General features: G+C 34.9%; 53 protein-coding genes, 4 pseudogenes and 1 other annotated feature (2 of these 58 cut by a window edge). Of the genes and pseudogenes, 11 read left to right on the forward strand and 46 right to left on the reverse strand.

Going from position 1 to position 57671, the window contains the following annotated elements:
* Window positions 1–805: the 3' portion of a sulfide/dihydroorotate dehydrogenase-like FAD/NAD-binding protein gene (locus WMO18_RS01175; RefSeq protein WP_022506285.1), read on the forward strand. Its footprint begins 38 nt before the window's first position; 805 of the gene's 843 nt are visible here — the last part of the coding sequence; its start codon lies off the left edge, out of view; the stop codon is at window positions 803–805.
* 1 nt (window position 806) lies between these two features.
* Window positions 807–2192, forward strand: a complete 1386-nt coding sequence (gene gltA, locus WMO18_RS01180) for an NADPH-dependent glutamate synthase (protein ID WP_022506284.1) — start codon at window positions 807–809, stop codon at window positions 2190–2192.
* A 114-nt stretch (window positions 2193–2306) separates the two neighbouring features.
* On the opposite strand, the gene WMO18_RS01185 is transcribed toward gltA, so the two are convergent.
* The 9 genes from WMO18_RS01185 to WMO18_RS01225 all read right to left on the reverse strand — a co-directional run bounded on the left by WMO18_RS01185 (window position 2307) and on the right by WMO18_RS01225 (window position 12079).
* Complete coding sequence (locus WMO18_RS01185) at window positions 2307–2927, reverse strand: protease inhibitor I42 family protein (protein ID WP_022506283.1); 621 nt, start codon at window positions 2925–2927, stop codon at window positions 2307–2309.
* Between the two features lie 12 nt (window positions 2928–2939).
* On the reverse strand, window positions 2940–3146 hold the full coding sequence (locus tag WMO18_RS01190) for a hypothetical protein (protein WP_022506282.1): 207 nt from the start codon (window positions 3144–3146) through the stop codon (window positions 2940–2942).
* A 10-nt stretch (window positions 3147–3156) separates the two neighbouring features.
* Window positions 3157–4404, reverse strand: a complete 1248-nt coding sequence (locus WMO18_RS01195; protein ID WP_211147193.1) for an LCP family protein — start codon at window positions 4402–4404, stop codon at window positions 3157–3159.
* Window positions 4388–5251, reverse strand: coding sequence for a class B sortase (srtB, locus tag WMO18_RS01200; protein ID WP_022506165.1), 864 nt, complete (start codon window positions 5249–5251; stop codon window positions 4388–4390). The genes WMO18_RS01195 and srtB overlap by 17 nt, the downstream gene beginning before the upstream one ends.
* 92 nt (window positions 5252–5343) lie before the next feature.
* The gene (locus WMO18_RS01205) at window positions 5344–5778 is read right to left on the reverse strand and encodes a hypothetical protein (protein ID WP_211147195.1); all 435 of its coding nucleotides are present in this window, start codon (window positions 5776–5778) and stop codon (window positions 5344–5346) included.
* 136 nt (window positions 5779–5914) lie between these two features.
* Window positions 5915–6502 carry an imidazoleglycerol-phosphate dehydratase HisB gene (hisB, locus tag WMO18_RS01210; protein WP_022506163.1) on the reverse strand — a complete coding sequence of 196 codons (588 nt, stop codon included), beginning with the start codon at window positions 6500–6502 and terminating at the stop codon, window positions 5915–5917.
* A 27-nt stretch (window positions 6503–6529) separates the two neighbouring features.
* On the reverse strand, window positions 6530–7825 hold the full coding sequence (gene hisD, locus WMO18_RS01215) for a histidinol dehydrogenase (protein ID WP_211147196.1): 1296 nt from the start codon (window positions 7823–7825) through the stop codon (window positions 6530–6532).
* Window positions 7826–7829: 4 nt separating this feature from the next.
* Window positions 7830–8894 (reverse strand): histidinol-phosphate transaminase, encoded by a 1065-nt coding sequence (gene hisC, locus WMO18_RS01220; RefSeq protein WP_211147197.1) that lies wholly within the window; start codon window positions 8892–8894, stop codon window positions 7830–7832.
* Between the two features lie 158 nt (window positions 8895–9052).
* A complete protein-coding gene (locus WMO18_RS01225) occupies window positions 9053–12079 on the reverse strand; it encodes a CotH kinase family protein (RefSeq protein WP_211147198.1) in 3027 nt (1008 codons plus the stop codon).
* A 196-nt stretch (window positions 12080–12275) separates the two neighbouring features.
* Here WMO18_RS01225 and WMO18_RS01230 point away from each other — a divergent pair, with 196 nt between their 5' ends.
* A complete protein-coding gene (locus WMO18_RS01230; RefSeq protein ID WP_211147199.1) occupies window positions 12276–12641 on the forward strand; it encodes a hypothetical protein in 366 nt (121 codons plus the stop codon).
* A gap of 105 nt (window positions 12642–12746) precedes the next feature.
* On the opposite strand, the gene atpC is transcribed toward WMO18_RS01230, so the two are convergent.
* The 16 genes and pseudogenes from atpC to WMO18_RS01310 form a co-directional block, all read right to left on the reverse strand.
* A complete protein-coding gene (gene atpC / locus WMO18_RS01235) occupies window positions 12747–13154 on the reverse strand; it encodes an ATP synthase F1 subunit epsilon (protein WP_211147200.1) in 408 nt (135 codons plus the stop codon).
* Window positions 13155–13167: 13 nt separating this feature from the next.
* A complete protein-coding gene (atpD, locus tag WMO18_RS01240) occupies window positions 13168–14559 on the reverse strand; it encodes a F0F1 ATP synthase subunit beta (protein WP_022506158.1) in 1392 nt (463 codons plus the stop codon).
* A gap of 33 nt (window positions 14560–14592) precedes the next feature.
* Entirely contained in the window at window positions 14593–15498 is a 906-nt protein-coding gene (atpG, locus tag WMO18_RS01245) for an ATP synthase F1 subunit gamma (protein WP_211147201.1), read from the reverse strand.
* A 13-nt stretch (window positions 15499–15511) separates the two neighbouring features.
* The gene (gene atpA / locus WMO18_RS01250) at window positions 15512–17017 is read right to left on the reverse strand and encodes a F0F1 ATP synthase subunit alpha (RefSeq protein ID WP_022506156.1); all 1506 of its coding nucleotides are present in this window, start codon (window positions 17015–17017) and stop codon (window positions 15512–15514) included.
* Window positions 17018–17023: 6 nt separating this feature from the next.
* Window positions 17024–17527, reverse strand: a complete 504-nt coding sequence (gene atpH / locus WMO18_RS01255; RefSeq protein WP_211147202.1) for an ATP synthase F1 subunit delta — start codon at window positions 17525–17527, stop codon at window positions 17024–17026.
* The gene (gene atpF, locus WMO18_RS01260) at window positions 17527–18006 is read right to left on the reverse strand and encodes a F0F1 ATP synthase subunit B (protein ID WP_022506154.1); all 480 of its coding nucleotides are present in this window, start codon (window positions 18004–18006) and stop codon (window positions 17527–17529) included. The genes atpH and atpF overlap by 1 nt, the downstream gene beginning before the upstream one ends.
* Window positions 18007–18023: 17 nt before the next feature.
* Window positions 18024–18227 (reverse strand): ATP synthase F0 subunit C, encoded by a 204-nt coding sequence (gene atpE, locus WMO18_RS01265; RefSeq protein ID WP_022506153.1) that lies wholly within the window; start codon window positions 18225–18227, stop codon window positions 18024–18026.
* A 27-nt stretch (window positions 18228–18254) separates the two neighbouring features.
* A pseudogene (atpE, locus tag WMO18_RS01270) lies at window positions 18255–18455 on the reverse strand (ATP synthase F0 subunit C); the annotation flags it as partial.
* Window positions 18456–18500: 45 nt separating this feature from the next.
* Window positions 18501–18749 (reverse strand): annotated as a pseudogene (atpE, locus tag WMO18_RS01275) (ATP synthase F0 subunit C); the annotation flags it as partial.
* Window positions 18738–18944 (reverse strand): annotated as a pseudogene (atpE, locus tag WMO18_RS01280) (ATP synthase F0 subunit C); the annotation flags it as partial. The pseudogenes atpE (WMO18_RS01275) and atpE (WMO18_RS01280), both read right to left, overlap by 12 nt.
* A 24-nt stretch (window positions 18945–18968) precedes the next feature.
* Window positions 18969–19187: pseudogene (gene atpE, locus WMO18_RS01285) on the reverse strand (ATP synthase F0 subunit C); the annotation flags it as partial.
* A gap of 31 nt (window positions 19188–19218) precedes the next feature.
* Entirely contained in the window at window positions 19219–19911 is a 693-nt protein-coding gene (locus WMO18_RS01290; RefSeq protein WP_211147203.1) for a F0F1 ATP synthase subunit A, read from the reverse strand.
* 482 nt (window positions 19912–20393) lie between these two features.
* The gene (locus WMO18_RS01295) at window positions 20394–21524 is read right to left on the reverse strand and encodes an aldo/keto reductase (protein WP_211147204.1); all 1131 of its coding nucleotides are present in this window, start codon (window positions 21522–21524) and stop codon (window positions 20394–20396) included.
* Window positions 21525–21600: 76 nt separating this feature from the next.
* The gene (locus WMO18_RS01300) at window positions 21601–22422 is read right to left on the reverse strand and encodes a mechanosensitive ion channel family protein (protein ID WP_211147205.1); all 822 of its coding nucleotides are present in this window, start codon (window positions 22420–22422) and stop codon (window positions 21601–21603) included.
* 12 nt (window positions 22423–22434) lie between these two features.
* On the reverse strand, window positions 22435–22632 hold the full coding sequence (locus WMO18_RS01305; protein ID WP_022505970.1) for a hypothetical protein: 198 nt from the start codon (window positions 22630–22632) through the stop codon (window positions 22435–22437).
* A 36-nt stretch (window positions 22633–22668) separates the two neighbouring features.
* Complete coding sequence (locus tag WMO18_RS01310) at window positions 22669–23991, reverse strand: alpha-amylase family glycosyl hydrolase (protein ID WP_367286240.1); 1323 nt, start codon at window positions 23989–23991, stop codon at window positions 22669–22671.
* 185 nt (window positions 23992–24176) lie between these two features.
* Between WMO18_RS01310 and WMO18_RS01315 the strand changes: the two genes are divergently transcribed.
* Window positions 24177–24662: a hypothetical protein gene (locus WMO18_RS01315; RefSeq protein ID WP_211147207.1), complete on the forward strand. Its 486-nt coding sequence runs from the start codon at window positions 24177–24179 to the stop codon at window positions 24660–24662.
* Window positions 24663–24721: 59 nt separating this feature from the next.
* Here WMO18_RS01315 and WMO18_RS01320 read toward each other — a convergent pair whose 3' ends face one another.
* From WMO18_RS01320 to WMO18_RS01330, 3 genes are all read right to left on the reverse strand, one after another.
* On the reverse strand, window positions 24722–25441 hold the full coding sequence (locus tag WMO18_RS01320) for a queuosine precursor transporter (RefSeq protein ID WP_211147208.1): 720 nt from the start codon (window positions 25439–25441) through the stop codon (window positions 24722–24724).
* Window positions 25434–26159, reverse strand: coding sequence for a radical SAM protein (locus tag WMO18_RS01325; protein WP_211147209.1), 726 nt, complete (start codon window positions 26157–26159; stop codon window positions 25434–25436). Before WMO18_RS01325 ends, WMO18_RS01320 begins: the two co-directional genes overlap by 8 nt.
* A 240-nt stretch (window positions 26160–26399) precedes the next feature.
* On the reverse strand, window positions 26400–27794 hold the full coding sequence (locus WMO18_RS01330) for an NCS2 family permease (RefSeq protein ID WP_211147210.1): 1395 nt from the start codon (window positions 27792–27794) through the stop codon (window positions 26400–26402).
* A 276-nt stretch (window positions 27795–28070) separates the two neighbouring features.
* On the opposite strand from WMO18_RS01330, the gene WMO18_RS01335 reads away from it, so the two are divergent.
* The 6 genes from WMO18_RS01335 to WMO18_RS01360 all read left to right on the forward strand — a co-directional run bounded on the left by WMO18_RS01335 (window position 28071) and on the right by WMO18_RS01360 (window position 35271).
* Window positions 28071–29171, forward strand: a complete 1101-nt coding sequence (locus WMO18_RS01335; RefSeq protein ID WP_211147211.1) for an alpha/beta hydrolase — start codon at window positions 28071–28073, stop codon at window positions 29169–29171.
* 74 nt (window positions 29172–29245) lie between these two features.
* Window positions 29246–29479: a binding site (T-box leader), on the forward strand.
* Window positions 29480–29523: 44 nt separating this feature from the next.
* A complete protein-coding gene (gene ilvA, locus WMO18_RS01340) occupies window positions 29524–30717 on the forward strand; it encodes a threonine ammonia-lyase (RefSeq protein WP_211147212.1) in 1194 nt (397 codons plus the stop codon).
* 24 nt (window positions 30718–30741) lie between these two features.
* A complete protein-coding gene (locus WMO18_RS01345; RefSeq protein ID WP_211147213.1) occupies window positions 30742–31116 on the forward strand; it encodes a RidA family protein in 375 nt (124 codons plus the stop codon).
* A gap of 276 nt (window positions 31117–31392) precedes the next feature.
* Window positions 31393–32610, forward strand: a complete 1218-nt coding sequence (locus WMO18_RS01350) for an iron-containing alcohol dehydrogenase (RefSeq protein ID WP_211147214.1) — start codon at window positions 31393–31395, stop codon at window positions 32608–32610.
* Between the two features lie 71 nt (window positions 32611–32681).
* Window positions 32682–33305, forward strand: coding sequence for an NUDIX domain-containing protein (locus WMO18_RS01355; protein WP_211147215.1), 624 nt, complete (start codon window positions 32682–32684; stop codon window positions 33303–33305).
* Between the two features lie 82 nt (window positions 33306–33387).
* Entirely contained in the window at window positions 33388–35271 is a 1884-nt protein-coding gene (locus tag WMO18_RS01360) for a glycoside hydrolase family 31 protein (protein WP_211147216.1), read from the forward strand.
* Window positions 35272–35370: 99 nt separating this feature from the next.
* Here the strand turns inward: WMO18_RS01360 and WMO18_RS01365 are convergent, their stop codons facing one another.
* The 6 genes from WMO18_RS01365 to WMO18_RS01390 form a co-directional block, all read right to left on the reverse strand.
* Window positions 35371–36369 (reverse strand): hypothetical protein, encoded by a 999-nt coding sequence (locus WMO18_RS01365; protein WP_211147217.1) that lies wholly within the window; start codon window positions 36367–36369, stop codon window positions 35371–35373.
* Window positions 36370–36410: 41 nt separating this feature from the next.
* Window positions 36411–37616: a hypothetical protein gene (locus WMO18_RS01370; protein WP_211147218.1), complete on the reverse strand. Its 1206-nt coding sequence runs from the start codon at window positions 37614–37616 to the stop codon at window positions 36411–36413.
* A gap of 155 nt (window positions 37617–37771) precedes the next feature.
* Complete coding sequence (gene mfd, locus WMO18_RS01375; protein WP_211147219.1) at window positions 37772–41218, reverse strand: transcription-repair coupling factor; 3447 nt, start codon at window positions 41216–41218, stop codon at window positions 37772–37774.
* A gap of 22 nt (window positions 41219–41240) precedes the next feature.
* Window positions 41241–41837 (reverse strand): aminoacyl-tRNA hydrolase, encoded by a 597-nt coding sequence (gene pth / locus WMO18_RS01380; RefSeq protein WP_138156055.1) that lies wholly within the window; start codon window positions 41835–41837, stop codon window positions 41241–41243.
* Window positions 41838–41901: 64 nt separating this feature from the next.
* On the reverse strand, window positions 41902–42861 hold the full coding sequence (locus tag WMO18_RS01385; RefSeq protein WP_022505985.1) for a ribose-phosphate diphosphokinase: 960 nt from the start codon (window positions 42859–42861) through the stop codon (window positions 41902–41904).
* Window positions 42862–42928: 67 nt separating this feature from the next.
* On the reverse strand, window positions 42929–43675 hold the full coding sequence (locus WMO18_RS01390; RefSeq protein WP_211147220.1) for a sugar phosphate nucleotidyltransferase: 747 nt from the start codon (window positions 43673–43675) through the stop codon (window positions 42929–42931).
* A gap of 293 nt (window positions 43676–43968) precedes the next feature.
* Here WMO18_RS01390 and ppdK point away from each other — a divergent pair, with 293 nt between their 5' ends.
* Entirely contained in the window at window positions 43969–46599 is a 2631-nt protein-coding gene (ppdK, locus tag WMO18_RS01395) for a pyruvate, phosphate dikinase (protein WP_211147221.1), read from the forward strand.
* Between the two features lie 91 nt (window positions 46600–46690).
* On the opposite strand, the gene WMO18_RS01400 is transcribed toward ppdK, so the two are convergent.
* From WMO18_RS01400 to WMO18_RS01455, 12 genes are all read right to left on the reverse strand, one after another.
* Window positions 46691–47545 carry a hypothetical protein gene (locus tag WMO18_RS01400; protein WP_211147222.1) on the reverse strand — a complete coding sequence of 285 codons (855 nt, stop codon included), beginning with the start codon at window positions 47543–47545 and terminating at the stop codon, window positions 46691–46693.
* A 125-nt stretch (window positions 47546–47670) separates the two neighbouring features.
* Window positions 47671–48186 carry a hypothetical protein gene (locus WMO18_RS01405; protein WP_367286241.1) on the reverse strand — a complete coding sequence of 172 codons (516 nt, stop codon included), beginning with the start codon at window positions 48184–48186 and terminating at the stop codon, window positions 47671–47673.
* A gap of 171 nt (window positions 48187–48357) precedes the next feature.
* Window positions 48358–48666 carry a hypothetical protein gene (locus tag WMO18_RS01410; RefSeq protein ID WP_211147224.1) on the reverse strand — a complete coding sequence of 103 codons (309 nt, stop codon included), beginning with the start codon at window positions 48664–48666 and terminating at the stop codon, window positions 48358–48360.
* Window positions 48667–48882: 216 nt separating this feature from the next.
* Window positions 48883–51081, reverse strand: coding sequence for a 1,4-alpha-glucan branching protein GlgB (glgB, locus tag WMO18_RS01415; RefSeq protein ID WP_211147225.1), 2199 nt, complete (start codon window positions 51079–51081; stop codon window positions 48883–48885).
* Window positions 51082–51245: 164 nt separating this feature from the next.
* Window positions 51246–51824, reverse strand: a complete 579-nt coding sequence (locus WMO18_RS01420; RefSeq protein ID WP_022504945.1) for a TetR/AcrR family transcriptional regulator — start codon at window positions 51822–51824, stop codon at window positions 51246–51248.
* Window positions 51825–52027: 203 nt separating this feature from the next.
* Complete coding sequence (locus WMO18_RS01425; protein WP_367286242.1) at window positions 52028–52471, reverse strand: L-2-amino-thiazoline-4-carboxylic acid hydrolase; 444 nt, start codon at window positions 52469–52471, stop codon at window positions 52028–52030.
* A complete protein-coding gene (locus WMO18_RS01430; RefSeq protein WP_367286243.1) occupies window positions 52472–52612 on the reverse strand; it encodes a hypothetical protein in 141 nt (46 codons plus the stop codon).
* Between the two features lie 236 nt (window positions 52613–52848).
* The gene (locus tag WMO18_RS01435) at window positions 52849–53985 is read right to left on the reverse strand and encodes a YcjF family protein (protein WP_211147227.1); all 1137 of its coding nucleotides are present in this window, start codon (window positions 53983–53985) and stop codon (window positions 52849–52851) included.
* A complete protein-coding gene (locus tag WMO18_RS01440; protein ID WP_211147228.1) occupies window positions 53985–54200 on the reverse strand; it encodes a hypothetical protein in 216 nt (71 codons plus the stop codon). The genes WMO18_RS01435 and WMO18_RS01440 overlap by 1 nt, the downstream gene beginning before the upstream one ends.
* Window positions 54201–54242: 42 nt before the next feature.
* Window positions 54243–55919 carry a DUF262 domain-containing protein gene (locus WMO18_RS01445; protein ID WP_211147229.1) on the reverse strand — a complete coding sequence of 559 codons (1677 nt, stop codon included), beginning with the start codon at window positions 55917–55919 and terminating at the stop codon, window positions 54243–54245.
* A gap of 301 nt (window positions 55920–56220) precedes the next feature.
* The gene (rlmD, locus tag WMO18_RS01450) at window positions 56221–57372 is read right to left on the reverse strand and encodes a 23S rRNA (uracil(1939)-C(5))-methyltransferase RlmD (RefSeq protein WP_211147230.1); all 1152 of its coding nucleotides are present in this window, start codon (window positions 57370–57372) and stop codon (window positions 56221–56223) included.
* Between the two features lie 108 nt (window positions 57373–57480).
* Window positions 57481–57671, reverse strand: partial view of a hypothetical protein gene (locus WMO18_RS01455; RefSeq protein ID WP_367286244.1) — the 3' end only. It continues 715 nt past the right edge of the window; 191 of the gene's 906 nt are visible here — the last part of the coding sequence; its start codon lies off the right edge, out of view; the stop codon is at window positions 57481–57483.

Below are 57671 nucleotides of genomic sequence, written 5' to 3' on the forward strand. Positions count from 1 at the left end.
CGTAACTAAGATGGAAATTGAAGCACCACTAATTGCTAAAAAAGCACAACCAGGTCAGTTTATTATTTTAAGAACTGACGAAAACGGTGAGAGAATTCCTCTAACTGTTGCTGATTATGACAGAGAAAAAGGTACTGTAACAATCATTTTCCAGATTGTTGGTGCTACTACTAATCAGCTAAACTCATTTAACGAAGGGGACTATATTCATGACTTTGTTGGTCCTCTAGGCAAACCAACAGAAACAGAAGGCTTAAAGAAAGTTGCTGTTGTTGGTGGTGGCGTAGGATGTGCTATTGCATTCCCTATTGCTAAGAAACTTCATAAAATGGGTGTTGAAGTTCACTCAGTAGTTGGTTTCAGAAACAAAGATCTAGTTATCCTAGAAGATGACTTTAAGAACAATTCTGATGTATTTAAGCTAATGACAGATGACGGTTCTTATGGTGAAAAGGGTCTTGTAACTAACGCTCTTGAAGAACTAATCAAAGAAGGCAACCAGTATGATGAAGTTATCACAATTGGTCCACTTATTATGATGAAATTCGTATGTCAGCTAACTAAAAAGTATGATGTAAAAACCATTGTATCAATGAACCCAATTATGATTGATGGCACAGGTATGTGTGGTGGTTGCAGACTTACAGTTGGCGGTGAAACAAAGTTCGCTTGTGTTGATGGCCCAGACTTTGACGGTCACCTTGTTGATTTTGACGAGGCTATGAAGAGAGGTCAAATGTACAAAGAATTTGAAAGACACGCTTACGAAGAAAGTTGTAACCTTCTAAATAAGGAGGTAAAATAAGATGCCAAATATGAAAATTCCAAGAACAGATATGCCACAGCAAGAACCTGCAGTAAGAGCTAAGAACTTCCTAGAAGTTGCTACAGGCTACACAATGCAGATGGCTCTTGATGAAGCAAGCAGATGCCTACACTGTAAGCACAAGCCTTGCGTAAACGGTTGTCCTGTTAATATTAATATTCCTGATTTCATTAAGATGATTACTGAAGAAAACTTTGAAGGTGCTTATCAGGTAATTTCCGAAAGCTCTTCCCTACCTGCAGTTTGTGGTAGAGTTTGTCCTCAGGAATCTCAATGTGAATCAAAGTGTGTTCGTGGTATCAAGACAGAACCTGTTGCTATCGGCAGACTAGAAAGATTTGTTGCTGACTATCACAATGAACACTCAACAGAAAAAATCCAGAAGCCTGAATCAAACGGTCATAAGGTTGCAGTTATCGGTAGTGGTCCTAGTGGTCTAACTTGTGCCGGTGACCTAGCTAAACTTGGCTATGAAGTTACTATCTTTGAAGCACTACACACAGCAGGTGGTGTTCTACAGTATGGTATCCCTGAATTTAGACTACCAAAGGCTATTGTTAATAAGGAAGTTGACAACCTAAGAGATTTAGGTGTTGATGTTGAAACAAATATGGTTATCGGTAGAGTTCTTTCTATTGATGAACTAATGGAAGATGGTTATGAAGCAGTATTTATCGGTAGTGGTGCAGGTCTTCCAAGATTTATGAACATTCCGGGTGAAAACCTAAAGGGTGTTTACTCAGCTAACGAATTCTTAACAAGAGTTAACCTAATGAAGGCTTATAAAGAAGGTAGCACAACACCAATTATGCACGCTAAGAGAGTTGCAGTTGTTGGTGGTGGTAATGTTGCTATGGATGCTGCCCGTTCAGCACTAAGACTAGGTGCAGAAGAAGTTAACATTATCTATAGAAGATCTGACGCTGAACTTCCTGCCAGAGCAGAAGAAGTACATCACGCTAAAGAAGAAGGTATTATCTTCCGTACACTTACAAACCCTGTTGAAATCCTTGGTGATGATGATGACGCAGTAACAGGCATTAAGTGTGTTGAAATGGAACTTGGCGAACCTGATGCAAGTGGTAGAAGAAGACCTATCGTTAAGGAAGGTTCTGAATTTACTATTCCTATGGATTGTGTAATTATGTCTATCGGTACATCTCCTAACCCACTAATCAAGTCAACTACAGAAGGTCTTGATACTCAGAAGTGGGGTGGCATTATTGCTGATGAAGATGGTCTAACAAGCCGTCCATTCGTATATGCAGGTGGTGACGCAGTAACAGGTGCTGCTACAGTTATCCTAGCTATGGGTGCAGGTAAAAAGGCTGCTGCTGCTATTGACGAAGCTATTAAGAATAAGTAATTTGTTCTACATATAAAAGCTACAAAAGAGCAATCACAATTGTGGTTGCTCTTTCTTGTTTATATAGAAATTGACAAAAGTAAAACCTCATCTTCTTAGATGAGGTTTATTTTTTTATTTTGCAAGTGTTACATTAAGTTTGTTATCCACATTTAGTTTAACTACTTTTGTAGATAATTTTTTGTTGCTACTTTGATACTTAATTGTATAAGTAACTTTGCCTTTCTTAAGTCCTTTAAAAGTAAAGATGTATGTTGCACCTTTATTATTGAACTTTAAATCAGCACTAATATTAGCAACTGACTTATTTGAACTATGATAAGAATAATTGTAATTAGTTGTTGATGTTGTATTTAGCTTTAGAACATAATTCTTTGGTGGAATTGTCTTAGTAACATTTTTGTTTTCATCAACAGTTAGGTTAATAGTTTTCTGACTAATTTTCTTTTTCTTTGTGCCATACTTTAGTATTGCAATAGCACTTCCCTTTTGCTTACCGGTAAAGGTAAATGTATACTTACAAGTTGTCTTTGATACATTCTTTTTCTTGACAGTAAAGTTAACTGCCTTTTTATTGTTTACTGTACAAGTCCAGCTATAGCCCTTTGACTTATTAGCATTTAGGTTTAATGTGTAATTCTTAGGTTTTGCTACTGCACTTACTGAAACAATAAAAGTTGAAAGGCAAAGTGCCAAAACTAAGAATAAGGAAATAATTTTTGAAAACTTTTTCATAATAAATACTCCTTACTTTTTCTTTTTGTTCTTAACTTTTCTATAAACTAATATAGATACTAAAACCACCAACACACCAATTAGAATACCATACTGTAAAGTCATATTGGTTTCCAGTGGGTTTTCTGCATGATTAGTACCTTTTTGTACAATAGGTACGGTTGAAGTAAATTCTTCTACTGCATTCATTGATTCAGAATTAGCAAGTAAATTGTACATAATGCCTCCATTAATCAGCTTGAACATAAAAAGTATCAACAATCATTTTAAAGAACTTCTTGTTATCCACTTTATATTCAACATATTTTTTACCATCTTTATCTTTACCGGGTACTTTCTGAATATCAGCACTTGTGATACCTTTACGGAGTAAATCGGTAGCAAGGTAGCTAACCTTTGCGGCTGACAAATTAGTTGTCATATAAGGTTTTGCTGAATTATAAATAGTAACCGGTGTAGTAATATCACTTTTTGTCATAGAAACTGTTTTGTCTATAAATGCGTTTAAATATGCCTTTTGTCTAGCCATACGGTTGTCATTATAGCTAGCAGTTTCGTGGTTTCTTGAACGAACAAAGCTCTCGGCATCTTTACCGTGAAGTTCATATGTTTGACCTTCATTGTACACAACCTTATTATTATCATCCTTATATGTAACAGGTGAAGTAACAGTAACACCACCGATAGAATCGTTTAATGCTGAGATACCACTAATATCAAGTGCAGTATAAGACTGAGCTACAGGAAGTCCATAAAACAATCTTCTTACTGACCTTACTGTATTCTCAGCTGATGTTTCTTTGCCATCACCATAAGCATAAGAAAGACAAATCTGGTTATTTTCTGTACGGATAAAGTCACCGGCAGTATTGTACAAATCAATATCTACCATTGTATTACGGCTAATTTGGAATGTTGTTGTAACACCATTGTCTGTGTCTATAGCAATTAGGTAAAGTGCATCAGCTTGACCACCTGTACCAACTACATTTTTAACAGTACCAAGTTCATCCTTATCAACACCCATAAACAATATTGAAGTCATACTGTCCTTGTATCTATAATTATGACCGTTATAGAAAATATAGTTACCGTTATCAATAACCTTTGTATCTGATGGTGGATTTAGCGACATACCACTTTTATCGAGAAGTCCATTCTTTCCACTATAATACAAGAAACCGAAAGTACCCACTACAAGTAAGCATAAACCTAAAATACAAGAAAGAATTGTAATAAGAACTTTCTTACTTTTCTTCATTTTGTGCTTATTGTGTTGACTTTTCTTACGATTTTTAGTAGGGCTAATTCTCTTTCTCTTAACAGAAGAAAGTACATAACCTGAAACACCATCAACATCAATTGCAGTATCATTTGCAATATTTTTTATTGGAGCATTCTTGTTAAAATCTTTACTTTCTTCAATTAGAGGGCTATCCTCTATTTTAATTAATTTATCGTTATTCTGTTCTTTCATTTTTTATCAATACACCTTGAACTAAAAATCGGTTTTCAGGACGGTTGTTTGTACAGGTACTAAGTGTAATTAGCTTATCGTTAATTGTTACTTTAGTGCCTTTTCTTACATTACTGACTATTGCGTTAGTAGGATTTAAACTATAGTCAATATATTCTTTAAAGACCTTATCATCTCTAAAATGGTCAAAAGAATTATTTATATGTCTATCATCATATTCATAAGCTGAATACACTTTATATGTCTTGATACTCTTAGGAGTATATACCTTAAAAGTTTTGTGCTTTGAGAAAAAGTCGGAATCTTCAAATTTATGCAAATCAGCAAACATAGTGCCATTTGCCATATTATGACCATAAAGAATAGTATTTCTGTCGGAAAAATCAGGTTGATTATAACTTTCCATATAGATAGAACCGGCATAAAGATAGTTCTTGTAATAATCTCTATGGAGATAAAAGCTTTGGTCACTTTCAGGTGCTCTCAAGATTGGATAATCAATGTTGGTGTCGGAAATTTTTATCCATCCAACAATATCCTTATTAATCTTATTTAACACCTTAAAGTCAATTGGATTTTTCTCTTTAGTTTTCTTAACATTAGGTTTGTTATCGTCTGTTAATGTTGGTGAAACAACTTGGCTGGATAACTTTTTATACTGACTCTCTCCATTAGTACAAGAAGATGTATTCAATACCAAAAATACAACACAACATATGCATAAAACAAGTGAAACTATAAAAACAATTAGCCATACAATCTTTCTTTTAGGCTTTTTTTCCGGTTCATTTTCTTTAATAATATCTTCAATAGATTTATTTTCTACTAGATTTTTATCTTCTTTCATAATAAAACTCCTTTAGAAAAATTATACCATAGTAAGGAATTTGGGTCAAACAAAAATCCCCTACTTAAAAAGTAGGGGTATAATCTTTGTGATTACTTTTTCTTTGAAGTATATTTCTTATATGCAAACAAAGAAGATAGACCTAAACCGGCAGCAATAAGAACTGAATATGCAACATAGTCACCGGTTACAGGAGATGTAGTTGAATCACCTGTACCATTTGTTCCATCTGTGCCGTTGCCACCACCGGGATTACCATTATCTCCACCATTATTAGGGTTAGTAGTTGAAGTTCTGAACCATTCACTACTATCATCCTCTGGGTTTACAGTAGAGGCATTACCATTGCTATGGTCGTCACCACCACCGGGTTTACCGGTAGGGTTTGATGGGTTATTATTAGTATTTCTTGGACGAGTTGTTGTAGCTACAGGACTTTTTCTACTAGCAGCACTAAAGCTAATTGATGATAAACAAACTGTCATTGCTACAACAGTAATTGCTAAAATTGCAAATATTTTTTTCATAATAATTTCCTCCTATATTTAAGGATAACAGTTCATATTATTCACAATTTATTATATCACAATATTAAATAAAAATAAAGTTTTTTTCTAAAAATGTTATACAAAATTATTGAGAAAATTAGTACAATTTATTGCATTAAATAGTACCTTTTGTAGAAAGCACTCCATTAATCCTTTGGTCAACAGTTGTTGCCATATCAAGAGCCTTTGCAAAGGCTTTAAATGTTGCTTCAATAATATGATGGTCGTTAACACCACGCATTTGTACAAAATGAAGATTCATCATTGCACTATATGAAATTGCATAGAAAAATTCATCAACCATACAATTATCCATTTCACCTGTTCTGTCATTTGTGAACTTTAAATCAGATACATAGTAAGGTCTGCCTGATAAATCAACACCACACATTACTAGTGTTTCATCCATTGGCAATAGAAAATTACCATATCTCTTAATGCCTGACTTATCCCCCAATGCTCTTCTGATAACTTCACCCAGAACAATACCGGTATCTTCAATGGTGTGGTGACAATCAACATTAAGGTCACCTTTAACCTTTACTTCAAGGTCAAACAGTCCATGCTTAGCAAATCCTTCTAGCATATGGTCAAAGAAACCTATGCCGGTTTTGATTTTGCTTTTGCCACTACCATCTAGGTTAATTTTAATATAAATGTCAGTTTCCTTAGTAACTCTTGTTACTTCTGCAATTCTATCCACTATAATTCTCCTTCATTCATTAAAGAATTATTCTTCTTCAAATCTAACAAGTGCTGCATTTTCATGAGCAGTTAAACTTTCACAACGAGCAAACTTAGCAACATCTTTATAAACACCCTTAAGGGCATCCTGTGAATAATAGATAATGCTTGATTTCTTTACAAAGTCATCAACTGAAAGTGGTGAGAAGAACTTTGCAGTACCGTTAGTTGGAAGAACATGGTTAGGACCTGCAAAATAGTCACCAAGTGATTCACAACTATAACTACCTAGGAAGATAGCACCGGCATTCTTTATCTTTGTCATTACTAGGAATGGATCGGCAGTCTGAATTTCAAGGTGTTCTGATGCGATTTCATTTGCTGCATCAATAGCTTCATCCATATTCTCTGCAACTAGGATATAACCAAAGTTATCAAGTGACTTTGAGATAATTTCTTTTCTTGAAAGAACTGCAACAAACTTATCAACTTCAGCAGAAACTTTCTTTGCAAATTCCTCACTGGTTGTAATAAGAATTGCTGATGCAAGTTCATCATGTTCAGCCTGACTAAGTAAATCGGCTGCAACAAATCTTGGGTTTGCAGTTTCATCGGCAATAACAAGGATTTCTGAAGGACCTGCAATACTATCAATATTAACAAATCCATAAACTGCTTTCTTAGCTAAAGCAACATAAATATTACCCGGACCTACAATCTTATCTACCTTTTTGATGCTATCTGTACCGTAAGCTAAAGCACCGATTGCCTGTGCTCCACCTACCTTGTAAACTTCATCAACACCGGCTTCATTAGCAGCAACTAAAACTGCAGGGTTAACTTCACCTTCACTGTTACAAGGTGTTGTCATAATAATTTCCTTAACACCGGCAACCTTTGCAGGAACAATGTTCATAAGTACAGATGATGGATAAACTGCCTTACCACCCGGTACATAAACACCGACTCTTTCAAGTGGTGTAACCTTCTGACCTAGGATTGTGCCATCTTCTGTTGAGTTAAACCAACTGTTCTGTCTTTGTTTTTCGTGATAAGACTTAACATTTACAAGTGACTTCTTGATAACTGTTAATAGGTCTTCTGAAACCTTAGAATAAGCATCCTTAATTTCTTCTTCTGTTACGCGGATGTTGTCTTTATTAAGGTCAAACTTATCAAACTTCTTAGTATATTCAAAAAGTGCCTTGTCGCCATTTTCCTTAATATTAGCTAAAATATCAGCTACAACACTTTCATAACTACCGTAGTTATTAGGACTTCTCTTTAGCATACCCTCAAGGATATTGTTCTTTGATTCTTTAGTTAATTTGACAATTCTCATTTTCTTATCCTCTCTTACCACTAATATATGAGTCTAGGAATGAAATTAATTCTTTCATTTCTCTTTCTGTACCGATTGTAATTCTTAGATATTCATTAATTCTTGGTGCATTAAAATGTCTAACAAAGATTTTATTTTCCTTTAATGCATTAAATAATTCTTCACCACTAATTTCATTATGCTTAGCAAAAATAAAGTTAGATGAACTATCTAGGAATGAAAAGCCTAATTTTGTAAGACTTTCTTTAGTCTTTTCTCTTGTATCAATAATCTTAGCTACTATATTCTTAAAGTATGTATCATCATTAATGGAAGCAACACCACACTTAATTGCAACATCGGACATTGTGTATGAATTATAGCTGAATTTCACTGAATTTAGAACAGAAATTAACTGTTCATTACCAATACAATAACCAATACGCATACCGGCCATTGAGCGTGACTTTGAGAATGTTCTTGTAACAATAAGGTTGTCGTACTTATTGATTAGAGAAAGTGCAGTTTCTCCGCCAAAATCAATATAAGCTTCATCAACAATAACAACCTTGTGCTTATTCTCAATAATAATATCTTCAATATCAGATAAAGAAAGTGTTAGTCCAGTTGGAGCATTTGGATTAGGAAAAACAATACCACCATTATCTACCATATAGTCCTTAGGTACAATGTTAAAGTTTTCATCCAAAGGTACTTCCCTATATTTAATTTGGAAAAGGTCTGCCCAAACTTTGTAGAAAGCATAGCTTACATCCGGAAATAAAATTTCCTTACCACTATTGAAGAATGACAAGAAACACATTGCAAGTACATCGTCAGAACCTACACCTACAAAAACATTTTCTTTCTTAAAATGATGATAGTCGGCAATAGCTTGTACCAAATCAGTAACATCCGGATCAGGATACTTTCTAAAGGAATTGTTATCCACTTTAGCAAGTGCATCCAGTACAGATGGTGATGGTGGATATGGATTTTCGTTAGTGTTTAGTTTAATAACATCATTGTCCTTAGGCTGTTCACCGGGAACATAAGGAACAACTTTTCTAAAATTGTCTTCAATCATCATTTTTCCCTCTGTTCTAAAGTCTCTTTCTTATAAATCACATAGGTTTTGTGCAAAACATTACACATCTAAATATATTATACTTCAAAAGTAACACATAGTCAATAAACAAAAGGATAAACCCCACACTATTATAGCATGGGGCTTAAAAGAGAAATATATTATGAATTTCTTACTAGCATTTTTTGAATTGCAGTACAATCCTTGATGTTAATCTTGCCACTATTGTTTACATCTGCAACTGCTTTTTGAGCATCTATTAAAGTTAATCTCTTAACAGTATGTTTCTGTAAAATTGTAGCATCTTGTACAGTAATTTTGCCATCAAGGTTCAAGTCACCAATTAAACCTTGGCGAGTTGACTTTCCTTCAATTACAATATTATTTACTGCAATTTCACCACCTGTTGGTTCGTCTGATGTATTACCACCTGCAATAGTTGTTGTTGATGTTGCAATAATTCTAACTGTAACACTCTTTGCACCGTTACATTCTTCTGGAAGTTTAACCTTGTTAATATAGTTAGTTAAAACCTTTCTGTTGTTAGAAGTAATTGTGAAATTAGAGTTTGAAATATCAGTAAAGTTTGTACCGTCAATGCTATACTGCATTTTCCAATTTGCAGGAGCTTTACTACTACCACCCATACTAATTGAGAATGATAAATCCTTACAATCAGTTCCATCAAAAGTAGTTTGAATATATGGAGTATCTCCCCAAGGGTTTTTCTTACCGGCTGACATTAGTGGTACAATTTCATCACCGTCTTTACCATACTCAGCGTCTGACCATTCAAGTGCTCTGCCGTTTTTACCATTCATAGATAGGAACAAATCAGCTTGACCGAATGTTGCTTTATAACCGGACTTATCACCATATTCTTCCAGCTTATCACCGGAATTCTTGCCTGTACTGTCAAAATAGAATTCTGAAATAGTGTTTGCACCAAGCTGATGTTCCGGTTTTGTTGGCTTTGTAGGTTCAGTTGGTTCAGTTGGTTCAGTTGGTTTTACAGGCTCTACATAATAATCAATAAACATATTTGACATATATGCAGCACGGCTAATTGCCCAATCTACCATATAATCATATACACCCTTAAATGTATTTGTATCATACTTAGTAGCAGTTGTGCTCTTTGTATATGTCTTTGTCTTGTAATCAAAACTTAGTTTATAAAGTGTGCTATGGTCTGCTAACCACTGTGGTTCTGGGTTTAACAATCTACCGGAAGTATAGTTCATTTCTGCTGAATCTTTAACTATATTGTAGTAAGCATCTGATGAATATAATTCTCCGGAAGAAATATTTTGTCCCTTAAATAGATATTCAATAGCAGGTACAAAATCTTTATACCATAGTTCGCCACTTCTCTTATAAATAACAGGGTTTTTGTACATTAGAGTACACATATTTCTATCGCCTTTAGTTGAAATATATGAACCTTCAGGCTTTGTATATGTACCACCATCAGAACCTACTGCATTACCTAGGGAGTTATCGTAATCCCATGTTGGAGCTGCATAGATTTTGTACTTACCATTAGCATCTTTTTTATTTACAAAATAGAATGAACTTATACCGGCATCCCAGTTTTTGCAATATTCATTTAGTAGGTACATTCTGGCAAATGAATCAACATCAATAACATCAGCTAAATCTTTTTGATTGTTCTTAACTGCATTATACATTTTTTCAAATTTTGCCTTAATGTAGTTATAAGCATTGCTATAGCCCTTATCTGATGAAGTAATATCAGGTGAAACTACTTCGATATTTTGATCACAAGTGTTAAAACAGAAACCTTCTGCTGCACCGTCAATCTTAATAACAAATGGGAAATCAGTTGGTGTTGTACCATCTTCGTTAATATATTCTTCACCGGTCATATCAGAAATCAAGTTATTTGAACCAACTTCAATCTTCTGACATAGCTGATATGAACCAAGATATACACCATTAATATAGAAATCAGCATATCTACTGTCTGAGTTATATGGAATACCAACTTGATCACCTAAATCATATAGGAATCTGTTTCTGGACAAAGAGTCATCTTGATAGTTAGCAACAATACTATACTTCTTAGTCTTTTCCATACCTGCAACAGAAAGTGCTGAATCAAAGTTAAGATTAAATGACTTCTTTGACTTTGCCCAAGAAGTGTTACCTCTACCCTTTACTTTCTTAATAGAAGTATCTGTAATTTTACCGTTACTTTCTGTAACTGCTGCAGTAGCCTTAGCATTATTTGACTTATTAGCACTTAGATAAGATAACAAATCTTGGCCGTTGAAACTTGCTGCATTATTTACATAAACTGCACATTCAGCACCACTTCTCATAATATTTAAAGTGTAGCTGGTTGAATTCACAGTAACAGTATATTTACTGTTTGGTGTGTAATTCATAGTAACTGTTGACTTTGATGGAATTTCAACATTACCAATCTTTACTGTTGAAGAGAATGTGTTATAAACATCAATCTTAGATTTATCAGTTGATGAAGGTAGGAAGAAATAGTAGTCACCACTATCTGTTAATTTACCTTTTTCATCATACTTATGTTGCCATATCTGCCAAGCTTCTGTTTCGTTTTCATTAGCAGATACACCGTGAACATAAAGGTTATTAGCCTTTGCATAACTAAACTTATATTCATCGGTTGAAGGTTGTGATGGTTCAGTAGGTTTAGTTTCTATAGGCTTTTCACCATATTTACCAACAGAACCATTGCCCTCTAAGTCTGTTGCAAATACACAGTTGTTGCCTTTTGCAAAATCTTCATATGTAAGAACAGGAGAATTGTTCCATAGTGTATCAGAACTGCCTCTCCAAAATCTTATTGCCTTTGCACCGGCAGTTTCATTAGTAAATGTATAACTAAACTTATAGTTACCTAAGTCATTAGTTACCTTTACCGGATTATATTTTGTTTTGTCAGCATTATTGATGGAAATGTTCTTACCGTCATTATCTGCCTTTGAATATTCTGTAAAGTTAATATACTCTGTAGCATAGGCACTAGTCCAATTATCACCACAGGATGAACAATCAAAATATACTGTATCGCCTAATTTAAAACCATCAGCCGATGTTGTTTTTGCAAATACAGCAGAGGAAGCTGTAAACATTGAAGTTACAATCATCATTACAGAAAGAATGATTGCAATGGGTTTTTTAATCATTTTTATCCCTCCTAATATATTTCATCATTATTATAAACCCATTACCTAAATAAAGCAATGAACTATTTGTAAATAACCACTTGAAATTTGTTGAATTTGCTAATTATTTTGCAATTTTTTAACAAAGTAAACTATTTAATTAACATAAAATAATGACAAATTTAAAATCATATGATATAATAATCATGGTGATTTTATGAAAATTAGTAATATGAAAAACCTAAATACTGCTTTAGATGAAAAGCAGAAGGAAATTGAAATTCACGGTAATATTAGTGACAAGGTTCTCAGAAGTGGACTTATAAGTAACATTGTTTTTGTAGGTGTGGTAACACTTATTGTGGGGATTATCGGCACAATAGTTTTCGGTATTACATACTTAATCTCAGATATTTACTGGACTATGGCAGTTGCTATTATCTCTTTATGTGTTATTCTTTTTGCAATTACAATTCTTCTAACACTTAAATTTATGCAAAAATTAAACATTGGTCTTGCAATAAAATTAAGAAAATATACTGTAAACAAAAAGTCCGGTAAAATTCTTTTAGTAAGAAAATAATTTTTACAATTAGATACGTAATGTATAATCCTATCTTCATTGAAGATGGGATTTTTCTTTTTTATAACATAAAAAAGGTTGCCCATAAAGGACAACCTTTGACTTTTACATATATTTGCTTGTGGCTTTTAGTCGAGCCATAGCTCTTGATAGAGATGCCTTTGAGTGATGATACTCAATCTGACTACGCTTTTGACGCAATGCTTCTTCAGCTCTCTCCTTAGCTTCTCTGGCTCTGTTAGCATCAATTTCGTCCGGTCTTTCACTTGTTTGAACAAGGAAAGTAACATCATTATCGATAACTTCAATAAAGCCTAAACCGGTGAATACTACTCTCTCATCTTCATCAACAGGCTTGAACTTAGTAATACCAATATCAGTAGCCATCAAAATGTTTTCATGATGAGCCAAAATACCCTTTTCACCATCAAAGCAAGGAATAGTCATTTTCTCACATTCACCATCAAAAACAACCTTATCGGCTGCCAAGATTTTTAATTTAAAAGTATTCATTATGAATCACCTTTTATTCTTTCATTGCCTTTGCTTTAGCAATAACATCTTCAAGATTACCAACATTGAAGAAAGCTGCTTCAGGATATTCATCCATTTCACCATCAATAATAGCTTTAAATGAACGGATAGTATCCTTTAGTGGAACATACTTACCAGGAACACCTGTAAATGTTTCAGCAACATGGAATGGCTGAGAAAGGAATCTCTGAATCTTTCTTGCTCTATAAACTGTAACTTTATCTTCGTCAGAAAGTTCTTCCATACCTAGGATACCGATAATATCCTGAAGTTCCTTATATTTCTGTAGAATTTCCTGAACTTTACGAGCAGTTTCATAATGTTCTTCACCAACTACATCAGGTTCAAGAATTCTTGATGTACTTTCCAGTGGGTCGATAGCCGGATAAATACCTTGTTCAACAATCTTTCTTGATAGAACAGTTGTAGCATCAAGGTGAGCGAATGTTGTTGCAGGAGCAGGGTCAGTAAGGTCATCGGCAGGAACATAAACAGCCTGAACTGATGTAACAGAACCATTCTTTGTTGATGCGATTCTTTCCTGTAATTCACCCATTTCAGTAGCTAGTGTTGGCTGATAACCAACGGCTGATGGCATACGACCTAGTAGAGCAGAAACTTCTGAACCGGCCTGTGTGAAACGGAAAATGTTATCAATAAATAGAAGAACATTCTGGTTCATTTCATCTCTAAAGTATTCAGCCATTGTTAGACCTGTTTCAGCAACTCTCATACGAGCTCCAGGTGGTTCGTTCATCTGACCAAAGACTAGTGCAGTCTTTTCAATAACACCGGACTCTGTCATTTCTGTCCAAAGGTCATTACCTTCTCTTGAACGCTCACCAACACCGGTAAAGATTGAGTAGCCACCGTGTTCAGTAGCAATGTTACGGATAAGTTCCTGAATAAGAACTGTCTTACCAACACCGGCACCACCGAACAAACCAATCTTACCACCTTTAGCATAAGGAGCAAGAAGATCAATAGCCTTGATACCTGTTTCTAGAATTTCAACAACAGGACTTTGGTCTTCAAATGAAGGTGGGTCTCTGTGAATTTCCCAATGTTGTTCATTATCTAGGTTTTCGCCACCATCAATAGTTTCACCTAGTGGGTTGAAAAGTCTGCCTAGTGTTTTTTCACCAACCGGAACTTTGATACCTGAACCGGTAGCAGTAACTTCCATATCTCTATATAAACCATCAGAAGAAGCAAGCATAATACATCTTACTTGGTCATTACCAAGGTGTTGTGCTACTTCCATAACAAGAGTTTTGCCATCATTTTCAACAGTAAGGGCATCCTTGATTTCAGGGATTGTGTCTTCAGTAAACTGTACATCAACAACAGGACCCATTACCTGAATGATTTTACCTTTATTCATTATATTCATCCTTTCATAAGTATATTATGAAAATTAACCTTTATTTTTCTGAGCTTTTGCACCGGAAATAACTTCTGTAATTTCTTGTGTAATAGCTGCTTGACGAGCTCTGTTATAAAGGACTGAAAGGTCCTTTAACATTTCCTTCGCACTATCAGTAGCAGACTGCATAGCCATCATTCTGGCATTCTGTTCACTACAGTAAGATTCAACTAAGGCACCGTAAATGTAACCGGCAATAAAGTCAGGTACAACATTATCGAAAACAGCATCAGCAGATGGTAAAAGAGTAATATTCTCAATATGAGTACCCATATCAATATGGTCTGATGTATCTGTAAATGCGTGTTTACGAAGTGGTAATAGACGCTTAACCTTTGGTTCAGTGGCAATAGCTGACTTCATATTTGTATAAACGATATAAACTTCATCAAGTTCTTTAGATTCATATAAATCCATAACAGTTTCTGCAATTTTTCTGGCTCTGTTTAAGCTAGGGTCTTGAGCAGTAAACTGGAAATGTTCGTCAACAAAAATATCTTTCTTCTTGAAATAATGACGACCAACTTGACCGATAACAAAAAGTTTATCGTTACTTGTTTTTTCTGTATCAATAATCTCTTGGGCTAACTTAATAACATTTTGGTTATAAGCACCGGCAAGACCTTTATCGGCAGTAACAACAATAATACCCTTACGCTTATCAGCGTCACCTGCAACATACTTTTGGTCACAGAAAAATCTGTTTTCAACATCAGGAACAAGTTTCAATGTTTTTCTGATTGAATCCTGTAGGCTGATAAAGTATGGATGAGTATTTTCATAATTTCTCTTAGCCTTTTTTAGCTTACTTGAAGAAATCATATACATAGCATTTGTAATCTTAAGGGTATCGTTGATACTTTTAATTCTGCTTTGGATTTCTCTTGTATTTGCCATATCAAGACTTCCTTTAACTTATAGACTTATATTCTTTTGCTACTTCAAGGATTTTATCCTTAAGTTCATCGGAAAGAACTTTCTTTTCTTCGATTTCTTTACCGATTTCAGGATGCTTAGTAGCAAAGTAATCTAGCATATTCATCTGGAATGGCTTAATATCCTTAACATCAACATCAAGCATTAGCTTGTTTTCGGCAACAACAAGTGAAATAACCTGTTGTGCCAGTGAAAGCGGATGACATAAAGGTTGCTTTAGCATTTCCATTAGGCCTTTACCAAACTGAAGTTGTTCCTTAGTTTCAGGGTCTAGGTCTGATGAGAACTGTGTAAATACTTCCATTTCTCTGTACTGAGCAAGGTCAATACGGATAGAACCGGCAGCCTTCTTCATAGCCTTTGTCTGAGCAGCACCACCAACACGGGAAACTGACAAACCAACATTAACAGCAGGACGCATACCTGAGTTAAATAGGTCACTTTCTAGGAAAATCTGACCGTCAGTAATAGAAATAACATTTGTAGGAATATAAGCTGAAACATCACCTGCTTGAGTTTCGATAATTGGTAGAGCAGTAATTGAACCACCACCGAGTTCATCAGAAAGTCTGGCTGATCTTTCAAGCAGTCTTGAATGTAGATAGAAAACATCACCTGGATAAGCTTCACGACCCGGAGATCTTTCCAGTAGAAGTGACATTGCTCTGTAAGCAACAGCATGTTTACTTAAGTCATCATATACAATAAGTACATCCTTACCCTGATACATAAAGTATTCAGCAAGTGAAGTACCTGAATATGGAGCAATATACTGAACAGGAGCAGGGTCTGATGCAGTAGCTGAAAGAACTATTGAATAATCCATTGCTCCATTCTTTTCAAGTGTGTTAACAATTCTTGCAACTGTTGATGCCTTTTGACCGATTGCAACATAAATACAAATTACATCGTTACCTTTTTGGTTTAGGATAGCATCAGTAGCAATAGAAGTTTTACCTGTCTGTCTATCACCGATAATAAGTTCACGCTGACCTCTACCGATTGGGAACATTGAGTCGATTGATAGAATACCTGTTGCCATAGGTGTGTCAACTGATTTTCTCTGTACAATTGAAGGTGCTGCACATTCGATTGGACGGTAATCGGATTCTTTAATTTCACCTTTACCGTCAATAGGAGCACCTAGGGCGTTTACAACTCTGCCAAGGAAGTTATCACCAACAGGGATACCGGCCTTTTTGTGAGTTCTTGAAACCTTAGTACCTTCGTGGATACCACGGTCTTTGTCAAAAAGAATAACACCGATTTCGTTAGCACGAATATCCTGTACCATACCTTTTGCACCATTTTCAAATACAACGATTTCGCCGTACATAGCAGCGTCAATGCCGTATACACGAGCAATACCGTCACCTAGAGAGATAACTGTACCGGTTTCTTTCTCTCCATTATCAAAATCAAAATTTTCAATTTCACTTTTTAGTATTGAAATAATTTCATCTGATCTGATTGCGCTCATTCGAGTTTACCTCCAGACTAATTTACGATTTAATGCGTTAAGTTTATTCTTGAAACTTCTGTCAAATTCATGACCGTTAGCTTCAATTACAAATCCACCAATAAGGTCAGGATTTTCAATAAGTTCAAGTTCAACCTTACTGGCATTTAGCTTTTTCTTAACGAATGCTTTTAACTTTTCTTGCTGTTCCTCAGTTGGTTTCACAACATAATAAAGATGAGCAACAACAATCTTGTTCTCTTTATTGTACCAATTATGATACTCTTTGAAAATATCATTAATAGATGTCATTCTGCCATTTTTTGAAACTACCTTGATAAAATTACAAATATCTTTTGGGAAAATCTTATCAATAATTTCATACTTTTTCGTTGGCATAATTACCGGAGAGCAAAGAACTTTCATAAGTTCCTTGCTTTCGGCAAAAGTATCTTCAGCAATACTAATAGAGTCAGCACTAACATTTAACTGGTACAACACCTTAGCATAGTTACTAACTGTTGTAGTCATTACTTGTCCTCCTCACCTAAAAACTCATCGTAGGAAGAAGTATCTGAATTGCTTGACTGTTCTTTAACAACCTTTGTTGCTGCTACAAGAGCAAGACCTGCAATTTCACTTTCAAGTTTGCTCATTGTCTTGTCATATTCAAGCTGAGCATTCTTTTGTGCTTTATCAACAATTTCTTTTGCCTGATCATTGGCAGAAGCAATAATATTGTTTTTCTGAAGTTCGGCTGTCTTTTTAGCTTCCTTAGTAATTTCAGCTGCTTTATCCTGAGCAGCCTGTACATTACCTTCGTACTCAGCCTTTAGTTTATTAGCAGCTTTCTTTGTGTCGGCTGCATTGTTTAGGTCATCCTGAATCATTTTTTCTCTTTGGTCCATAACCTTTTTGATAGGTTTTAGAAGGAAGAACTTAATAATACAGAAGAACACTAATAGGTTAATAACTGTGAATAAAATATTCCATGGATCTAAATTTAGCATTATTTATCCCACCTACCTTAGAATAGTAGAATAACAAGAAGGCCAACAACAAATCCGTAGATAGCTGTTGCTTCTGCAAGTGCTGAACCAAGAAGTAATAGCTTTGAGATTTTGCCATCTGCTTCAGGTTGACGAGCAACTGACTGAGAAGCCTTTGATGTTGCAACACCGATACCGGCACCGGCACCAAGACCTGTAAGTACGGCAATACCTGCACCCATTGCAATAGTTGGGTCACTGTTACCAGGTAGAAGTAGGATAATTAGTAGACCTACAACGAAACCGTAAATAGCTGTTGCTTCTGCAAGGGCTGAACCAAGAAGTAATAGTTTTGAAATCTTACCGTCAGCTTCAGGCTGATGAGAAACTGCTTCACAAGCCTTTGATGTTGCAATACCGATACCAACACCGGCACCAAGACCACCAAGAACTGCAAGACCGGCACCGATACCTGTATAAGATACAAGACCTTTACCTAGTTCTGCATTATCAGGAAGTAGTAGGATAATTAGTAGACCTACAACGAAACCGTAAATAGCAGTTGCTTCAGCTAGGGCTGAACCTAGAAGTAATAGCTTTGAAATCTTACCGTCAGCTTCAGGCATACGACCAACTGATTCACAAGCCTTTGATGTTGCAATACCGATACCAACACCGGCACCTGCACCTGTTAGAACTGCAAGACCTGCACCAATTGCAAGTTGAGAAACATACTGACTTGAGTTATCAGGTAGAAGTAGGATAATCAGTAGACCTACAACGAAACCATAAATAGCTGTTGCTTCAGCAAGGGCTGAACCTAGAAGCAATAGCTTAGAAATTTTACCGTCTTCTTCAGGTGCTCTGGCAACAGACTCACAAGCCTTTGCAGTAGCAATACCGATACCAACACCGGCACCCACACCTGTTAGAACTGCAACACCTGCACCAACTGCGATACCAGGGGTTGCACTTGAATCTTTTAATAATAGAATAATAAGCAAACCAACAACAAAACCGTAGATAGCTGTTGCTTCTGCAAGAGCTGAACCTAGAAGTAGAAGTTTGCTAACGTTACCGTCTGCCTCAGGCTGACGAGCAACTGCTTCAGTAGCCTTGGATGTAGCATAGCCGATACCAATACCGGCACCAAGACCGGTAAATACTGCTATACCTGCACCAATTGCAAGTAATGTCAACATAGTGAACACTCCTTAATATGTTAATTAATAATTATTCTGTTTCTATACCTTCCTTGATAAACAAAGATGTCAAGAATACAAATACATAGGCTTGAATCAAGCCATCAAAAAAGTCAAAGTATAGACTAAATGCTACCGGCACAACAACTGGAACAACACATTCGATAAGTGTCATAACAACAAAAGCACCCAGAACATTACCAAATAGTCGCATACAAAGTGAAAGTGGTCTTATTCCAATTTCAAGAATGTTAAAGGGCAACATAATCGGCGTTGGCTCAATAAAACTCTTAAGAAACTTTTTCGGACGCTTCTTAATCAAAGCTGCACCTTCAATTAGGATTATACTCATGAGAGCCAAGGCAATGGTAACTGCCAAGTCCTTTGTCGGTGACTTAAAGCCAAAAATACCTATAATGTTACTAAACCCTATATAAATAAGAACAGATATTAAGTAAGGTACATATTTTGAACCTTCCTCTCCAACCATTCCACCAACAAATTTATAGAGCCAGTTTACACAAAACTCTAAGAAAACTTGTTTTCTGCTAGGATTTTTCACCCTCAGATTTCTTACAAGAATAAGACATAATGCAAGGAATACTGCCATTATAATCCAAGTGACAACAACCGACTCGTAAACTTTGATACCACCAAAGATTGGGATTGTAAACACAGGTTCACAGGTCATTTCCTGTTGGATTGATTCTGCAATATTGCCCATAATGTCGCCTCCTCTTCCATATAAAATTGTTTGGTTACGGTTCACTACAAAATATAGTGTGCCAATAATCTTATAACACCCATATTATCCGACTTTTGATTTAAAATGTCAATATTTTAACAGACATTTTGTAAAAAACTACAAAAAATTCAATAAACATTAGTACATTTTGTGTTTTTGCAAGTGATTGTTGTTTGTATTGCAAAATTTATATTAAAATATATTATTATAAACATAATTCATATATATTTTTGCAATATAACAAAGTATCACTTTCATCACTAGAATTTTAACTTGTAAATAATTCCCATCTATTTGTGGGTAATATTCAACAAAGTCAGCTTTTATGAGGATTATTTTACTTTATTTTAGTTTCTGTTTAGTAAATTTTTTCTTAACATATATATTTTATATTTACTTTATAGAATAATAAAGAAAACCAGTGCTAAAAAAGCACCGGTTTAGTTATATTATGTATTCAATTATTTAATTAATTCAGGAAGTTTGCGCATCCAATGGCTGATATTAATATGTTGTGGGCAAATTGACTCACACCATTTGCAATTTGTACAATCAGTTGCACTGCCACCTACCAAGGCAACACTGCCATCATAAAATTCTTTTGCAACCTTTACACTACTGTGAATACCAATCTTGTTAATTGCTTCAAGATTTCTAGGTATCATAACATGTTGAGGACAACGGTTACACTTATAGCAACCGTTACAATGAATCATTCTTGAATTAATATAGGTTTGCTGAGCTTTCTTAATAGCCATAATACGCTTACCACTAAGCATACCGATTGAAGAAACCTTTGCATATTCAAGGTTCTGATTAATATGTTCAAAACTACCCATATCAGAAAGTACACAACTGACACCTTCTTTATCCCAAAGATACTGCATTGCAATTTCTACAGGTTTAGCACAAATTTCATCAAATACAATTTGTGTAGACTTAGGTACATTGGCAAGATAACCACTTCTAAGTGGTTCCATAATATTAACTGCCATTCCCTTTTCCTTGGCATATTCAAGGCCTCTTAGACCTGCTTGATATTCTTCATCAATATAGTTAAGGTGAATTTGGCAAAAATCCCAATGTTCCCAATAGTCACAAATCCACTTAAACATATCAAAGTCATCATTAAATGAAAAACCAATGTAACGAATTCTACCGTCACGCTTTGCTTTATAAAGATGTTCAAGTACATTATACTTTAGGACTTTGTTGTCCCAGAAATTAGCATCAAGAGAATGAAGCATATAAAAATCAATTTGATTTACATTCATTCTTCTCATTTGTTCAGCTAAAATTCTGTCAAAATCATACTCGTTATTGTATTCCCATACAGGTGCTTTTGAAGCTAAATAAACCTTACTTCTGTAACCGTTCTTTAATGCTTTACCGGTAACAATTTCAGCTTGTCCGTCCTGATAGGAATAAGCAGTATCTATATAGTTAACACCATTATCAATGGCATACCTTATTAATTCAATAGACTTTTCTTGGTCGATAGTGTTGGAATTAGGAAACATAGGAAGTCGCATTGTACCAAAACCCAATGCAGAAACCTTTATACCGGTGTTTCCAAAATTTCTATACTGCACCTCAACACCTCCACATTTAAACATACCACAACATGATACCACAATATTTAGTGGAATACAAGGTACATTTTTGACATTATTTAGTTATATGTACATCTAATTGATTGTACGGAATTGCTATATTATTTCGGTCTAATGCCTTTTTCATACTTTCAATCATATCGTGATATACATCCCAATAGTCTTCAGTCTTAACCCAAACTTTTACCACCATATCAAGTGAACTGTCACCTAATGCATTTAGTCTTACAAAAGGCATTTCATCCTCTGTGATAACCTTATCGTTAGATAAAGCAACATCCATTAAGATTTTCTTCACTTCTTCAATATCGGCATTATAATCAACAGGTACATGGAAATCCAGTCTTCTCTTATCTTCTGCTGTAAAGTTTACAACTTCTTTTGACGAGATTACGCTGTTAGGAATCATAATATATCTATGGTCAGCAGTAAGTACCTTTGTGTGCATTAAATCAATTTGAAGTACAGTACATCTTTCACCGTTAATTTCAATTACATCATCGGTTACGAACGGCTTTGTAAAAAGAAGAATAATACCACAAGCAATGTTGGATAAACTATCCTTTAGAGCTAAAGCTATTGCAGCAGCACTGGCTGAGAAAAATGCTACCAAACCCGTTGTTGAGATACCTATATATGATAAAGCACTCATTATAATCACAACATAACAAGCAATTTTTATTGCATTTACAAGGAACTTTGAAAGTGAAAAGTCTATATTGGCCTTATCTAGACCTTTTCTAACTACTTTTGAAAAGGCTTTTGTTGCAAAATAACCACCTACTAAAATGATTATCATTATTAATAATCCTTCCCAATTAAAGTTTTCAAAAAATCTTGAAATCACTTTCCAAGTATGAGTAAAAAACTTTTCCATTGCAAAATCTCCTTACTTTACAAGCCCACTACGAAATTCCATATTGATTTGTGCAATTTCTTTTTCACCGTCAATATATGGCTGGTACATAGTCATTGCATCAAAACCTACAGAACCTTCACAACTGTCTTCATTATAAGCTAAAGAAGTTTTGATAATTTCAATTCTTTCTTCTCTTGTTGTATCAGCAATTTTAATTGACTTATACATTTTAATTCCAGCTTTCTAATATAATATAAAAAAGAATTATACAATTTCAGTATCTCTGCCATTTACATCAATGTCATACTGTCTGCCATTGTAGTTAAATGAGAAATGGTGAGGGTTATCATCAGTATTAACACAAACTACTGTTGTTTCACCATTAAAGTTACGAGCAAATGCCCAGTACAAACATTCATTGCTAATCTGAACATAATCACCGTACTTTAGAGGAACACTATTCTTACGAATTTCTGCTAATTTCTTAATATGGTCAACAAGTTCTTGATTTTCAATAGGAATATTATCCACATCAATAGTAGGTCTTAGTTCAATATCTCCACCATCATTTTTGTGACCTTTTATTCCCCATTCACTACCATAATAAATTGATGGTACACCGGGTAAAGTATAAAGAATTGAATAAACATTAAACAAATCTTTAGGGTCATTGATTAATGATGCAACTCTGTTAACATCATGATTATCAACAAAGTTATAAAGCAACTTGCCTTTGTACAGTCCCCATTCATTGTTAAATTCTCTGTTTACATTGTAACCAATATCACAAAGGTTCTTTGAATTTAAGCTATTGTAAATACCGTTAAATAGTGAATAGTTAGTAACTGAGTCAAGTAAATCAGGTTGCAACCATCTTGTATATTCACCGTTAATGATTTCACCCATTAGCCAGAAATCACTTTTCTTAGCAGTTGTTCTCTGCTTTAATTCACGGAAGAATTGTAAATCAATACAATCTGCTGCATCAAGTCTGATACCATCAATATCCCATTCATCAATCCACATTTCTACTGCGTCAAGTAGGTGGTTTCTTACATCAGGATTCTGCATATTAAGTTTAACAAGCAGTTCATGACCTTCCCAACTGTCATAATGAAAACCGTCATTATAACTATTGTTAAAATCAAATCTTAGACCACTAAACCAAGAGCAATACTGAGAGCCTTCCCTATGCTTTCTTACTTCTTCAAAGGCAAAGAACTTTCTGCCTACATGGTTAAACACACCGTCAAGAACAATCTTAATGTCATTTTTCTTTAGTTCCTGTGCAACCTTTTTAAAATCTTCATTTGTACCAAGTCTGGTGTCAATTCTTCTATAATCAGTTGTATCATAACCGTGAGTTGCACTTTGGAAAATCGGTCCAATATAAAGAGCGTTAATTCCTATATACTTCATATGAGGAATGTAGTCAATTAGCTTTAAGATTTTGTGGGATTCATTATCTCCACCTTTATTTTCCATATCACATCCGAAAAAACCTAAAGGATAAATGTGATAAAACATTGATTCATTAATCCATTTTGTTTCCATAACTGTACCTCTCAGAAACATTCTATTATCCATTTTAACGAATAAACACCTTAATTGCAACAAAAGTTTGTAGAATAGGTATATATTTATTCAACATTAATATAATTTATGTTGATTATTTGTGTAAAACCGAAAATTTTTATTTCATATTGAGTTAACAATACTTATGTGCTACAATTGGAAATGTGGTATTAGCAAATTACAAAGGAGGAATACATTTGAAAAAAATAGTAACAATTTTACTGGCAGGCTTAATGTGTGGTGCAATTCTTGCAGGTTGTGGAAATAGCGAAGCCCCTAAGCAAGTACTTAAAGGATATAGCGACAGTGAAACTTATTCTGATGGTGATGAAAGTTCTACTCAACAGAATTTTAGTAAATACACTTACGACAAAAGTTATGACAGTAAGTTTAGCAAAGATGAAAATTATACAAAGGTTACTTCTAAAAACAAGGAAGATATTACCGGTTATTTTCAGGACTTTGACACTTGGGGTACTACAAGTTCCTTTAGTGACCATTACGACTTTAAAACTGATATGATTACCGAAGGTGACTACTACTGTATTGCAGATGAAAATGTTAATGTAAGCTCAGTTGGTCAAAGAAAAGCAGTTAAGATTTATCACGAATATTCTGTATATTATTATGATACAGAAAGTCATACACTTTACTACATTCACAACAACCTTAACGAAAGTTAATTAAAAAAACAATGCCCTTATAGGAATAAAACCTATAAGGGCTACTTTTTTATCTGAAATTAATGTGCAATAGAAGTTAATTTTCTATCTTTTCTGTCTTTAATTAATCTTGCAAGGTATACAAATGGTGTATCACATAGACTGGTAACAATATAAATAACATAGCTGGAAATCATAATGCTAAATAATGTGCCGATTTCATATGTACCCCAGAAAGCAAAGATTGTGAATAATGCAGTATTTAGAATTTGAGAAATTAGAGTTGAACCGTTGTTACGAACCCATAAAAATCTTCTCTTATCACCAAAATGCTTTTCGGTAAATCTCCACCACAAATGATAAAGCTGAACATCGATCAGCTGAGAAATTGCGTATACAACCAATGAAGAAATCATCATTCTTGGTGTATTTGAGAATACTGCTGTAATTGATGGCATTACCCAGTCAGACTCTGATGGAGTATACAGCATCCAGCTTTGTGTCATACAAATAAAGAATACTGATGTAAACACACCAATCCATACTGCCTTGTTGGCTTCTTTCTTGCCTTCGGTTTCACTGAGAATATCAGTTACAAGGAATGTTACTGCAAAGAAAACATTACCTAAGGTTTGTTCCATACCAAAGGCTCTAATCATAATAAGTGCCTCAATATTAGCAGTAATTGTTGCAATAACAGTAACTGCATAAAGACCGGCTTTTCCAAAGAAATTATATGCAAATAATGCACCACCAAAAATAAACAGTAGTGAACCTATAAGTAATAAATTATTAATCATTTGTTTGTTCCTCACTTTCTCCACCAACACCAAAGTCAGTATTTTTCATTAAAATATCTACCCTATCGTTATCAATATAATTTGGTGCAATTTTTTCTGCAAAAACTTTGATAACGGAATTGTCAGGTTTCACGTTAGTTGTGTTATCATTCATAATGTTTACACAAACTCTGTCAAAGTACTTTAAACCTGTTTCAATATCATTTTTCATAGAGCTTTCTGTTTGTCCGGTTAATCCAAAGAGTAAACAAACTTCATCTGCATATGTTCTTATTTTTTCAGGAGTTGACTTACCAAAACCTTTTTTCATTACATTTTCTCTATAGTCAACATCAAAGGTTTCAACACCTGTCTTTATTCTTACATTAATGTTGTGTTCCTTGAACTTTTCCTTTAATGCAGGAACTTCTTTGTGATGAATATAGTGACATTCAAAATGTACTGTAGAAATATTCTTTTCTTCACAAGTTTTGATAATCAAATCCATAGTCTTGTTATCTAAGTCACAAAAACTACCGGAATTAATAACTTCCAGCTTATTATAAATACCTGTAACCTTAGATAGCACCTGTGCATTTAGATTATAGTTATCCTCCTCATCAAGACAATAGTCAAGATGATAGTCGCAAAATGTACATCGTTTCCACTTGCAACCACTACCTCGTAATAAAACAATTTCACGAGGATTTTTGTCCTTTAAGACACTGTACCTTTCCATATTTCCTCCTTAAAATAACGGAACAGCAAAAATAAAAAATGGGCATAGTTATACTACGCCCAAAGTCAATAAAATTATTATTGCTAAAGTCCGTAGTTTTGTTTATCGTCAGGATGGTCACGAACTGACGGGCAAAAAGCCAAAAAGTATTATACAACAAGATACAAGGTTTTTCAAGTATTTTACAAAAGAAAAATGAGTTGAAGCATTAACTTCAACCCATAGAATAATTATAATTTATCAGGAAGAAATTCCCAAGATAATTGTAACTATACGAAGTACAAATAGACCAAATGCAACCCACATAACAGGGTGAATGTCTTTAATCTTACCTGTAACAACCTTTAGGATAACCCATGATAGGATACCGAACATAATACCTGTTGCAATTGAATATGCAAATGGCATCATAATGATAGCTAAGAAACCACCAACTGTATCAGCAATATCTGTGTTGAAATCCATCTTTGTAATGTTCTTTAGCATTAATAGACCAACAAATACAAGAGCAGGAGCAGTTGCAAATGATGGAATAGCTAGGAAGATTGGATATAGTGGAAGTGCAAGTAAAAATAGGATTGCAGAAGTAAAAGCAGTAAGACCTGTTCTACCACCTTCAGCAACACCTGTTGTAGATTCTACATAAGATGTAACTGTTGATGTACCAAGACAAGCACCTGCACAAGTACCAATAGCATCAGCCATTAAGGCTCTACCAACTCTAGGTAGTTCACCTTTTTCGTTAAGTAGCTTACCTTCCTGAGCAACACCGATTAGAGTACCAACTGTATCAAATAGGTCAACAAATAGGAATGCAAATACGATAACTGCAAAGTTAACAACATTTGATGCTACATAACCAAAGTCAAAGTGGAATGCAAGTTTTGAACCCATATCTGCTACAGGACCAAATACATGGTAGTTAGAGAAATCAGGAATTAGTGAAGTACCATCGTACCAACCTGTTAACTGAGCAATAATACCAAGTACCCAAGTAGCTAGAATACCGATAAGGATTGAACCCTTAACTTTGAAATGCCATAAAGCAGCAACAATTAATAGACCAACTAAAGCAAGCACTACAGGAGCTGAACCTAGGTCACCTAGCTTTACAAGTGTTGATGACTGAACTGCCTTACCATCATAGTAAGCATCAGTTGTAACAACGCCTGCACCCTTTAGACCAACAATAGTAACGAAAAGACCGATACCTGCTGAGATACCATTCTTTAGGTTTGCAGGAACTTTGTTTACCAAAGTTTCTCTAAACTTAAAGATTGAAAGGATAATAAAGATAATACCTTCTACTAGGATTGCAGTTAGTGCAACCTGCCAAGGGTTTGTGATACCCTGTTCTGCTAACTGAGGAACTACTGTGTATGCAAAATAAGCATTAAGTCCCATACCGGAAGCAAGAGCTACAGGATAATTAGCGAAGAATGCCATAATTAATGTAGCGAAAGCAGCAGAAACAGCTGTAGCTGCAAAAACAGCACTCTGGTCCATTCCTGCTGCTGACAAAATACTTGGGTTAACTGCCAAGATATAAGCCATAGCAAGGAAAGTTGTGACACCGGCAATAATTTCAGTTCTTACTGTAGTGCCATTTTCTTTGAGTTTGAATAATTTTTCCATGTTCTACTCGTATGAATTAAATCATACTACCCCTTTCATAAAAATATTGTTTATAGAAAACACAATATATATTTTAATACATTAAAGAAGTAAAAAGCAAGTAGAAAAATATACAAAATAAATAGTTATTGACGAAGTTTATTGCTTTTTGTTACAATAGAACAAAGGGACTTGATAAAAATGAAGGAAATATTAGCAATACTACTTATTTTACCAATTATTATGGGGTTATTTGGTTGTACGAAACAAAATAATTTCGTCAGTAAGGAGAAAAAAATGACTATCAAAAATCCACATATCATTTATATTAGAGAGTCATATTCTGACAAAATCAAAGCAATCTTTTCCGGCTCAACAAGTAAAGAAACTGAAGAAGTAAATCTAAAGAGAATAAAGTCAAGTGATGACTACAATACATATAGTTGTACAGGTGACTACAAAAAATATGACAGAGTTATGTTTATCGGTGATGATACCGATAAATCAATGGTTCTTGTATTTAATAAGTACATTAGTGGTTATCACCTAGAGGCCGGTAGCTCAGAAGGTAATATCGGTATTCCATTTGTATATGACGAAAAAGAAGAAGATGCAAAATATGAAACAGTATCCTTAAAATACAATAAGGATAAAGAGAAAAATATTTTCATTTACACACCTAAAGAATATGACAAAAATGATAAGAATAAAAAGTATTCTGTCATTTATATGTGTGACGGTCAAAATCTTTTTGACAAATTGTCAACTGACAAAGGTTGTTGGAATGTTGCTGAAAGTGTAAATTCTATGATGAAGAACAGTGACAACAACTGTATTGTAGTTGGTATAGATAATGGTGACGGAAACAGAGATAATGAACTTACCCCTAACATTGGTGAAATCAGAGAAGACCAAAAGTCTTTAGGTGATTTTGAAAATGGTACAGGCAAGGAATTCTCAGATTTTGTTGTAAATACTGTTATGAAGTACATCAACAAAAACTACAACATTTATACCGACAAAGAACATACTGCTATATGTGGTAGTTCTTCCGGTGGACTTGAAGCTTTTTATATTGGTATGGAACACGGTGATAAGTTCCGTTCTATCGGTGCATTGTCCCCGGCATTTCTATTATTTAATGAAAACACATGGAACAAATACTTAAAAAATCTTGATTTTAAAGGTAACTATCCCCTATTTTATATGTACAACGGTGATGGTGATGAACTTGAATCAATGCTACTAACCGATACTAAAAAAATGATTAAGTATCTTGAAAACATAAATTATCCTAAAGATAAAATCATATTTAAGGAATACAAAAAGGCTTGTCACAATGAGCATTTTTGGAGAAGTATCTTCCCTGAATTTTTATATTACACATTTAATAAGTAATAAAGTGGAAAACAAAAATCCTAAAAATTACAAAAAACTATTGACAAAAGTTTTTGATAAGAATAAAATATGATTGAAAAGCAAGGATAGGGACAGTACATGAAGTACTTTTCTTCAGAGAGTTATCGGTTGGTGAAAGGTAACGAAAAGTTTCATAGTAAATCACCCTTGAGCTGACATCTGAAATTTAGTAAGAGCGTTCGTGTGTTCTGCGTTAAAGAATAGTACATATTGGTGTATGAATTAAGTGATTGCTTTTTTGCAATAAAAAGAGTGGTACCACGGAGATTATGGTCTTCGTCTCTTTATGGGACGAAGGCTTTTTTATTTTTATTGAATAGAGGTTATTAAAATGTTGACATTAGACAAAATCTATCACGCTTCTCATGTATTGAAGAATGTTGTTAGAGAAACAAAGCTTGTTGAAGCTCCAAAAATCAACCCTGAATGTGAAGTTTATCTAAAGCCTGAATGTTTACAGCTTACAGGTTCATTTAAGCTAAGAGGTTCAGGTTATATGATTTCTCAGCTAAGTGATGAAGAAAAGGCACATGGTGTTATTGCTTGTTCTGCCGGTAACCATGCACAGGGTGTTGCACTTGCAGCTACTAAGTATGGCATTAAGTCTTTAATCTGCTTACCTGATGGTGCTCCTATTTCTAAGGTAGAGGCTACTAAGAACTACGGTGCAGAAGTTTGTATGGTTAAAGGTGTATATGATGACGCTTATGCAAAGGCTATTGAACTAAGAGATAAATGTGGTTATACATTTGTGCATCCATTTGACGATATTAATGTTATTGCCGGTCAAGGTACTATTGGTCTTGAAATTATGGAAGAAATGTCCGATGTTGACGCTATTGTTGTACCAATCGGTGGTGGTGGACTAATTAGTGGTGTTGCATTTGCTGCTAAGAAGTTAAATCCAAAGATTAAGGTTTATGGTGTTCAGGCTGCCGGTGCACCATCAATGTACAACTCAATTAAAGAAGGTAAAATCATTAAGCTTGATTCTGTTAATACAATTGCTGACGGTATCAAGGTTATGGAACCGGGTGAAAATACATTTAAGTTAGTTTCAGAATATGTTGATGAAATTGTTACAGTAACTGAGGATGAAATTTCTTCTGCTATTCTTGCACTTATCGAACAACAAAAAATGATTGCTGAAGGTGCAGGTGCAGTTTCTGTTGCTGCTGTAATGTTCAACAAGCTACCTGTTAAGGGTAAGAAAGTTGTTTGTGTTGTTTCAGGTGGTAATATTGATGTTACTATCCTATCAAGAGTTATCAAGAGAGGTCTTATGAACACAGGCAGAAGTGCTTCCCTATGTATTGAACTTATGGATAAACCGGGTCAGCTGGAAATGGTTAGTAAGATTATTGCTGATTGTGGTGGTAATGTTATTTCTGTTCATCACGAAAGAGCAAGCGAAATTGCCGACATTAACGGTTGTTACCTAAGACTTGTTCTTGAAACAAAGAACTTTGACCATATTGCTATGATTGAAAAAGCATTAAAAGATAATGGCTTTAAGCTAGTATAATTTACATATAAAGGAGTAATCAAAATGAGTGAAAAAGTTTACACAAAAAATGCACCTGATGCTATTGGCCCATATTCACAAGCAGTTAAGACAGGCAACCTAGTATTTACTTCCGGTCAGATTGCTATTAACCCAGCCAGTGGTAATGTAGAAGCTACTACTATTGAAGAACAAACTCATCAGGTTTGTAAGAACCTAAAGGCTGTTCTTGAAGAAGCAGGTACTTCCATAGACAAAGTTGTTAAGACTGTATGTTTCCTAAAGAATATGGAAGACTTCGGTGCTTTCAACGGTATTTACGGTGAATACTTTACTGAAAAACCGGCTCGTTCTTGTGTCGCTGCAAAACAGTTACCTAAGGATGTTTTGGTTGAAGTTGAAGTTATTGCTGAACTATAATAATTAATCTCTATTCACATAGCTGTCTACCGTAACGGTAGGCAGTTTTTCTTTTGTTAAATATAGATTATACCTTATCAAATTAAAGATATATCCTTATCATATAATTGATATTTATTACATAGAATTGTAAAGTGTAAGAAAAAAATTTATAAAATTTGTATATAGGTCTTGATATTTTAAACAAAAGGTTCTATAATGTTAATAAATAATTGTTAAGAATATCAATTATGACAAAGTAAGAAATTATATTTAATATAAATGGAGGTAATTAAAATGGCAAGATTTACTCTTCCAAGAGATCTTTATCACGGCAAAGGAGCTCTTGAAGCACTAAAAGATTTTAAAGGTAAGAAAGCTATCGTATGCGTAGGTGGCGGTAGTATGAAACGCTTTGGTTTCCTAGACAAGGCAGTTTCTTACCTAGAAGAAGCAGGTATGGAAGTTAAGCTATTTGAAGGTATCGAACCTGACCCATCAGTTGAAACTGTTATGAAGGGTGCTCAGGCTATGCTTGACTTTGAACCTGACTGGATTGTTGCAATGGGTGGTGGCTCACCAATTGATGCTGCAAAAGCAATGTGGATTAAGTATGAATATCCTGACATTAGTTTTGAAGATATGTGCAAGGTATTCGGTATTCCTAGTCTAAGAAAGAAAGCACATTTCTGTGCTATTTCTTCAACATCAGGTACTGCTACAGAAGTTACAGCATTCTCAATTATTACAGACTACTCAAAGGGTATTAAGTATCCTATTGCTGACTTTGAAATTACACCTGATGTAGCTATTGTTGACCCTGACCTAGCAGAAACAATGCCTAAGAAGCTGGTTGCTCATACAGGTATGGACGCTATGACACATGCTATTGAAGCATATGTTTCTACTGCTAACTGTGACTACACAGACCCTCTTGCTCTACACGCAATTAAGATGATTCAGAGCGACCTAATCGGTTCTTACAATGGTGATATGGAAAAGAGAGACAATATGCACAATGCTCAGTGTCTTGCAGGTATGGCATTCTCAAATGCTCTACTAGGTATTGTTCACTCAATGGCACATAAGACAGGTGCTGCTTTTGCTGACTATGGTGCACATATTATCCATGGTGCTGCTAATGCTATGTATCTACCAAAGGTTATTGCATTTAATGCAAAGAATGAAACAGCTGCTGAAAGATACGGTCAGATTGCTGACTTTATGCACCTTGGTGGTGACTCACTTGATGAAAAGATTTCTCTACTTATTGACCATCTAAGAGGTATGAATGATGAACTAAATATTCCTCATTGCATCAAGAACTATGGTCCTGACTCATATCCAACAGAACAGGGCTTTGTACCTGAAGATGTATTCCTAGAAAGACTACCTGAAATTGCAAAGAATGCTATTGCTGATGCTTGTACAGGTTCTAATCCTCGTATTCCTACACAGGAAGAAATGGAAAAACTTCTCAAGTGCTGTTATTATGATACAGAAGTAGATTTCTAATTTTATAACACATACTATAAAAGGCTATTACTATTGTAATAGCCTTTTTTCTTGAAAGGATGGTAATTGTTATGAAAAGAACTGTTGATGATAAGGGATTTACACTAGAGGAATTTTTACAAAATTACAAAGCTAAGGACTACCCTAAACCATCTGTAACTGCTGATATTGTTTTATTTTCTATAAAAGAAAATAAAGTTCAAGTATTACTGATAAAAAGAGGTGGTCATCCATTTCTTGACCATTGGGCATTACCCGGTGGATTTGCTGAAAGTGATGAAACAATCTTTGATACTGCAAAACGGGAACTTTATGAAGAAACTTCTATTAAAGATATACCTATCGAAGAAATCGGTGTGTTCTCTTCCCCAAACCGTGACCCAAGAAGTTGGACAATGACAGATTCATTCCTTGCTATTGTTGATAAAAACAAGATTAAGCCTATAGCCGGTGACGATGCAAAAGATGCAAAGTGGTTTGATATTAAGATTAATGACAGTGATGATAAGGTTAAATTAGTTTTAAGCAACAAGGATGAAAATGAAATTATTAATATAAAACTTGAAAAAAATATAACTAAAGGTGTTACAAAAAATAGTGCTGACTTTAAAATTATTAGCAATGATGGATTGGCATTTGACCATGGTGAAATAATTTGTAAAGGACTTACAAAAATAGGGTTCATAATTTGTTAATATTTTTTGTTTAAATACCTTGAAAAATGAAATCTTTATGTTATAATCTTTATGATAATAAGAAAGGATTAGGAGATTTTATATGAATATTAAAAAATACAGATTTGGCGAACCATTCTGTACAGACTCTACTGTAATTGATTTGCCAATTGAGAAGGAAAGCCCTGACTATATTTCTTTAAAAGAAGATAACCTATTTATCTCTATGTCACTAAATGATAGTGATGCCATTTATGGTCTTGGTGAACAAATGGGTGGTATTAACAAAAGAGGCAGAAAGTATCGTTCATTCTGTTCAGATGACCCTTGCCACACAGAAGAAAAGGAAGCACTATACGGTGCACACAACTTCTTCATTATTAGTGGTGAAACAACAGTTGGTTACTTTATTGATTTTCCGGGTACTGTTCACTACGATATGGGCTTTACTGTTGAAGATGAAATTACAATTTCACTGGAAGGTAAAGACGCTGACTTCTATGTAATTAACGGTGAAAATGAACTTGAAGTTGTTAAGAACTTTAGAGAACTAATCGGTCAAAGTTATATGCCTCCAATGTGGGCATTTGGTTATCAGCAAAGCAGATGGAGCTATGCTAACAAAGAACAGGTAGATGCAGTTGTAGATGGTTATGAAAAGGCAGATATTCCACTTGATTCTGTTATCCTTGACATTGACTATATGGACCACTACAAGGACTTTACAATTGATGACAAGGCATTCCCTAACTTCGAAAGTTATGTAGCAGAATTAAAGGAAAAGGGCATTAGACTAATTCCTATTATTGATGCAGGTGTTAGATGTGAAGATGGCTTTGATGTTTATGAAGAAGGTGTAAAGAACAACTACTTCTGCAAGGATAGAAACGGTGATGACTTTAAGGCAGCAGTATGGCCCGGTATTTGTTGTTTCCCAGATTATCTAAAGGCTGACACAAGAAAGTGGTTTGGTGACAAGTTCCATACACTAACTAACAAGGGTATTGAGGGTTTCTGGATTGATATGAATGAACCTGCTCTATTCTTCTCAATGGAAGGCTTTAAGAAAGCAGTTGACTTTGTTAAGCAGTATAACGGTGAAGACCTAGGTTGTTGGGACTTCTTTGAATACAGAGATCAGTTCTCTAAGCTATCTAACAGTATTGATGACTACAAGAATATGCACCACCTAGATGGCAAATACAGCCACTATGATGTTCATAACCTATATGGTTATATGATGACAAGAGGTGTTGGTGAATGTTTGCCAAAGGATACTCTCCTATTCTCCAGAGCATCATGCATTGGCTCACATAGATACGGTGGTATTTGGACAGGTGACAACACATCTTGGTGGAGTCACATCCTACTTAACCTAAGAATGTTACCATCACTAAATATGTGTGGTTACATTTATACAGGTGCTGACTGTGGTGGTTTTAATGGTAATGCAAGTAGAGAACTTGTAATCAGATGGATGCAATTATCTGTATTTACTCCACTATTTAGAAACCACTCTGCTATTGGTACAAGAAATCAGGAAGCATATGCATTTAGCAATAACAAGGAATTTAAGGATGTTATTGAAGTTAGATACAGACTTATTCCTTACCTATATGACCTAGCTAAGAAATGTGCTGAAAACAATGAAATGATGTTTAAGCCACTTGCATTTGAATATAAGGATGCACTATCTAAGGAAACTGATGACCAGGTTCTTCTTGGTGATGAAGCTATGATTGCACCTGTTTACGAACAGAACAAATCAGGCAGAACAGTATATCTACCTGAAGAAATGACATTCTACAAGCTTTCAGGCAACAAGGTTGTACATAAAGAGAAACTTGAAAAAGGTGTTCACTTTGTAAATGTTGCACTAAATGAAGTACCTCTATTTGTACGAAAAGGCAAGAAAATCCCACTATGCAACACAGGTAAAAATGTTGACAATCTTGACACAACAATTGTAGAATATCTAGAAGGTTAATTACTATTAATAACAAAAGCTGAGTTTGTAAAATCAAACTCAGCTTATTTTTATGCACAGAATTATAACAAAAAAGGCACTGAAAACAGTGCCTTAATTTTATCTTTTATATTTATTTGGAATAATGATTTCTGATGTATCCTGCTTTAGTTTTTTCTTCTTTGGCTTATCAGCAGGTTTTACATAATGAACATCTTTAAAATCTTCTTCATCATAATCATCACCGTAGTCCTCAGCACCACCGTGAGCTGACTTTGCATGAGAAGAAATATTCTGTGTTTCTTCAGGTTCTGCATTTGTATTGGAAGAAATTTCATCAAAGTTATCTTCTTCATCATCTTCAATAATTGCATGAGAACCACTAACATCAGATTTGTTAGATTTAACTTTTACATTAGGTAAACCTTTTCTCTTGTTTCTTATTTTCTTAATTGTAAAGATTACGAAAATTACAATACAGATTAAAGCTAATGCAAATGAAACTAATGCAAGAGTTGATGCCCAATTAAGATTATTAATGAAAGCATCCCAACCAGTAGCCTTTTCACTATTTTTAATATAGTCAAATGGGCTTGAGCTTTTACCTTTTGATTTATTTTTAGATAATTCTTTTGAGATTTTATCCCAGTCGCTATCTTTTAACTCAGTATCATCAATGTCTTTAACATTTTTGTATGTTGGAGTTGTTGTTTCTCCGGCATCAGCATTTTTATCGGTATTAGTGTTAGTATCTGTATCAGTATTAGTATCAGAATTTGTATCACTACTACCGTCTGAAACTTCACCGTTATCGTCATAGAAATTGTAACTACCAGCATTACCATCATAATTAGTGTTAGTATCGTTACTGTAATTATCAACTACCGGTGCTTCAGTATAATCCTGAGCATATGTATATGTATCAACATTATTGGCCGGTTCCTGTGACTGAGTATAAATCGGTTCTGTATTTACTACTGCCGGTGCAGTTGTATAGACTGCTTCTTGATTATTGTCAACATAGTCCTCAGCATTTGCTACTGTTGCAAATGAAAGAGTAGTAATTGACAATACGCAAACTCCACATATACAGATAAATTTCTTTAATCTATTAATCATAAAAAGTAGCTCCGTACTGTTAGAAAATTGTTTAACAAATCTTACTTAGAAGAAGTTGTTGTTGTGCTTGTCTCTTCTGGCTTTTCCCAGAACATATCAGGGTCATACTTATTAACTACAGATTCGTTTACTTCACACTTAAGTGCCTTAGCTTCTTTCTGTAGGAATTTGTTGTAATCATCATTCTTCATTTTTTGAAGAACATTCTTCCTAGTAGAATCATCCTTAGTTAGATATTCCTTTTCGCCATCCTTAGTGTTTTGCTTCTGGATAACATAAATTGTCTTGGAATCATCTTTACCGATTGTAACAGCCTTAGCTTCGTTAACTTTCATATCAACAAGCTTCTTAGCTACATCTTCACCAATTGAAGAAGAACTTAGGTTGTCCTTATCAAGTAGTTCACAACCCTTTTGAACTGTATCACTAGCCTTTGAAGAACTCTTTGTAGCCTTTAGATACTTTGTACACTGATCTTCCATTGTTGAACCGTTGTTAATAGCCTTAGCATAAGATTCTGCATCAGATGTTAACTGCTTCTGCTTCTTAGAATCATAAGCCTTTGATGTCTGCTGACCTGATTTATCAGTTGTTGTTTCTGATAGAGGTACTGTAAAGTATGTGTAGTATGTGTAGTTGTCATCAAAGAACTTCTGTAGGTCTGAGTCAGGAACTTCTTCTGAACCACCCTTACCATACATTAAATCAAATAACTTCTGCTGTTTACCGGACATATTGTACTGTAGTTCCTGATAGCTTTCCTTAGAAATACCATAAGGTTCCAGAATATCCTGTTCCGGTGTTGTTGAGTAACCCATCTGTGAGTAATACTCAGCCATATAACCCAGTGTCCAGTCCTTTTCAGCCTGTTCAGCATAAGATGCTTCATCAACTGTAGCATTTAGACTATCTAGCTTACTGTCAAGATAAAGAGCTTCTCTAAGAGTTAAATCAGCTTTATCCTTAATCCAATCAGAAGCTACTGCTTCCTTACCGTCATCATCCTTAATCTTTAAATCAAGGAAACTTTCGTCTTTCTTGTAACCATCTGCTTTCTCAGCATAAGTCTTAGCCTGGTTATAAGCATTGAAAAGAGCAAAAATATAAACACCAATTGCCTTTTCATTTTTGCCTTCTTTGTAAGACCATTGAGCCTTTGTACTGATTGGAGTACAAGCTGCTGCTGATACCATAATTGCACCTGCAACTGTACCAGCCATTACTTTTTTAATATTCTTAAAATTCATTTGATTATACCTGCCTTTAGGATAAGATAACATAATAATATAACATAAGTTGTATTATACAATAATTCAATCAAAAAGTCCATAAAAAACACTAAAAATTCATAAAATCAACGATTTTTTCTTTATTTTTGTACTTTTATGTAGGAATTTGTCTATTATTTCTCCCAGAATAATTCTGTTAAAGAACTAAGACCGTTTTTGTTCTTGTCAACTTTAAGTGTAATATATGGGTTTTCTGATGGTGTTAATATAGCTTTGCCGTTAGCATTGCCTATTAATTTATAAAGTTCCGGATTTTTCAAATCGTTTACTTTCAATATAATATTGCTTTCACTTTGCTTAATATCATAGATACCACATTCTTTTGCTTTGTTCCTTGTTAATGCAATATCACAAAGACCAATTACAGATTGTGGCATATCACCATATCTGTCACAAAGTTCATCAACTACATCATCATAGTCATCAGGAGTTTTTATATCTGCTATTCGTTTATAAGCATCAAGTCTTAGAGATAGACTTTCAATATAGCTTTCAGGAATATGGGCATCCATCTGAATATCAACAGTACATTCATTTGTATCAGTTGGTTTAATCTCTCCCTTTTCTTCCTTAACTGCTTCATTAAGTAGCTTTAGGTACATATCGTAACCAACATCCTCCATATGACCATGTTGTTGACCACTTAGGATATTACCTGCACCTCTAAGTTCAAGATCACGCATTGCAATCTTGTAACCACTACCAAACTCAGTAAACTCTCTAATTGCATTAAGTCTTCTTTGGCTAATATCAGAAAGCACCTTATGAGGGTTAAATGTAAAGTATGCATAAGCTCTACGGCTACTTCTGCCAACTCTACCTCTTAACTGATGAAGTTGAGAAAGTCCCATATTATCTGCATTTTCAATAATTAAGGTATTTGCATTTGGTAAGTCAATACCTGTTTCAATAATTGTTGTACATACAAGCACATTGATTTCTTGGTTCAACATTCTTGCCCAAATATCAGACAATTCATGTTCAGACATTTTACCATGAGCAACTGCAATTTTAGCTTCCGGTATTGCTTCTGAAATTGCAACTGCCTTTGCGTTGATACTTTCTGTATTGTTATGAAGATAGAAAACCTGTCCCCCACGCCTTAGTTCTCTTCTAATTGCTTCGTGGAGAATTGCAGGTTCATGCTCAAGTACATAGGTTTGTACCGGTTGTCTGTTGGTTGGTGCTTCTTCCAATACAGACATATCACGAATACCACTCATAGCCATATTAAGTGTTCGTGGAATAGGTGTAGCTGACAAAGTTAGTACATCAACATTCTTACAAATTTCTTTAAATCTCTCTTTATGAGCAACACCAAATCTTTGTTCTTCATCAATAATTGCAAGTCCTAAGTCGTGGAAAGTAACATCCTTTTGTACCAGTCTATGAGTACCCACTACAATATCAACTTCACCACGCTTTAGCTTTTCAACAATTTCTTTCTGTTGTTTTGCAGTTCTAAATCTACTTAGCAGTTCAATTCTTACCGGATAACCGTCAAATCTATTGATAATAGTCTGATAATGTTGCCATGCAAGGATTGTTGTTGGACAAAGAATTGCACATTGTTTACTGTCACAAACACACTTAAAGGCTGCTCTCAATGCAACTTCAGTTTTACCAAAACCAACATCACCACAAAGTAGTCTATCCATTGGAGCAAGTCGTTCCATATCACCTTTGATTTCATCAGTACATCGCAATTGGTCAGGTGTTTCATCATACATAAACTTGGCTTCAAAGTCCCTTTGCCACTCACCGTCAGGTGAAAAAGCATAGCCCTTAGCTTTCATTCGCTCTGTATACAGCTTAGAAAGTTCCTTAGCCATATCCTTTACTGCTGAACGAACTCTGGTCTTTGCTTTCTGCCATTCACTGCCACCTAGTTTAGATAACTTTACATGTTCATTATCCCTAGGACCAATGTACTTTGCTACCAAATCAAGCTGAGTTACCGGTACATAAAGTACATCACCTTTTGCATAAGTGATTTTGATATAGTCTTTCTTTACACCTTGTACTTCTAGGTTATGAATACCACTAAAGATACCTATACCATGAGTTGAATGAACTACATAATCACCATTGTTTAATTCTGATAAAGAATAAATTTCTTGACCTTGCTTTTTTCGCTGTACTTTTCTTTTAGGCTTTTGCACTGACTGACCATATGTTATTAAGTGGAAGTCAGTTTGTAATAGTTCAAAACCTGTTGACAAAGCACCTTCCATAACATAAATGTTACCTTGTTCAGCTTTCTTTAAGTCTGTTACAAACTGTGCTTTAAAACCTTTTTCTTTTAATTCTTCTGTAAGATTTCTACCTGACTTTTCTGTACCTGCAAGAATTGCAACAGTAGTTCTTTCCTTAAAGAATTCATTTAAATCTTCACAAAGTACAGTTAATAAACCATTCCATGGTGCAACTTGCTTTACATTAAATGAAACAATATCACTTAAAGGTAAATCAAAATGACCACTGGTAAAGTTATCCATAAAAATTGTATGTCTGGTGTTTACAATTTCCAAAAATTCCTTATAGTCCATTGAGAACTTATCAAGACCTCTGCAAAGAATACCATCTTCAAAGTATTCTTTCATATCCTCTTTATACTGAAATTCCATAGACTTTACTCTATCAGAAATATTAGTGTGTTCACTGATAAAGATAAAATCTTCTTCATCAACATAGTCAAGGACAGTTGCAGGTTTCTTATATACTAAAGAAATGTACTTATCAAGGATAGTTAGGTTTACACCATTGGCAATATTTTCAGCCTCTCTATAGAGAGTTTCCTTTGCTTTTTCAGTTTTTTCACTTCTTAGTAAATTAGCTTTCTTAACTATTTTTTCAGAAAGTTCTGCTTTGTTTTCCACAAGAATTTCATTTGATGGGGAAAGTAAAATACTATCCACCTTGTCAAATCTTCTTTGGGTAAGAATATCAAAATGGTTGATAGAGTCGATTTCATCACCCCAAAATTCTACACGAACAGGGTTTTCGCTATCCGGTACAAATAAATCAAGAATACCACCTCTCAGTGCAAATTGACCTGTACCCTCAACCATATCTGTACGCTCATAACCAAGCAAATTAAGAGCCTCTACACATTGTTCTGTAGAGATTTGCTGACCTTGTTTTAAGTGAAGTGTAGCTTTTTTTAATATTTCCGGTGGAATAGTATATTGAAGTAATGCATCAATTGTACCTACCACAATATCACATTCACCTGTTAAAAGTTTTGTAAGAACCTTTAACCTTTGGTGTTCGTATTCCCTGGAAATACCACTAACTTCTCTAAAATTAAAGTCTCTTTGAGGATATACACAAGCCTTGTAACCCATCATACATAGGTCATTACAAAATACTTGTGCTTCCTTTTCATCACCGGCAACACAAAAAGCTCTGGCATCGTTATAATGACAGAGCGTTCCTATGATATTTGATTTAAAACCTGAATTAAGTGCTGTTACTGCAACTGCACCTTTTAACTTTGCATAAGAATTTAGTTTTTGAAAATTCTTTAACTGTGCAACACAATCAAATAAAAATTCCATTATTCACCTGCATATTATTAGGTTAGGAATTAAACAAATTCATTGCCTTATCAACATTACCGTCAATAATGTACTTAATAGCCTCACAACAATTATCGGCCATTTTATCAATCAGTTTAATTTCGTCACCTGTAAATTTTGAAAGAACCCAAGCAGCCAAATCATAGTCTGGATGAGGTTTCTTTCCTATACCTACCTTTATGCGAGGGAAAGTATCTTTACCACTTAGATAAATAATGTTCTTAACACCATTTTGTCCACCGTGGCTACCTTTTCGGCGTATTCTCATCTTTCCAACATCAAGGGATATATCATCAAATATTAATATCACATTCTCAGGGGGGATTTTGTAGAAATTCATAGCCTCTACAACAGCTTGACCACTATTATTCATATATGTCTGTGGTTTCATTAGTAAAACCTTTTTACCGTCAATAGTACATTCACCTACAAGTGACTTGTACTTAATACGGTTTACATCACAAGAAAACTTTTCTGCGATTTTATCAAGACAGATAAAGCCTGTGTTGTGACGGGTATTCTCGTACTTTTTGTCCGGATTACCAAGACCAACAACCATATATTCAATAGAAGAACTAAATTTCTTTTTACCAAACATTTTATCACCTAAAAAATAAAGGGGCACTAAAGAGCACCCCTTAAAAAGTTAAAATAATTATCAATTATGAGTTGATTGGAGAAACAGGCTTGTCAGAATAAATTCTTTCAATAGCTTCTGCAAATACAGGAGCAACAGGAAGAATAGTGAACTTATCAAGCATCTTGTCTTCTGGGATAGGCACTGTATCAAGAAGAACAACTTCCTTAATAGGACTCTTCTTAATTCTGTCAATAGCAGGACCTGATAGAACTGCGTGAGTTGCACAAGCAGTAACATCAACAGCACCACCCTTTTCGATGATAGCTTCAGCAGCGTTACATAGTGTACCGGCTGTATCAATCATATCATCAACTAGGATAACTCTCTTGCCCTTAGCATCACCAATAATGTTCATAACTTCAGAAACATTAGCTTTCTGGCGTCTCTTATCAATAATAGCAAGACCACAACCGATTTTAGCTGCAAAGTTTCTTGCTCTTGTAACTGAACCAAGGTCTGGGGAAACAACAACATAATCATCTGCGTTTGTACCCATCTTTTCTCTCATATGTGCTGCAAGAATTGGAGCACCGATTAGGTGGTCAACAGGAATGTTGAAGAAGCCCTGAATCTGATTTGCATGAAGATCCATTGTTAGGATTCTGTCAGCACCGGCAGCAGTAATAATATCTGCACAAAGTTTAGCTGAGATTGGATCTCTAGCCTTTGCTTTTCTGTCCTGACGAGCATAACCGAAGTAAGGCATAACTGCAGTAATTCTACCGGCAGAAGCTCTCTTCATAGCATCAATCATAATTAGCATTTCCATAAGATTATCATTTACAGGTGTACATGTTGACTGTACAATAAAGCAATCAGAACCTCTTACAGACTCGTTAAGTGAAACTGCAATTTCACCGTCAGAGAATGTACAGCAATTGCTTTTTCCAAGTGGAAGTCCAAGACAACCTGCGATTCCCTGTGCTACATCCTTATTAGATGAGCCGGAGAAAATCTTAATGTCTTTACCATTGAAATTCATTTTTTAATCCCCTTACCTATGTTTGTTTTTAGTTTATATATAAAATTTAACAAGTAAATTTAATACCTTATTTATAGCCTTTGCTCTTAGCAATTTCGTTAAGTTCCTTTAACTGTTCAGGGTCATTAGCACCTAAAACAGTATCAGGGTTGCTTGAAACAAATGCTGAAACAACTTCATTCTTATCTAATAGAAGTTTTAGTGCATCAGGAAGATAATATTCCTTAGCATTGTTATCACTTTTAATTTCGCCTAAAACAGAAAGTAACTTTTCGCAGTTAAACCAAAAACCACCTGAGTTGATTTCATTAATTTTCTTTTCTTCTTCGTTACAATCTTTCTGCTCAACAATTTTTAGGAAATTGTTGTTTTCATCTCTGACAATTCTACCGTAACCTGTAGGGTCAGAAACTTTAGCTGAAATTACTGTTGCAACACTACCCTTTTCTGTATGAAGAGCAAGTGCATCGGAAATAGTCTTTGCATCCATAAAAGGAGCATCACCGTTTAGAATAACAACATTGCCACTGTGCTTTTCCAAAAAATCCTTAGCCATCATTACTGCATGACCTGTACCAAGACGCTCAGCTTGATAAACAGTTTCTACTTCAAAAGGAAGCGAACTTACAAATTCATCAATACATTCCTTCTTGTAGCCTTTTACTACACATATGTCATCAACACCGGCTGACTTTACTGAGTCGATAACCCATCTTAACATTGGCTTTCCCAAAACTTCTGACATTGGTTTAGGAAGGTTACTTTTCATTCTTTTACCTTCGCCACCTGCCAAAATAATTGCACAGTTACTCATAATATACTCTCTCTTTCTATGCTATACACATAATAAGACACTACTATTATCCCACAATTCCTCAAATTTTCAAGTACAAATCCAAAAAAACTGAAAAAATTCTTAAATTTTTAACATATTACACAATATACATTACAAAAAATCTCCACTTTTTATAAGAAATATTTTTCCAAAAATGTGGCTATTTTTTTATTTTTTTGTTATAATTATTCCTAGACTAAGAAAGTCTGCAATAAAACTGCAGGTGAATTACTTAGTGGTTAATTTTATACTTTTACAGGAGGATTCAAACTATGAGTCACAAGTATGTGTACCTTTTTAAAGAAGGTAACAAGGACATGCGTAATCTTCTAGGCGGTAAGGGTGCTAACCTAGCTGAAATGACAGGTCTAGGCCTACCAGTACCACAGGGCTTCACAATTACAACAGAAGCTTGTACAAAGTACTATGAAGATGGCAGAAAGATTAATGATGAAATCCAGGCTGAAATCATGGAATACATCATCAAGATGGAAGAAATCACAGGTAAGAAGTTTGGTGATAAGGAAAACCCACTACTAGTTTCTGTTCGTTCAGGTGCTAGAGCTTCTATGCCGGGTATGATGGATACAATCCTTAACCTAGGTCTAAACGAAGATGTTGTTGCTGTTATGGCTGAAAAGTCAAACAACCCTCGTTGGGCATGGGACTGCTACAGAAGATTCATTCAGATGTATTCTGACGTAGTTATGGAAGTTGGTAAGAAGTACTTTGAAGTTCTTATTGACGAAATGAAGAACAAGAAGGGTGTTACTCAGGACGTTGAACTAACTGCTGAAGATCTACAGGAACTAGCAGAACAGTTCAAGGCTGAATACAAGAAGCAGATTGGCGTTGACTTCCCTACTGATCCTAAGGAACAGCTAATGGGCGCTATTGAAGCCGTATTCCGTTCATGGGATAACCCAAGAGCTAACGTTTATAGAAGAGATAACGATATCCCTTATTCATGGGGTACTGCAGTTAACGTACAGGCAATGGCATTCGGTAACATGGGTGACGATTGTGGTACAGGTGTTGCATTTACAAGAGACCCATCAACAGGTGCTAAGGGTCTATTCGGTGAATTCCTAACAAACGCACAGGGCGAAGACGTTGTTGCAGGTGTTCGTACACCAATGCACATTTCTGAAATGGAACAGAAGTTCCCAGAAGCTTTCGCACAGTTCAAGACAGTTTGTAAGACTCTAGAAGATCACTACAGAGATATGCAGGATATGGAATTTACTGTTGAACACGGTAAGCTATATATGCTACAGACAAGAAACGGTAAGAGAACAGCTCAGGCTGCTCTAAAGATTGCTTGTGACCTAGTTGACGAAGGCATGAGAACAGAAGAAGAAGCTGTTGCAATGATCGACCCTCGTAACCTAGACACACTACTTCACCCACAGTTTGATGCTACAGCTCTAAAGGCTGCTACACCAATGGGTAAGGGTCTTGGTGCTTCTCCGGGTGCTGCTTGTGGTAAGATCGTATTCACAGCTGATGACGCTACTGCTTGGGCAGAAAAAGGCGAAAAGGTTGTTCTAGTTAGACTAGAAACATCTCCAGAAGACATCACAGGTATGAAGGCTGCTGAAGGTATCCTAACAGTTCGTGGTGGTATGACATCTCACGCTGCTGTTGTTGCTCGTGGCATGGGTACTTGCTGTGTATCCGGTTGCTCAGACATCAATATGGATGAAGACAACAAGGTATTCACACTAGCAGGTAAGGAATTCCACGAAGGCGATCCAATTTCAATTGACGGTTCAACAGGTAACATTTATGACGGTATCATCCCAACAGTTCCTGCTTCAATTGCCGGTGAATTTGGTAGAATTATGACTTGGGCTGACAAGTACAGAACTCTAAAGGTTAGAACAAATGCTGATACACCTGAAGATGCTAAGAGAGCTAAGGAACTAGGTGCTGAAGGTATTGGTCTATGCCGTACAGAGCATATGTTCTTCGAAGAATCAAGAATTGCTGCATTTAGAGAAATGATCTGTGCAGATACAGTTGAAGAAAGAGAAAAGGCTCTAGATAAGATTATGCCATATCAGCAGGGCGACTTTGAAGCTCTATATGAAGCTCTAGAAGGTAACCCAGTTACTATTCGTTTCCTAGATCCTCCTCTACACGAATTCGTACCAACTGAAGAAGCTGACATTGAAGCTCTAGCTAAGGCTCAGGGTAAGACAGTTGATCAGATTAAGGCTATCATCAACGGTCTACACGAATTCAACCCTATGATGGGTCACCGTGGTTGTCGTCTAGCAGTTACATATCCTGAAATTGCTAAGATGCAGACAAAGGCAGTTATCAAAGCTGCTCTAAACGTATCTAAGGCTCATCCTGATTGGAACTTAGTTCCTGAAATTATGATCCCACTAGTTGGTGATGTTAAGGAACTTAAGTTCGTAAAGAAAGTTGTTGTTGAAACAGCTGACGCTGAAATTGCTGCTGCAGGTACAGATCTAAAGTACGAAGTTGGTACAATGATCGAAATCCCAAGAGCTGCTCTAACAGCTGACGAAATCGCTAAGGAAGCTGAATTCTTCTGCTTCGGTACTAACGACCTAACACAGATGACATTTGGTTTCTCAAGAGACGATGCAGGTAAGTTCCTAGATTCTTACTATGACAACAAGATTTATGAAAACGATCCATTTGCAAAGCTAGACCAGACAGGTGTTGGCAAACTAATGGAAATGGCTGTTGAACTAGGTAAGAAAGTTAGACCGGATATGCACTGCGGTATCTGTGGTGAACATGGTGGTGACCCAACATCTGTTGAGTTCTGTCATAAGATTGGTCTAGATTATGTATCTTGCTCACCATTCAGAGTTCCAATCGCAAGACTTGCTGCTGCTCAGGCTGCAATCGCTGAAAAGAACTAATCACTACTTGTAAAAGTATTTTAGGGGGTTGCCCATATGGACAGCCCCCATTTTTATATTTATTTTGAGTATTCATTCGAATACTCTTTTTTTATATTGTGCCGCTTACAGTAATAGTTGAAACTCCAGGTGTTATGCTAACTGCACCTGTCGTGTCATCCCTTGTAGTTGTAGCAGAAGGAACTGTAATTGCCCCAGCTTTTGTTTCAAATTCGCCTGTTGTAGTGTTATATTCATATTCATTACCTTCTGTCCAAGGAGTTCCATTGTATGTAACTTCTATATCAGAAAGTATAGGGTCAAATTTATCTGTCAAAATAACATTATCAGCTGCGACTATTGCTACATTTCCCCTATTCTCAATGGTAAATGTGTAAGTTACTCTACCGTTATTTTCTACAACAATTGGTGTAAGTGCCTTTGTAATTGAAAGCATTGGTTCAGACTCAGGAAAAACTGTTTCATTTGCAGTAATAGGTGTATTAATGCCATCACCAATTACTGAAACAGTATTTTCTATTGAGCTTTCCAGATCAAGTGGTGCAAACTGATTTGTCCTAACTTTATATACAATAATAACAGTACCACCTGCCGGAATAGATATTCCGGTAATAGTTAGTGGTGGACCTACTGTAACTGTTGGTGTATTTTGAAGAACCCCATTTACATAATAAAGAATTGCACCTTGGATATACTCTAGTGGTACTAATGAGAGTTCATTATAATCATACTCACCTAAATTATCCGTTAAGATTAAGTTACTAATTGAAGTTGAACCTGAATTTCTTATTGTCATAACATAGTTTATTTCACTATCTGCATAATATCTATCTAAAACTGCAGTCTTTGTAACAGTTATCTTCTCAACAATTTCACCGATTGTAATATTAGAATTTACTGTTTTTCCATTATAGGCTAATGTAGCCTGATTATAAAAATTTGCCATACATACATTCTCCATTTTTAATTTTCTGGGTAATAACCCTAATATATAATATGGACTTAAATATTAATGTTGACAAAAAAGGACTATTGCATAAACAATAGTCCTTGATTTACTATATCATTTAATCAGTTAAGTGACATATTGAAGATTTTCTTATCTTCCCCACCTGTTGACTTATAAGTAAAAGTAACTGTTAAAAGTCCCATCTTTGAGTTATTAGGGTCTTCCTCAATATGAGCATCTGTACATTTTACTGAATTAACCTGATTGTTAACTGCAGTTGTAATTTCTTTCTTTAGCTTAGCATTTAGCTGGTCAGTGACCTTACCGTTAGCAGTTGACATAATCTTAAGTGCATCACTACCTGTAGTTTTGCCGTCCTTAGTTGTCTTTGGAGAAGCAATAACAAAGTAAACTTTCTGTTCAATAGTTTCATAATTTGTTGGAAACTTATCAGTATCAACCTGTGGCTGAGATACTGTAGCATTCTCAACATCATCAGTATTCTGCTGAACTGTATCGCCATCAGATACATAAGCACCCTGAGCGCTACTTGAGTTATCCTCATCATTACAACCTGCAAACAACATCATTGTTGTAAAGGCAACTAAACAAAGTGATAGTGCTAAAATCTTTTTCATAAATTTCATTTCGTTTTCCTCTCTAAATAAATATTTTTCCCTATTATAATAACACAAAATTGTGAACAATTCTATATTTTTTCTTTATTTTATTTGCACAAATTTCGAATAAAATATTTATATAAAACAACTAAAGAAAAAGGGAATGGTTGCCCATTCCCTAAAAACCATTTATGAACCTGCTGATTTGTAATTACTAATACCTTTGTTCCACACAAAGATTGAAACTAAGAATAAAGCAGTAGAAATTTCGACTACATTTTCATTATTAAAGTCGATTTTCATATCATACTTAGTAGTACTGTCATCTTTTACATTAGTGCCTTTGTAGATACTTTTAATTAGACTTACAAATTCTTTTCGCTTATCGTCTGTTAAAGTAGTGGTTTTGTTGTTGTAGGTAATCAGCACCTTACTACTGTTAACATCAAAAACATTTAATGCATCTTCTCCACCTTTTAAATTATTACAACCTACCATAATTACAACCAATACAAGTGATAAACATAATAATAAAATTTTTTCATAATAATCTATCCGAAATTTTATAAACCCTTTGGTATCATATATTTAATCCACTTTTAATACATCGCATTATTTTGGTACTGTCAATAGTATTTTACAAATGTGTAAAGGGCAGTTTCTAATAAAAGAAACTGCCCTTGGAGGAGATATAAAACAAATAATTTTTTATCTTTATTTGTCAGTTGTTTTTGTTGTTTTCTTTTCAGCTACTTTTTCAGTTTTAGCCTGAGCCTTTGGTTCAGCTTTAGCTTCAGCCTTTGGCTTTTCTTCAACCTTAGATTCTGCTTTTACTGCTTTCTTCTCAACCTTTTCTTCTGTAGCTTTTACAGTTTTCTTTGTTGCCTTTTTAGCAGTAGTTTTCTTTGTAGTTGTTTTTGTAGCTGTCTTAGTTGTTTTCTTTGTTGTAGTCTTCTTAGCAGGTGCTTTCTTAGTTACCTTTTCTTCCTTCTTTTCTTCTTTTTTCTTAGGTTCAGGTAACTTTTCAACACACTTAAAGAACATAGCACTCATTGGTGGGATTGATAAATCAATACTCCAATTAGAATCATGTCTTGGCTTTTCTTCGCACATAATTCTCTTACCATTTGTAATACCGTAACCACCATATTCTTCATCATCAGTATTGAATACTTCTTCATATACACCATAGAATGGTACACCGATTCTGTAATCAACTCTGTGCATTGGCTGGAAGTTAAATACACAAATAATGTTATTGCCGTCTTTATCAATTCTACGGAATGCAATAATTGACTGAGTATAGTCGTTGTGGTGAATCCACTGGAAGCCATCCCAGTTAGTATCAATTTCGTGCATTGGTCTTTCTGTAATATAGAAATGATTTAGCTTAGAAACAAAGTCCTTTAATCTCCAATGCTTTTCATATTCTAGAAGATTCCACTGAATACTTTCTTCTGCGTTCCATTCATCAAACTGTCCAATTTCTGAACCCATAAATGTTAGCATTTTACCCGGATGAGCAGCCATATAAGCTAAGAATAGTCTTACACCGGCAAACTTCTGGTCATAGTCACCCGGCATTTTATTGATTAGAGAACCCTTACCATAAACAACCTCATCATGAGAAATTGGTAAGATAAAGTGTTCGCTAAAGCAATACATAAATGAGAATGTAAGGTTATCATGGTTGAATGGTCTCCATAATGGATCAAGTGACATATAATGAAGCATATCGTTCATCCAACCCATATTCCACTTATAGTCAAATCCTAAACCACCATCATCAACTGGACCTGTAACCTTTGGCCATGATGTGCTTTCTTCGGCAATCATCATTGTATGAGGGTGATACATATGGATAACTGTATTTAGTCTTTGTAAAAATGCAACTGCCTCTAGGTGTTCCCTGCCACCATACTGGTTAGGAACCCACTCACCATCTTGACGATTATAGTCAAGGTATAGCATTGAAGCAACTGCATCAACACGGATACCATCAATGTGGTAAGTATCTACCCAATACATAGCTGATGAAATTAGGAATGAAATTACTTCATATCTTGAGTAATCGAATACATATGTACCCCATTCTTTATGTTCACCTTTACGGCTATCAATATATTCATAACAAGCTGTGCCGTCAAAACGACCTAAGCCATGAGCATCCTTAGGGAAATGAGCAGGAACCCAGTCAAGGATAACACCGATACCGGCCTTGTGACATTCATCAACAAATGCCATAAAGTCATGTGGTGTACCATAACGAGAAGTTGGAGCATAGTAACCTGTTACCTGATAACCCCAGCTACCGTCAAATGGGTATTCTGTAATAGGCATAAGTTCTACATGAGTATAACCCATTTCCTTTACATAAGGAACAAGTTCTTCAGCAAGTTTGCGATAGTTAAATACACTACCGTCCATATACTTTCTCCAAGAACCTGCATGAATTTCGTAAATATTCATTGGCTTTTCTAGGTGGTTTGATGACTCCTTGTCCTTAATCCACTGGTCATCTTCCCATTCAAAGCCACTTAAATCATAGAACATAGATGCATTATCCGGTCTTGTCTGAGAATGGAAAGCATATGGGTCGGACTTTAGTTGTCTTTCGTTCCAAGGTGTTTCAACACAATATTTATAAATATCGTACTGCTGAATACCCTCGATGAAAAGTTCCCAAACACCGGCTTCACTGATTTTGTACATATAGTTAGCATCGTTATTCCAACCGTTGAAGTTACCAACAACAGAAACAGAGAGAGCATTTGGTGCCCATACTCTGAAAACTACACCATCACGATTATCCCAATTAACTCTATGAGCACCCATAAACTCATAGGCTCTAACAGAATCTCCTGCATGGAATAGTTCGAGGGGTGTACGAGAATCATTAAATTTGTAATCCATTTATATTAACACTCCTTCAATGTGTACAACTTACATTCAATAAGTATATTTTATCAATTTTTTTATTATAATTCAATACATTTTGAAAAACTTACATATAAATTTTGCGACATATTTTGTGCAAATTCCACAATTAGCAATGTTTTTCAAAATTAATATTCCATTCAAGAATAAATACCATGAAGAAACTGATGAATAATCATATCAACTGCTGATTTATCCATCTTAGGTTCTTTCTCTGAATGATATTCATACATATGGAAACCAATCATACCAAGGAAAGTTGTTGCAAATTGGTTTTCCCTACCGTTCATATTACCAAGTAAACCTCTGGCATTTATGAAAATCGACTTTACAATGTTATTTATCTCTGTACAATGGCGAATAAAAGCATTGTTAAATTCACTCATTGGTGGGCTATACTGCATTGTCATTAACATTAGGTAAAGGTGTAAATTCTCGCAACCTTCTGATACATAGCAATAAGCAAAATTATGAAGACTGTCTTCAAAGGAACTGCTACTGTTAACTACTTCCCTAAGTTTTACAACTACAGGGTCAATGTACTGTTGCATTATACCCTCAAGAATACCGGACTTGTTCTTAAAATGATAATAAAGTGCCGGTTTGGTTAACTCGCATTTGTCAGCAATTTCCTGAACACCTACTGCGTCATAGCCTTTTTCATAAAATAATTCTATTGATACTTGTAATATTTTCAGCCGTGTTTGTTCATTAGCCATAATACCACAACCTTATAATGTATATTATTATTTTACCGAACGGTAAGTATAAAGTCAATAGTAAATAAACATTTTCTTAAATAATTTATAAATATAATATTCTACAAAAGAAAAATCCTTTCATTGACTAAACAATAAAAGGACTTTTCGATTATTAAATTTAAAATTATACGCAATATTTCTTGTTAAAAATTCAAAGTAAACTACTTTTTATAAAAATGAAAATCACAACAATCTCCACCATAACCTAGAGTTTTTGTTCGTTTAAAACCTATTTTCTTTAGTCCACCGTATGTAATATCATCAACATCACAAAATAAAGGACAAAGTTCTTCACAATCATTTTCCACACAAGCAGTATGCCACAGGCATTTTTTCATTGTAACATCGAAGTAATCTTTTCCGTAATTTTGTTCACTTACCCATAAATCACTTTTACGCACAACCTTAAGAAATACACTGCTGTAAATCTTATAGAAAAAAGGTACAAGCTCCATTTTTGCAGTAGAAGAATGTTTCTTCTCTGCTACTTCATTAATCATATAATTTTGCATATAATTATGTACATCTTCATTGGATAAATCAGCTTTTAACAAAGTCTTATACAAAGCAATACGAGGAAGTATTGTAGTGATAAGGGTATTCATCTAATTTTCTGTTTTATTGTGAGTGTTTTTTATTAGAACATTCAGTATTTTTTCTTCATTACTAAAAAGTTCAGTTCCCTTTTCTTCACCAAATTCTCTAACTAAATATCCTTTAATCTGCTTTTGTTGCTTAATTTTCATTATATACACCTCACAAATTAATTCTATAAAGTAAAATACACTATTTATGATTTTGTTTTATCTTGTTATCAAACATACTGTCTCAATGTGGCTCGATTCTCCAACGAGTAACGCATTTCGTACCCAATGTACAAGAGAATAGTGGAACACCTATTTTCGCCTAAAAATGGGTATGTCGAACCGATTAAAGCCTTGAGTTGCCTTGTTCATCAAACAAGGCAATATCTCAATTGTTCTTACTTTTTCATCTTTAGCTGTTCTTTGAACATTGTTGACATAGCATATTTTCCCTTTTTACTACCAAGATCATCAATGCTCATGTCTCCTTTGAAAACCAATTCCATAATTCCTATGTATGCCTCACCAAGTGCCGCTGTAATAACTCCAGCTGTTCCTGCTGATATTACACCACCAACCACAGTTCCTGCTCCTGGTATGAATTTCAACAAGTTAGTAACTACAGTCTTTCCTAACAAAGTTGCACCACCCGCACCAATTGACGATGACAACAGTGCAGTGATAACGCTCTTATTTACATCAAAACCAAATATTACTGTAATTGAAGCTATCATACCTAATTGAGTAGGTATCAGTAATGCACAGTCAGAAAACGGAATAGGTGCAGCTCCTTCACCTGCCGCTGCAACTGATGCTGTTGCTACTGCTGCCTGTGCACGGCGCTTTTTTTCTTCTAAACATGCAATCTGAACATGTTGAAGTGTGTCCATCAACTCATCTGGAAGAACCTCTCCCATTACCTTGATTAACACATCTAATCCGTATGCTTTAGCAACACCTAAATCTTCAATCTCATAATCTTCTGCAAGCACAGGAATTATCTGGATAATATCCAAGTTTTCATTCAATAACACTTGTCTCATTTCCTGTGCTTTTTTCTTTGAAAATGATTGTGTAAGCACAACGATAATCGGAACTTGTGTGATTTGATTCTCCATTGAGAGTTCTCTTAACCACTCAATTTCTTCTGGCTCAATTCTATTTGAGGCAGTATTGATACAATACCAAATACAGTGAATAGCCTTATTTATATCTTGAGTAGCAAGCCCTTTACTGATTGTATCCATTACCTCTTGCTTTACTTCTGCCTGAACTTCTTTTCCAAGTTCAAACCCTCTCGTATCATAGATTGCAAGTGGTACACCTTTTTTTGTGATTTTTCGCATATGCGATGTTACTGGCTTACCCATTCCAGTGTCAGCAAGTTTCTCCTTGAATACAGAATTGATCAAGGTACTCTTACCGACACCAGTTTTACCAGCAACTATTATATTAAGTGTGTTTAGGTTCTTGATTTTCTCTGCTATTGCATTAATTGCTTCTTGGGCAATTTTTTCAGCATCAATTCCAGCCATTATTCTTTCTCCTTTGTTTCTTCATTAAATGGCACTATTTCAGGCCCCATTTCATTGAAGTCAATTTCATCATTTTTCAACGATTTTTTATATGCTTTATTTCCATACTTTTGGATGAGTGGTGGAATAAAAATGAATCCTGCTACTGTGAATGCACTACCGGCAACAAACCACGCCACTTTGCTATATCTATCTTTTTTCTTTTTATCTTTCATACTTTGCCTCCCATAAGAGTCCTTGTAAATTTTGCGAATTTCCTATAATAGAATGTCCTTTAATGCCTTGCTCATCAATTCCTGACGTTTCTCCATAAACTCTTCAAAATTTGAAAGTTCATAAGAAATATCTCCCGGAAGGTACTTAGCATTTTCACTATTTTCAGTAATCTTCAACCAATCAACGAGTGGTGTGGCATTCTTAGATTCATTCTCTCTGCCTTCGAGCAACTGAAGGTTTGCTAGTGTATTCCTTCTTCTTCGCCAATCTTCTTTAGTATCATCATCAATCACTGTTCCGTCCGGTAACACTAAGTCTTTAATCTTTCCTTCTTCAAATCCTGTATACGGATGCATATGATCTTGATGGAATCCCTTCTGACTATATTTCAAATTTGGATACAGAAGAGATAACAACATAAATGTATAGGCACCAATCTCATATGTATCAAACATTGCATCAATCTCATCCGCAGTATATCTAAGAGTTCTGTCGCCTGTGAATCTAATCCCATTTAGATTTTTCATGCTAAATGAATTAGATGGTGCAGCCTTCAATGCCTCTCTTATGCTTGTCAGTGCAGAGTTTGATGCGGTACCAAAAATCTGTCTTACCTGTGCGATTACAATATATTTTCTTAATTCAGCTTTACTGCTTGAATCGAAATTACCACCTTTGTATCTGTAGTAAACCATAGGAGAAACAGCCACATAAGAAATCATGTTCTCTGAGTTGAATCCGAACTCATTTAACAAATCAACTGTATCCTTGATGGCTTTTCGGATTGAGTCCCAGTTTTCTTTGATTTTTAGTACACTGTCTTTTTTGAATGTTTCTACTTTTAATGCTACGGACATATCTAAAAGATACAAACAGGTACGCATTATAAAGTCATTAGAGAACTTGAATCCTTCGCCTTTCTTATTTATTTCAGAAAGCAACTCATCAATTTCATCCCTTGCCTTATCCCAATGAGAAACAATAGTAGAGAATAGCAAGTCACTCTTTGAAAGAATGGTTCCACCAGAATTTACTCTAACGAAAATATCCAATACACTGTCTATCGAATCTTTTTCTACTTCAAAGTAGTTGATAATTTCATCAGTAACAAGTCTTGTATGTAAAAGCAAAATGTTCTTTGTTGCAACTTTATCGGTTGCCCAGCCATTTGGAATGATGACTTCTGTTAATAAATCTTCAGCAGAATACTTAAGGATATCTTTTACTAAATACCAAATCTTATCATCCTTATTCTTTGCAGCCTCATCCACTGTTAAAAATCTGAATTCATAGGAAATATCCTCGTCATCAGTTTTTTCGCTATGCAAATCAAAGTAAAGTTCCTTCTTTGGAAAAGCATCATCGTTCTTCCATCTTTTGTTTGGAAGTTTTCTGCTCATACTTCCTTGCAACGCTATATACAAAGAAGTCAATCTCTGCTGCCCATCTAAAACTGCCCAGATAGTTTCATCTCCACTACCAATTGGGAACGGCTGTGGTGCAGCAGGATTCTTATACATATCTCTGTCATGGTAATCTTTTATAAATTCATACATTGAATATTCTTTTTGGTTTACAATTGTCTTCTTTACTTTCCAAAACAAGAAAGTACCAATAGGATACCCAAGCATGACTGAATCTAACAGTCTTGTAATTTGCGAGTCACCCCACACATATTTTCTCTGAATAGCAGGCAGATATATCCTTCTGCTATTCACATCGTCTATTATTGCTCTTATACTCTTCTTTTCGTATGCCATGATAAACCTCACTCATTACTCGTTTTTATCTGCTCTCCGTTTGGGAAGATAAATGACTGTTCAAATATAACTTTCATCACATTATTAAATACATGTTTCATATCTTCAAAAAGCCAGAACTCACCTAAGTTTTTTTCCAAAATTCTACGAAATCTAGATATACTCATAAGTTAGAAACTCCTATTCTTTATATTAATAAAACATCTAATCACATTAGATTTATCATAACTCTACATATTTCAATTTTTCTAACCATACTTTATACATTTGTTAATAAGACCACACACTCAATGTGGTTTGTATGAGGGAACATATCCACAGGTTGGATTTTGGTAACGGAATAATCTTTTGTAGTTAGATAATGCAAGTCTCTTTCCAAAGTTTCAGGGTTACAACTTACATAGACGATTTTATCCGGTGAAAGCTCACAGAGAGAATCTAGGAATTCTCTACCACAACCTGCTCTTGGTGGGTCAACAAAAACAACATTTGGTGAAGTTACTTCTTCACTTGCCATTTCTGTCATAAATTCACTGGCATCTTTACAATAGAAATTTATGTTACTCTTCTTATTAAGTTCTTTATTTTTCTTAGCATCTTCAACTGCTTGAGGGTTAACCTCTACACCTACTACACTTTTAACATATTTTGATGCTACAAGACCAATTGTACCTATACCACAATAAGTATCCAGCACAACATCATCCTTATTAAGCTGAGCAAATTTAATTGCAGTTTTGTAAAGGACTTCTGTTTGAAGTGAATTCACTTGGTAAAATGACTTTGGTGAAATTTCAAACTTACAACCACATAATACATCCATAATTGTACCTTTGCCGTAAAGCACCTTTTCATAAGAACCCAGTTTCATTTTTGTAGGGTTAGGGTTTATGTTATGGACAATAGTTGTAATCTTTGGGAATAGTTTAAGAACACCTTTGACAAACTCTTTTTCTTTAGGAAATTTACCTTTAGCAGTAACAACTGTTAATAGAATTTCACCGGTATTTTGAGCAGTACGGACTAAAATATTTTTGAAAAAGCCTTTGTCTGTTTTAGGGTTATAGATAGAAATATTTAGGTTCTTTAGAACTGTTTTTACTGCAATGGCAATCTTGTCACTACGCTTGCTGTTTAACAGACAATGCTCAACACCGACAATACCGTTATTTGATGACTGAAAAACACCACTGATTATTCTGCCACCTTTTGTTGTACGGTACACAGTCTGAACCTTATTTCTATAATTATAGGGTGAATCCATACCTATAATTTTCTTAACATTACAAAATTGTGAAAGGCATCTTTCTACTTTATTTTGTTTCCAACTTAGTTGTTGTTCATATGGCATATTCATTAGCTGACAGCCATTGCACTTTTTATATACAGGACAAATTAATTCTTTTTCCATCTTAAAAACTCTTTTCTCTATTTTTTATCATTATAACATAATAATGTGGAAATAGATACTTTTAATTATATGGTTTCACTATTGTAATCAATTAAAAAACTGCACAACTTAATGTGCAGTTAGTTCATATTCTTTTTCATATAATTTTTTATCTTGTCTCCACATAAAGAAAACTCTTGATAATAGGATAATCACAACACTACCTACAAATATTTGAAGTGGATATGTTATTACACTACTTTGAGGGATTATCATACTTAGTATTGTAATTGCACCAACAGGTGGCATATACATTTTTG

Origin of the sequence: Ruminococcoides intestinihominis (assembly GCF_040096285.1) — a bacterium.
In the GTDB taxonomy this organism is placed as follows: Bacteria; Bacillota; Clostridia; order Oscillospirales; family Acutalibacteraceae; genus Ruminococcoides; species Ruminococcoides intestinihominis.

Excerpts from the sequence above, each read along its gene's own strand:
- WMO18_RS01440 (WP_211147228.1), bottom strand. The coding sequence starts at position 54,200 with ATGAAAGATAAAAAGAAAAAAGATAGATATAGCAAAGTGGCGTGGTTT.
- WMO18_RS01330 (WP_211147210.1), bottom strand. The coding sequence starts at position 27,794 with ATGGAAAAATTATTCAAACTCAAAGAAAATGGCACTACAGTAAGAACT.
- WMO18_RS01400 (WP_211147222.1), bottom strand. The coding sequence starts at position 47,545 with ATGGCAAATTTTTATAATCAGGCTACATTAGCCTATAATGGAAAAACA.
- WMO18_RS01205 (WP_211147195.1), bottom strand. The coding sequence starts at position 5,778 with ATGAAAAAAATATTTGCAATTTTAGCAATTACTGTTGTAGCAATGACA.
- WMO18_RS01355 (WP_211147215.1), top strand. The coding sequence starts at position 32,682 with ATGAAAAGAACTGTTGATGATAAGGGATTTACACTAGAGGAATTTTTA.
- WMO18_RS01195 (WP_211147193.1), bottom strand. The coding sequence starts at position 4,404 with ATGAAAGAACAGAATAACGATAAATTAATTAAAATAGAGGATAGCCCT.
- WMO18_RS01335 (WP_211147211.1), top strand. The coding sequence starts at position 28,071 with ATGACTATCAAAAATCCACATATCATTTATATTAGAGAGTCATATTCT.
- WMO18_RS01325 (WP_211147209.1), bottom strand. The coding sequence starts at position 26,159 with ATGGAAAGGTACAGTGTCTTAAAGGACAAAAATCCTCGTGAAATTGTT.
- WMO18_RS01385 (WP_022505985.1), bottom strand. The coding sequence starts at position 42,861 with ATGAATTTCAATGGTAAAGACATTAAGATTTTCTCCGGCTCATCTAAT.
- pth (WP_138156055.1), bottom strand. The coding sequence starts at position 41,837 with ATGTTTGGTAAAAAGAAATTTAGTTCTTCTATTGAATATATGGTTGTT.
- atpF (WP_022506154.1), bottom strand. The coding sequence starts at position 18,006 with ATGCTAAATTTAGATCCATGGAATATTTTATTCACAGTTATTAACCTA.
- WMO18_RS01435 (WP_211147227.1), bottom strand. The coding sequence starts at position 53,985 with ATGGCTGGAATTGATGCTGAAAAAATTGCCCAAGAAGCAATTAATGCA.
- WMO18_RS01345 (WP_211147213.1), top strand. The coding sequence starts at position 30,742 with ATGAGTGAAAAAGTTTACACAAAAAATGCACCTGATGCTATTGGCCCA.
- atpE (WP_022506153.1), bottom strand. The coding sequence starts at position 18,227 with ATGGGTGCAGGTATTGCCGTACTTACAGGTCTTGGTGCCGGTGCCGGT.
- glgB (WP_211147225.1), bottom strand. The coding sequence starts at position 51,081 with ATGGATTACAAATTTAATGATTCTCGTACACCCCTCGAACTATTCCAT.
- atpH (WP_211147202.1), bottom strand. The coding sequence starts at position 17,527 with ATGACTACAACAGTTAGTAACTATGCTAAGGTGTTGTACCAGTTAAAT.
- WMO18_RS01310 (WP_367286240.1), bottom strand. The coding sequence starts at position 23,991 with ATGGATAATAGAATGTTTCTGAGAGGTACAGTTATGGAAACAAAATGG.
- WMO18_RS01420 (WP_022504945.1), bottom strand. The coding sequence starts at position 51,824 with ATGGCTAATGAACAAACACGGCTGAAAATATTACAAGTATCAATAGAA.
- WMO18_RS01225 (WP_211147198.1), bottom strand. The coding sequence starts at position 12,079 with ATGATTAAAAAACCCATTGCAATCATTCTTTCTGTAATGATGATTGTA.
- WMO18_RS01305 (WP_022505970.1), bottom strand. The coding sequence starts at position 22,632 with ATGTATAAGTCAATTAAAATTGCTGATACAACAAGAGAAGAAAGAATT.
- WMO18_RS01230 (WP_211147199.1), top strand. The coding sequence starts at position 12,276 with ATGAAAATTAGTAATATGAAAAACCTAAATACTGCTTTAGATGAAAAG.
- atpA (WP_022506156.1), bottom strand. The coding sequence starts at position 17,017 with ATGAGCGCAATCAGATCAGATGAAATTATTTCAATACTAAAAAGTGAA.
- WMO18_RS01370 (WP_211147218.1), bottom strand. The coding sequence starts at position 37,616 with ATGAATTTTAAGAATATTAAAAAAGTAATGGCTGGTACAGTTGCAGGT.
- WMO18_RS01365 (WP_211147217.1), bottom strand. The coding sequence starts at position 36,369 with ATGATTAATAGATTAAAGAAATTTATCTGTATATGTGGAGTTTGCGTA.
- WMO18_RS01290 (WP_211147203.1), bottom strand. The coding sequence starts at position 19,911 with ATGGGCAATATTGCAGAATCAATCCAACAGGAAATGACCTGTGAACCT.
- hisD (WP_211147196.1), bottom strand. The coding sequence starts at position 7,825 with ATGAGAATTGTCAAATTAACTAAAGAATCAAAGAACAATATCCTTGAG.
- WMO18_RS01190 (WP_022506282.1), bottom strand. The coding sequence starts at position 3,146 with ATGTACAATTTACTTGCTAATTCTGAATCAATGAATGCAGTAGAAGAA.
- ilvA (WP_211147212.1), top strand. The coding sequence starts at position 29,524 with ATGTTGACATTAGACAAAATCTATCACGCTTCTCATGTATTGAAGAAT.
- WMO18_RS01360 (WP_211147216.1), top strand. The coding sequence starts at position 33,388 with ATGAATATTAAAAAATACAGATTTGGCGAACCATTCTGTACAGACTCT.
- rlmD (WP_211147230.1), bottom strand. The coding sequence starts at position 57,372 with ATGGAAAAAGAATTAATTTGTCCTGTATATAAAAAGTGCAATGGCTGT.
- WMO18_RS01185 (WP_022506283.1), bottom strand. The coding sequence starts at position 2,927 with ATGAAAAAGTTTTCAAAAATTATTTCCTTATTCTTAGTTTTGGCACTT.
- srtB (WP_022506165.1), bottom strand. The coding sequence starts at position 5,251 with ATGAAAGAAGATAAAAATCTAGTAGAAAATAAATCTATTGAAGATATT.
- WMO18_RS01430 (WP_367286243.1), bottom strand. The coding sequence starts at position 52,612 with ATGAAAATTAAGCAACAAAAGCAGATTAAAGGATATTTAGTTAGAGAA.
- WMO18_RS01300 (WP_211147205.1), bottom strand. The coding sequence starts at position 22,422 with ATGGAAAAGTTTTTTACTCATACTTGGAAAGTGATTTCAAGATTTTTT.
- mfd (WP_211147219.1), bottom strand. The coding sequence starts at position 41,218 with ATGGAATTTTTATTTGATTGTGTTGCACAGTTAAAGAATTTTCAAAAA.
- gltA (WP_022506284.1), top strand. The coding sequence starts at position 807 with ATGCCAAATATGAAAATTCCAAGAACAGATATGCCACAGCAAGAACCT.
- ppdK (WP_211147221.1), top strand. The coding sequence starts at position 43,969 with ATGAGTCACAAGTATGTGTACCTTTTTAAAGAAGGTAACAAGGACATG.
- WMO18_RS01405 (WP_367286241.1), bottom strand. The coding sequence starts at position 48,186 with ATGAAAAAGATTTTAGCACTATCACTTTGTTTAGTTGCCTTTACAACA.
- WMO18_RS01390 (WP_211147220.1), bottom strand. The coding sequence starts at position 43,675 with ATGAGTAACTGTGCAATTATTTTGGCAGGTGGCGAAGGTAAAAGAATG.
- WMO18_RS01425 (WP_367286242.1), bottom strand. The coding sequence starts at position 52,471 with ATGAATACCCTTATCACTACAATACTTCCTCGTATTGCTTTGTATAAG.
- WMO18_RS01410 (WP_211147224.1), bottom strand. The coding sequence starts at position 48,666 with ATGGTAGGTTGTAATAATTTAAAAGGTGGAGAAGATGCATTAAATGTT.
- hisC (WP_211147197.1), bottom strand. The coding sequence starts at position 8,894 with ATGATGATTGAAGACAATTTTAGAAAAGTTGTTCCTTATGTTCCCGGT.
- atpC (WP_211147200.1), bottom strand. The coding sequence starts at position 13,154 with ATGAATACTTTTAAATTAAAAATCTTGGCAGCCGATAAGGTTGTTTTT.
- WMO18_RS01320 (WP_211147208.1), bottom strand. The coding sequence starts at position 25,441 with ATGATTAATAATTTATTACTTATAGGTTCACTACTGTTTATTTTTGGT.
- WMO18_RS01350 (WP_211147214.1), top strand. The coding sequence starts at position 31,393 with ATGGCAAGATTTACTCTTCCAAGAGATCTTTATCACGGCAAAGGAGCT.
- atpG (WP_211147201.1), bottom strand. The coding sequence starts at position 15,498 with ATGGCAAATACAAGAGAAATCCAAAGCAGAATTAAAAGTATCAACGAT.
- atpD (WP_022506158.1), bottom strand. The coding sequence starts at position 14,559 with ATGAATAAAGGTAAAATCATTCAGGTAATGGGTCCTGTTGTTGATGTA.